51 protein-coding genes, 1 tRNA gene and 1 pseudogene (2 of these 53 cut by a window edge) are annotated in these 55,905 nt (G+C 72.9%); 26 read left to right on the top strand and 27 right to left on the bottom strand.

The genetic code is table 11. From position 1 onward, the window contains the following. Positions 1–584 carry the 3' portion of a GntR family transcriptional regulator gene (locus ESG85_RS16835; protein WP_128980095.1) on the top strand. 181 nt of this gene lie to the left of the window's left edge, so the window shows 584 of its 765 coding nt (coding positions 182–765); its start codon lies beyond the left edge, outside the window; its stop codon occupies positions 582–584. 161 nt (positions 585–745) lie between these two features. Here the strand turns inward: ESG85_RS16835 and ESG85_RS16830 are convergent, their stop codons facing one another. After that, the gene (locus ESG85_RS16830) at positions 746–1,354 is read right to left on the bottom strand and encodes a DUF4231 domain-containing protein (RefSeq protein WP_246095087.1); all 609 of its coding nucleotides are present in this window, start codon (positions 1,352–1,354) and stop codon (positions 746–748) included. A 69-nt stretch (positions 1,355–1,423) separates the two neighbouring features. Here ESG85_RS16830 and ESG85_RS16825 point away from each other — a divergent pair, with 69 nt between their 5' ends. Continuing rightward, positions 1,424–2,413 (top strand): DUF4365 domain-containing protein, encoded by a 990-nt coding sequence (locus tag ESG85_RS16825; protein WP_164986255.1) that lies wholly within the window; start codon positions 1,424–1,426, stop codon positions 2,411–2,413. Between the two features lie 72 nt (positions 2,414–2,485). Here ESG85_RS16825 and ESG85_RS16820 read toward each other — a convergent pair whose 3' ends face one another. Continuing rightward, on the bottom strand, positions 2,486–2,953 hold the full coding sequence (locus ESG85_RS16820) for a DUF6086 family protein (RefSeq protein ID WP_128980089.1): 468 nt from the start codon (positions 2,951–2,953) through the stop codon (positions 2,486–2,488). 274 nt (positions 2,954–3,227) lie between these two features. Next, positions 3,228–3,398 carry a DUF6578 domain-containing protein gene (locus ESG85_RS35915; protein ID WP_425471247.1) on the bottom strand — a complete coding sequence of 57 codons (171 nt, stop codon included), beginning with the start codon at positions 3,396–3,398 and terminating at the stop codon, positions 3,228–3,230. Positions 3,399–3,594: 196 nt separating this feature from the next. Here ESG85_RS35915 and ESG85_RS16810 point away from each other — a divergent pair, with 196 nt between their 5' ends. Continuing rightward, the gene (locus tag ESG85_RS16810) at positions 3,595–4,080 is read left to right on the top strand and encodes an SMI1/KNR4 family protein (protein ID WP_246095086.1); all 486 of its coding nucleotides are present in this window, start codon (positions 3,595–3,597) and stop codon (positions 4,078–4,080) included. A 282-nt stretch (positions 4,081–4,362) separates the two neighbouring features. Here ESG85_RS16810 and ESG85_RS16805 read toward each other — a convergent pair. Next, positions 4,363–4,437, bottom strand: a tRNA-Val gene (locus ESG85_RS16805). Positions 4,438–4,634: 197 nt separating this feature from the next. Between ESG85_RS16805 and ESG85_RS16800 the strand changes: the two genes are divergently transcribed. Next, positions 4,635–5,957, top strand: coding sequence for a coiled-coil domain-containing protein (locus tag ESG85_RS16800; RefSeq protein WP_246095096.1), 1,323 nt, complete (start codon positions 4,635–4,637; stop codon positions 5,955–5,957). A 23-nt stretch (positions 5,958–5,980) separates the two neighbouring features. Further along, positions 5,981–6,205 (top strand): FmdB family zinc ribbon protein, encoded by a 225-nt coding sequence (locus ESG85_RS16795; RefSeq protein WP_128980085.1) that lies wholly within the window; start codon positions 5,981–5,983, stop codon positions 6,203–6,205. 272 nt (positions 6,206–6,477) lie between these two features. On the opposite strand, the pseudogene ESG85_RS16790 reads toward ESG85_RS16795, so the two are convergent. The 3 genes and pseudogenes from ESG85_RS16790 to ESG85_RS16780 all read right to left on the bottom strand — a co-directional run. Next, positions 6,478–7,503: pseudogene (locus tag ESG85_RS16790) on the bottom strand (HAD family hydrolase); the annotation flags it as partial. Then, complete coding sequence (locus ESG85_RS16785) at positions 7,500–10,109, bottom strand: phosphoribosyltransferase (RefSeq protein WP_128980083.1); 2,610 nt, start codon at positions 10,107–10,109, stop codon at positions 7,500–7,502. The gene ESG85_RS16785 and the pseudogene ESG85_RS16790, both read right to left, overlap by 4 nt. Before the next feature lie 28 nt (positions 10,110–10,137). Further along, positions 10,138–11,412, bottom strand: coding sequence for an HpcH/HpaI aldolase/citrate lyase family protein (locus ESG85_RS16780; RefSeq protein WP_128980081.1), 1,275 nt, complete (start codon positions 11,410–11,412; stop codon positions 10,138–10,140). Positions 11,413–11,566: 154 nt separating this feature from the next. Here ESG85_RS16780 and ESG85_RS16775 point away from each other — a divergent pair, with 154 nt between their 5' ends. Further along, positions 11,567–12,439 (top strand): TerD family protein, encoded by an 873-nt coding sequence (locus ESG85_RS16775; protein WP_128980079.1) that lies wholly within the window; start codon positions 11,567–11,569, stop codon positions 12,437–12,439. A 111-nt stretch (positions 12,440–12,550) separates the two neighbouring features. Here ESG85_RS16775 and ESG85_RS16770 read toward each other — a convergent pair whose 3' ends face one another. The 6 genes from ESG85_RS16770 to ESG85_RS16745 all read right to left on the bottom strand — a co-directional run bounded on the left by ESG85_RS16770 (position 12,551) and on the right by ESG85_RS16745 (position 17,135). Continuing rightward, positions 12,551–13,285, bottom strand: a complete 735-nt coding sequence (locus tag ESG85_RS16770) for a TerD family protein (protein WP_128980077.1) — start codon at positions 13,283–13,285, stop codon at positions 12,551–12,553. A 213-nt stretch (positions 13,286–13,498) separates the two neighbouring features. Continuing rightward, positions 13,499–14,647: a DUF475 domain-containing protein gene (locus ESG85_RS16765; RefSeq protein WP_128980075.1), complete on the bottom strand. Its 1,149-nt coding sequence runs from the start codon at positions 14,645–14,647 to the stop codon at positions 13,499–13,501. A 30-nt stretch (positions 14,648–14,677) separates the two neighbouring features. Beyond that, a complete protein-coding gene (locus ESG85_RS16760) occupies positions 14,678–15,253 on the bottom strand; it encodes a TerD family protein (RefSeq protein ID WP_128980073.1) in 576 nt (191 codons plus the stop codon). Between the two features lie 106 nt (positions 15,254–15,359). Beyond that, complete coding sequence (locus tag ESG85_RS16755; RefSeq protein ID WP_128980071.1) at positions 15,360–15,935, bottom strand: TerD family protein; 576 nt, start codon at positions 15,933–15,935, stop codon at positions 15,360–15,362. A gap of 140 nt (positions 15,936–16,075) precedes the next feature. Next, positions 16,076–16,534: a peroxiredoxin gene (locus ESG85_RS16750; protein WP_128980069.1), complete on the bottom strand. Its 459-nt coding sequence runs from the start codon at positions 16,532–16,534 to the stop codon at positions 16,076–16,078. A gap of 178 nt (positions 16,535–16,712) precedes the next feature. Beyond that, positions 16,713–17,135 carry a DUF3052 domain-containing protein gene (locus ESG85_RS16745; RefSeq protein WP_128980067.1) on the bottom strand — a complete coding sequence of 141 codons (423 nt, stop codon included), beginning with the start codon at positions 17,133–17,135 and terminating at the stop codon, positions 16,713–16,715. Between the two features lie 427 nt (positions 17,136–17,562). On the opposite strand from ESG85_RS16745, the gene aceE reads away from it, so the two are divergent. Continuing rightward, the gene (gene aceE / locus ESG85_RS16740) at positions 17,563–20,295 is read left to right on the top strand and encodes a pyruvate dehydrogenase (acetyl-transferring), homodimeric type (protein ID WP_128980065.1); all 2,733 of its coding nucleotides are present in this window, start codon (positions 17,563–17,565) and stop codon (positions 20,293–20,295) included. A 93-nt stretch (positions 20,296–20,388) separates the two neighbouring features. On the opposite strand, the gene ESG85_RS16735 is transcribed toward aceE, so the two are convergent. After that, a complete protein-coding gene (locus tag ESG85_RS16735) occupies positions 20,389–20,775 on the bottom strand; it encodes a peptidase inhibitor family I36 protein (RefSeq protein ID WP_128980063.1) in 387 nt (128 codons plus the stop codon). A 293-nt stretch (positions 20,776–21,068) separates the two neighbouring features. Next, positions 21,069–22,562, bottom strand: coding sequence for an MFS transporter (locus ESG85_RS16730; protein ID WP_425471245.1), 1,494 nt, complete (start codon positions 22,560–22,562; stop codon positions 21,069–21,071). Positions 22,563–22,820: 258 nt separating this feature from the next. On the opposite strand from ESG85_RS16730, the gene ESG85_RS16725 reads away from it, so the two are divergent. The 7 genes from ESG85_RS16725 (at position 22,821) to ESG85_RS16695 (ending at position 30,462) form a co-directional block, all read left to right on the top strand. Further along, positions 22,821–23,450, top strand: coding sequence for a TetR family transcriptional regulator (locus tag ESG85_RS16725; RefSeq protein ID WP_128980059.1), 630 nt, complete (start codon positions 22,821–22,823; stop codon positions 23,448–23,450). Between the two features lie 289 nt (positions 23,451–23,739). Next, a complete protein-coding gene (locus tag ESG85_RS16720; protein ID WP_128980057.1) occupies positions 23,740–24,951 on the top strand; it encodes an alpha/beta hydrolase in 1,212 nt (403 codons plus the stop codon). 76 nt (positions 24,952–25,027) lie between these two features. Continuing rightward, positions 25,028–25,894: a DUF4429 domain-containing protein gene (locus ESG85_RS16715; RefSeq protein ID WP_128980055.1), complete on the top strand. Its 867-nt coding sequence runs from the start codon at positions 25,028–25,030 to the stop codon at positions 25,892–25,894. A gap of 147 nt (positions 25,895–26,041) precedes the next feature. Next, a complete protein-coding gene (locus tag ESG85_RS16710) occupies positions 26,042–27,427 on the top strand; it encodes a sensor histidine kinase (protein ID WP_128980053.1) in 1,386 nt (461 codons plus the stop codon). 10 nt (positions 27,428–27,437) lie between these two features. Next, positions 27,438–28,118 carry a response regulator gene (locus ESG85_RS16705; RefSeq protein WP_128980051.1) on the top strand — a complete coding sequence of 227 codons (681 nt, stop codon included), beginning with the start codon at positions 27,438–27,440 and terminating at the stop codon, positions 28,116–28,118. A gap of 161 nt (positions 28,119–28,279) precedes the next feature. Then, positions 28,280–29,260: an alpha/beta hydrolase gene (locus ESG85_RS16700; RefSeq protein WP_128980049.1), complete on the top strand. Its 981-nt coding sequence runs from the start codon at positions 28,280–28,282 to the stop codon at positions 29,258–29,260. After that, complete coding sequence (locus ESG85_RS16695) at positions 29,257–30,462, top strand: acyltransferase family protein (protein WP_128980047.1); 1,206 nt, start codon at positions 29,257–29,259, stop codon at positions 30,460–30,462. Before ESG85_RS16700 ends, ESG85_RS16695 begins: the two co-directional genes overlap by 4 nt. 85 nt (positions 30,463–30,547) lie before the next feature. On the opposite strand, the gene ESG85_RS16690 is transcribed toward ESG85_RS16695, so the two are convergent. Continuing rightward, positions 30,548–31,606: an aldo/keto reductase gene (locus ESG85_RS16690; protein WP_128980045.1), complete on the bottom strand. Its 1,059-nt coding sequence runs from the start codon at positions 31,604–31,606 to the stop codon at positions 30,548–30,550. Beyond that, positions 31,603–32,052 (bottom strand): MerR family transcriptional regulator, encoded by a 450-nt coding sequence (locus ESG85_RS16685; RefSeq protein ID WP_128980043.1) that lies wholly within the window; start codon positions 32,050–32,052, stop codon positions 31,603–31,605. The genes ESG85_RS16690 and ESG85_RS16685 overlap by 4 nt, the downstream gene beginning before the upstream one ends. Positions 32,053–32,104: 52 nt before the next feature. On the opposite strand from ESG85_RS16685, the gene ESG85_RS16680 reads away from it, so the two are divergent. Further along, complete coding sequence (locus tag ESG85_RS16680) at positions 32,105–32,947, top strand: serine hydrolase domain-containing protein (RefSeq protein ID WP_128980041.1); 843 nt, start codon at positions 32,105–32,107, stop codon at positions 32,945–32,947. Positions 32,948–32,978: 31 nt separating this feature from the next. On the opposite strand, the gene ESG85_RS16675 is transcribed toward ESG85_RS16680, so the two are convergent. The 5 genes from ESG85_RS16675 to ESG85_RS16655 form a co-directional block, all read right to left on the bottom strand. Continuing rightward, complete coding sequence (locus ESG85_RS16675; protein ID WP_128980039.1) at positions 32,979–33,578, bottom strand: hypothetical protein; 600 nt, start codon at positions 33,576–33,578, stop codon at positions 32,979–32,981. 2 nt (positions 33,579–33,580) lie between these two features. Then, positions 33,581–35,197 (bottom strand): sensor histidine kinase, encoded by a 1,617-nt coding sequence (locus tag ESG85_RS16670; RefSeq protein WP_128980037.1) that lies wholly within the window; start codon positions 35,195–35,197, stop codon positions 33,581–33,583. A 100-nt stretch (positions 35,198–35,297) separates the two neighbouring features. Further along, positions 35,298–35,984: a response regulator transcription factor gene (locus tag ESG85_RS16665; protein WP_128980035.1), complete on the bottom strand. Its 687-nt coding sequence runs from the start codon at positions 35,982–35,984 to the stop codon at positions 35,298–35,300. Positions 35,985–36,096: 112 nt separating this feature from the next. After that, on the bottom strand, positions 36,097–37,836 hold the full coding sequence (gene murJ, locus ESG85_RS16660) for a murein biosynthesis integral membrane protein MurJ (protein WP_425471244.1): 1,740 nt from the start codon (positions 37,834–37,836) through the stop codon (positions 36,097–36,099). Beyond that, positions 37,833–39,017, bottom strand: a complete 1,185-nt coding sequence (locus ESG85_RS16655; RefSeq protein ID WP_128980033.1) for a lipid II:glycine glycyltransferase FemX — start codon at positions 39,015–39,017, stop codon at positions 37,833–37,835. Before ESG85_RS16655 ends, murJ begins: the two co-directional genes overlap by 4 nt. Before the next feature lie 214 nt (positions 39,018–39,231). Here ESG85_RS16655 and ESG85_RS16650 point away from each other — a divergent pair, with 214 nt between their 5' ends. Together ESG85_RS16650 and ESG85_RS16645 are read left to right on the top strand one after the other, a co-directional pair. After that, positions 39,232–40,419, top strand: a complete 1,188-nt coding sequence (locus tag ESG85_RS16650) for a L,D-transpeptidase (protein ID WP_246095083.1) — start codon at positions 39,232–39,234, stop codon at positions 40,417–40,419. Between the two features lie 40 nt (positions 40,420–40,459). Further along, positions 40,460–40,975, top strand: a complete 516-nt coding sequence (locus ESG85_RS16645; protein ID WP_128980030.1) for a DinB family protein — start codon at positions 40,460–40,462, stop codon at positions 40,973–40,975. A 64-nt stretch (positions 40,976–41,039) separates the two neighbouring features. Here ESG85_RS16645 and ESG85_RS16640 read toward each other — a convergent pair whose 3' ends face one another. Further along, entirely contained in the window at positions 41,040–41,711 is a 672-nt protein-coding gene (locus tag ESG85_RS16640) for a pirin family protein (protein ID WP_128980213.1), read from the bottom strand. Positions 41,712–41,805: 94 nt separating this feature from the next. On the opposite strand from ESG85_RS16640, the gene fasR reads away from it, so the two are divergent. The 5 genes from fasR to fabF all read left to right on the top strand — a co-directional run bounded on the left by fasR (position 41,806) and on the right by fabF (position 46,745). Next, on the top strand, positions 41,806–42,987 hold the full coding sequence (gene fasR / locus ESG85_RS16635) for a fatty acid biosynthesis transcriptional regulator FasR (RefSeq protein WP_128980028.1): 1,182 nt from the start codon (positions 41,806–41,808) through the stop codon (positions 42,985–42,987). An 89-nt stretch (positions 42,988–43,076) separates the two neighbouring features. Then, positions 43,077–44,003, top strand: a complete 927-nt coding sequence (locus ESG85_RS16630) for an ACP S-malonyltransferase (protein WP_128980026.1) — start codon at positions 43,077–43,079, stop codon at positions 44,001–44,003. A gap of 18 nt (positions 44,004–44,021) precedes the next feature. After that, positions 44,022–45,053, top strand: coding sequence for a ketoacyl-ACP synthase III (locus ESG85_RS16625; RefSeq protein ID WP_128980024.1), 1,032 nt, complete (start codon positions 44,022–44,024; stop codon positions 45,051–45,053). Positions 45,054–45,108: 55 nt separating this feature from the next. Next, positions 45,109–45,357, top strand: a complete 249-nt coding sequence (locus tag ESG85_RS16620) for an acyl carrier protein (protein WP_128980022.1) — start codon at positions 45,109–45,111, stop codon at positions 45,355–45,357. Between the two features lie 101 nt (positions 45,358–45,458). After that, the gene (fabF, locus tag ESG85_RS16615; RefSeq protein ID WP_128980020.1) at positions 45,459–46,745 is read left to right on the top strand and encodes a beta-ketoacyl-ACP synthase II; all 1,287 of its coding nucleotides are present in this window, start codon (positions 45,459–45,461) and stop codon (positions 46,743–46,745) included. Positions 46,746–46,834: 89 nt separating this feature from the next. Here the strand turns inward: fabF and ESG85_RS16610 are convergent, their stop codons facing one another. Continuing rightward, a complete protein-coding gene (locus ESG85_RS16610) occupies positions 46,835–47,329 on the bottom strand; it encodes a DUF3145 domain-containing protein (RefSeq protein WP_128980018.1) in 495 nt (164 codons plus the stop codon). A gap of 261 nt (positions 47,330–47,590) precedes the next feature. Between ESG85_RS16610 and ESG85_RS16605 the strand changes: the two genes are divergently transcribed. Continuing rightward, positions 47,591–48,493 carry an SGNH/GDSL hydrolase family protein gene (locus ESG85_RS16605; RefSeq protein ID WP_128980016.1) on the top strand — a complete coding sequence of 301 codons (903 nt, stop codon included), beginning with the start codon at positions 47,591–47,593 and terminating at the stop codon, positions 48,491–48,493. Between the two features lie 137 nt (positions 48,494–48,630). Here the strand turns inward: ESG85_RS16605 and ESG85_RS16600 are convergent, their stop codons facing one another. Next, positions 48,631–51,078: a glycoside hydrolase family 3 protein gene (locus tag ESG85_RS16600; RefSeq protein ID WP_128980013.1), complete on the bottom strand. Its 2,448-nt coding sequence runs from the start codon at positions 51,076–51,078 to the stop codon at positions 48,631–48,633. Positions 51,079–51,222: 144 nt separating this feature from the next. Here ESG85_RS16600 and ESG85_RS16595 point away from each other — a divergent pair, with 144 nt between their 5' ends. Beyond that, positions 51,223–51,858, top strand: coding sequence for a TetR/AcrR family transcriptional regulator (locus ESG85_RS16595; protein WP_128980011.1), 636 nt, complete (start codon positions 51,223–51,225; stop codon positions 51,856–51,858). 126 nt (positions 51,859–51,984) lie between these two features. Here the strand turns inward: ESG85_RS16595 and ESG85_RS16590 are convergent, their stop codons facing one another. Both ESG85_RS16590 and ESG85_RS16585 read right to left on the bottom strand, forming a co-directional pair. Beyond that, positions 51,985–53,214, bottom strand: coding sequence for a serine hydrolase domain-containing protein (locus ESG85_RS16590; protein ID WP_128980009.1), 1,230 nt, complete (start codon positions 53,212–53,214; stop codon positions 51,985–51,987). A gap of 188 nt (positions 53,215–53,402) precedes the next feature. Further along, complete coding sequence (locus tag ESG85_RS16585; protein WP_128980007.1) at positions 53,403–54,203, bottom strand: NAD(P)-dependent oxidoreductase; 801 nt, start codon at positions 54,201–54,203, stop codon at positions 53,403–53,405. A gap of 49 nt (positions 54,204–54,252) precedes the next feature. Here ESG85_RS16585 and ESG85_RS16580 point away from each other — a divergent pair, with 49 nt between their 5' ends. Both ESG85_RS16580 and ESG85_RS16575 read left to right on the top strand, forming a co-directional pair. Continuing rightward, complete coding sequence (locus ESG85_RS16580; protein WP_128980005.1) at positions 54,253–55,179, top strand: LysR family transcriptional regulator; 927 nt, start codon at positions 54,253–54,255, stop codon at positions 55,177–55,179. Between the two features lie 32 nt (positions 55,180–55,211). Continuing rightward, positions 55,212–55,905, top strand: partial view of a carbon-nitrogen hydrolase family protein gene (locus tag ESG85_RS16575; protein WP_128980003.1) — the 5' portion only. It continues 20 nt past the right edge of the window; 694 of the gene's 714 nt are visible here — the first part of the coding sequence; it begins with the start codon at positions 55,212–55,214; its stop codon lies beyond the right edge, outside the window.

Raw genomic sequence — 55,905 nt, 5'->3', positions numbered from 1 at the left:
AGGGACTCGCCGAGGCGCGCAAGGGCGCCGGGGTCTTCGTCCGCTCCTTCCGCCCGCTGCGGCGTCGTGGCATCCCGCGGCTCGCCCACGGCCACTGGGGCAGCGGTCGCTCGGTCTGGTCGGCGGACGTGGCGGAGGACCGCGCGCTGGTGGTCGACCAGATCGAGGTGACCACCGCCCCGGCGGGGGCACGGGTGGCGCGGGTCCTCGGTCTGTCGTGCCCGGACGAGCCGGTGTGCGTCCGCAGCCGCCGCTTCGTGCTCGACGACCGGCCGGTGCTGCTCTCCGTCTCGTACCTGCCGGCGGCGCTCGTCGAGGGCACCGCGATCATGGAACCGGACACGGGCCCGGGCGGCACGTACGCGCGCCTCGCCGAACTGGGCCGGCGGCCCGTGCACTTCCGCGAGGAGATCCGCTCCCGGATGCCGACGGCCGAGGAATCCGACCGACTGGCCCTGGAGTTCGGCACGCCGGTGATCCTGATCGGCCGAACGGCCGTGACGGAGCAGGGAGTCGCGGTGGAGCTCAACGAGATGACGCTGGACTCGGCGTCGTACGTGCTGGAGTACGACTTCGACGCGTGAGGACACCGGCGGCCCGGCACCGTACGGCCGCGAGCCCCCCGCCCGCGCGCCTCTCTGCCCCGCGCCCGTCTGCCGCGCGCCCGTCTGCCGCGCGCCCCCCGCCCGCGCGCCCTTCTGCCCCATGCCCCTCTGCCGTCCGCCCGACGGACCGCCGCGCCGGCTCACTTCCCGACGGCCGCCGGGGCCGCGCCGGCGGAGGCCTCCCCCTGCTGTCCCGACCGCCCCGCCGGCCCCTCCAGCCCCTCCAGCCCCTCCTGACGCTGAACGGGGATGCCGTACTGCTGCAGCTCGGCGTTGACCTGCCCGCCGAGGGTCATGACGTTGAGCGTCGCCGAGTTCTCGCTGGCGATGGCCTTCTCGACGCGGGCGACGAGGGTCGTGAAAGCGTCACGGTCGGACGTGCCGTGGTACGGGCCGACGCGGGCGGAGAAGTAGACCCGTTCGTGGCCCAGGAGTTGCTCGGTGGACCGGTAGTTCTTCCACTGCTCGCGATAGCGGTAGACGCTCTCCAGCGACACCGAGGCGACCACGACCAGGCTGAGCACGGTGGCGGTGATCCGCGCGAAGGCGAGATCGAGGTTCACGAGTACGGGCACGAGCGCACCCCCGACCACCGAGACCGTCCGCATCCGCAGGTGCATGGCCTTCATCTTGGTCGCCTTGGCGTCGTACCACTCCTGATACTGGGCGAGCCTCTGGTCGAGGTACGTTTGCGCGGTCATCCGGCTGCCGGGCGCCTGGACTTCGGGCGCGTCCCCCACGTCTTCCATGCGCGGAGTACACCGTCCGCGCAGCGAACGCGTCAAGCCGTCACGTCGCCAGAAACAGCGGAGCATCGAGTGCCTCGACAGGACGACTTCCCCAAGGTGTCGACCAGCACCTTCACGGAGCGGAAGGGGGTGCTCAAGGTCGCAGAGGTCGTGAACGACGCCGGGTGCCTGTGGAGGGAGACCCTGACCCACGACGTGGGCATCGACGGCCAGATCGAGTACGTGGACCCGGAGGGCAGGGCCACGGGGCGGCTGGTGGCCGTGCAGATCAAGTCCGGCGCGTCGTACTTCTCCTCGCGGTCCGACGGCAGCGTGCACTTCTCCCCCGAGCCGAAGCACAGGAACTACTGGGCGTCGTTCCCGCTGCCGGTGATCGTCGTCCTGCACCATCCGGAGGAGGACCTGACCGTCTGGGCGGACGCCCGGCACCACCTGCGGTACGGAGAGACGCCCCGGATCGCGATCCCGGAGGCCCGACGCCTCACCCCGGCGGCGGTGTCGGACATCCTCCGCCTCGACGGCGAACTCCCCGCCCATGGTTTCGATCCGACCGCCCTGATGCGCGGGATGGCGGCGGAGACCAACGGGGCGAAGGTGACGAGCCTGTCCTTCTTCGACCTGTTCTTCCACGGCCTGACCGACCTGGGCCACTGCCTGTACTTCGGCATGGACCTCGCCCTGGAGATCAGAGGAGCGAAGGACGCGCTCCTGGAGCACGAGGACCGCTTCCTGTCCTGGGGCCAGGAGGACCACGCGTTCCTCGACCGCTACATCGCCTTCCTCGTGGCACACGACCTGGTCCGGCTGGACTTCGACAACTGGCGCCGCAGCACGGAGGACGGCCTGGTCGGAGTCTTCCTCGCACCCCTGACCCGCAAGGGCCGCGACCTGGTCAGGACCGCCGCGGACCTGGACGCCGCCTTCTTCCCACCCGGCCGGGGCCCCCGCCGCCACCTGGTGGAGGACCGCCCGGTCCACATGCCCTTCACCGACGCCGGCACCCGCCTCCTCCACACGGAACGCTTCAAGCAAGCCTTCACCCGCCACCGCCCGACGTGACCGTGGACCGGCGCCAGGGCCGGCGATCGCTCCCCGTCGCTCCGTTCGAGGACGCGCCTCTCACCGGACCGATCAGCGACGTCGTTCCCCACCGCTCTGAGTCCCCGGAAGGACGCTGCGGGGCGAGGCCGATGGCCCGGGCTGCTGCACGCCGTCGCTGTACAGCCTCCAATTCGCCGCCCCCATCGAGCGCCCGAAGGAGCCCATCTCGCCCCGCAGAGCCTCCTCGTGCTCGGCGCTCAGCGGGATCGGAGATCCCGCCATGTCCAGGAGAACGAGCGAGGTGACCAGCAGGCCGCGCGAGAGTCCGTCCAGTACCGGATTGTGGTCGGTCCGGGAGTACGACTCGTACAGCCCCTCCACGAATACCCGGAACACCGGCAGCTCGACGTCACAGCCGCCCAGTCGGTCGTTGCGCGTCAAGCCGGTCGGCAGCTCCAGACACTCCGCCGCGCCCTGCACGAGGGAGAGGTAGAGCCGCCCGCTGTGGTAGCCCGCGTCCCACAGCATGTCCCCGTCCAGTTGGTAGGGGTAACCCAAACCGCACCTCCATTGGTGTCGTTCCCGTCACAGACCACCAGCCGGTACACCGGCCTGCGGCAGCCACCGCAGGCCGGTGGTACCGCGGCCTCGTGGCCAATCTCGCACAGCGCCGCGGGCACGCGGACGTCAGCCGCCTCCACAGGACGCCCTGACCGCTGGAGTACGCCCGCCGGACGCGCGCGACGAGAGCGGCCTTCCGGGACCCCCGCAGCGACGCTTGGCGGTCGCCTGCCGCGTCGTCACGGGGCGCGAAGCGACGATCGACACCACCTCAACCGAGGTGGGTGCGCGCCCCTCCCCCTGGCCGTGGTGCTCCTCGCGGAAATCGATCCCCTCCGGCCCGTCCGCCACCGACGACGTCGGCGTAGTCCTCCGGATCGACCTCCAGCAGCGTCCACGAGACGACATCCCCCGGCGCAAAGCTCTCCCCGCAGCACTGCATCTGCCAGTCATCGACCCAAATCGTCAACGTCATGCCGCCATTGTCCGCCGCGGGCGGCTGCTCACGGCTGCTCCTACGAACGCCCGCGTGCGCAGTCGGTGACGCCGGAAACTTCGTGCGCCTCCCGGGCGGTCACCAACCTGTTCGCCTGCTCCGGAACGAAGACCGCGAGTTTCCCGCTGCGCTCGCCGCTGCCATGGCGGTCCGACTCGACTGCATAGGCGAGGACGGCGTCGACTTCGAGCCCTACGAGTCCTTCCTGACTGCCGACGAGACAACGAACTGGCTCCGTGCATGGACGGGCAACAGCGACCTGACCGGCGATGATTTCCGCGTCTTCGGCCAGGACGGCACGGGCGGGAACGCGACCTTCTGGCTCATCCGTGCCAGCCGGGACCTGGCAGAGCAGCCCGTCGTCTTCATGGGCTCCGAAGGAGAGACCGGCGTCGTCGCCCGCGACCTGGGCACCTTCCTATGGCTGCCGGCTGACGGCTACGGCCCGTGGGAAGCGGCCGCCTTCTACGCACCCGAGCCCGACTGGACTCCGCGGGTCAACGAGGCCTTGGCGGCCATCGCGGAGGAGCACGCTCCCGACCAGCGGGCGTCGGCACCGGCGATCATCGCGGAGGCCACACAGGAGTTCCCCGACTTCGACGACCTCATCATGGGGCTGTGCCGCTGAGCCCCACCACGAGGCCGGACAGCGCAACCGCAGGCGCCGGCGCCGTCAGGTGCTGAGGGTCCGAGCCCGCTCCGAGCCGCCTTCGGGAAGGACGACGGGTGTCCGGCCAGTGAGGTCGTACGGCTCCAGCTCGTCGACCACCGCACGGACCGACCGAGCCTGGCGACGTATCCGGCACGTGAGCGGCACGGCGCCCCTCCCCCGCCTCCCCGCCCGACGAACGACCAAGGCCCAGGCTCCCGGTTCAATACCGGTGACCTGGGCCTTTGTCCATCTACCTACTGGTGGGCGCGGACGGTTTCGAACCGCCGACATCTGCTTTGTAAGAGCAGCGCTCTACCCCTGAGCTACGCACCCGTGGAAGGAAGCAACAGCGTACATGGCCGACCCGTGGGGATCGCAAACCGATACGGGTGGGGCCGGGCGGTGAACCGGTGGGGGCGTGTCTTCGTCTGTAGCGGGTGGGAGAATGGACCGACCGGGCAGGCGGCGGAGACAGCACGGGGAGAGGGATCGTGGCGGCGAGCGACGGCAGGGGCAGGGCTACGTCCGGGATCACCAGCGTGCTCCGTGTCTCCCTCGCGCTCCCGCTGCTGGCCGTCGCCCTGCTGCCGCAGGCGCTCGCCGGCGGTGGAGGCGGGGGGCGGCGGTGGTTCGGCGGGCGGGACGAGAGCCGGCGGGCCGAGGCTCAGGCCGCCAAGGACGCCGCCGCGGCCGCTTTCTACGAGCTCGACACCGCCCAGCGCGGGCTGAGGATCTCCATCGAGACGATCTCGGCCGTCGACGACTCCCCCGACGCCCGCCGGGCCGTCGAAGGGTTCGCCGCCCTCGGGCGGCGCATCGACGAGGTGAGCCATGGCTACATCACCGCGGTCGACGCCCACGATCTCGACCGCGTCGAACTCGACGGCGCCACCGCCGGGCGCGCCCGGACCGAGCTGGAGCGGGCCAAGGCCGAGCTCGTGCGGGTCAAGGGCGAGCTCGACCGGTTCGAGCAGGGGCTCGCGCCGCTGCTCGACCGTGCCGAGACCCAGCTCGCCCGCCTCGCCCCCGCCGTCGAACGGGCCCGGCAGGCGCTCCGCGCCGCCAGCACCGCTCTCGACGCCACCCGCGACGCCGGCCTCCGGGCCGACGACCTCGCCTCCCGGCTCGCCGCCCTCGGCCCCGAACTGACCCGGCTCAACGAAGGAGCCGGGCGGCACGGCGTGGCCGAGACGCTGCAGCGGGCCGACACGGTGCTCCGCGAGGCCGAGGCCGTACGGGCCGAGGCCGAGCGCCTCCCCGAGCGCGCCGCCGAGATCGACAAGCGCCTCGTCTCCCTCCGTACCCGCGCCCAGGCCCTCGCCACCCGCGCCGCCGGCGTCGAGCCCGTCCTCTCCGAACTGCGCCGCCGTTTCACCGTCGCCTGCTGGCAGGACCTCCAGCACGTGCCCGAGCAGGCCGACACCGCCGCCCGTCAGGCCGAGGAACGGCTCGCCGAGGCCGCCAAGGCCCGCACCGAGCAGCGCTGGCCCGACGCCACCGCCCTGCTCTCCACCGTCCGCGCCCTCCTCAACACCGCCGACGAGGGCGTCTCCGCCGCCGGTGACCGACTGCGCCGCCTCGACGCCGTCGCCAAGGACCCGCAGGCCGAGATCGACCGCACCCGCTTCACCCTTCGTGACGCCCAGCGGCTCGCGATGGCCGGGCGGAACACCCCCGACCCCCGCCACGCCCAGCCCCTCGACGGCGCCGTCGCCCGGCTCGACCGCGCCGTCGGTTCGCTCGACAGCGGCCGCCATCCCGACTACTGGGCCTTCCTCACCGAGCTCGAAGCCATCCGCGCCACCGCCGGCCAGGTCGTCGAGCAGATCCGCGAGGAGCGGGGCAAGCCGTGAGCGACACGCCGTAACCTGGGTCCATGCCTCGTTACGAGTACCGCTGCCGCACCTGCGGGGACACCTTCGAGCTCAGCCGTCCGATGGCCGAGTCCTCCGCCCCCGCCGCCTGCCCCGCCGGGCACGACGACACCGTCAAGCTGCTCTCCGCCGTCGCCGTCGGCGGCACCGCCTCCGCCTCCGGGCCCGCGCCCACCGCGTCCTCCGGTGGAGGCGGCGGGTGCTGCGGGGGCGGCTGCTGCGGCTGAGGGCGACAACGGGGAGCAGGTCACCGAGTACGCCTCGGCCTACTGGGAGGCGGTGCTCGTCACGGCGCTCACGGCGGTCCTGGGCTTCGTCGCCCTACGGGTCGTCCGGGCGGTCAGGCGGGGTCCGGGAGCGCGTCGCGCGCGGGTGCGCCGCGTACGCCGCTGACCCCGGTCGCCGACCCGCCGTGGGAAAGGAGCACTCCGCCGTCGGTCCGGACGGGGCCGCCGTCGGTCCCGGTCGGGCCGCCGTCGGTCCCGGTCGAGGTGTGGTGTCGTGCCGCCGCGCGGAACCTGCGGACGATCTCCTCGCCCGCCGCCACGCCCCGCTCGGGCAGCGCCGTCACGTGGGGCGCGGTCCAGCCGGAGTCGGCGAGTTCGCCGTGGCCCGGCCGCCAGGCCAGGTCGGCGGCGAGCAGCAGGTCGGCGTCGAGGAGCGAGTCGCCGGCCGCCAGCGTGAGCGTGGCTCCGGTCCGGCGCGCGACCTCACGCATGGCCGCGCTCTTCGTGAGCGGCCCCGGCACCGCGTACACCTTGCGACCCTGGAGCGAGACGGTCCAGCCGCGCTCGCCCGCCCACGCGGTGAAGCGGTCGAGCCAGTCCTGCGGGAGCCGTTCCCGCTCGACGACCAGATACGCGAACAGGTCCTCGGCGACGCGGTGCTTGCGCACCCAGGAGAGGTCGGTGGTGGCGGTGAGGTACGCGCGGATCTCGGCGAGCGGCGCGCAGGCGTCGGCGACGCGGCGGAGCACCTCGGCGTGCCAGTCGGGGTCGGAGACGCCGTCGACGAGGATGTGGCCGCCGTTGGCGCAGATCGCGTACTTCGGCGCCGGTGCGGGCGTCGCGCCGCCGCTGCCGACGAGGCCGTCGGCGCTGCCGCCGCCGAGCAGCCGGATGCGCTGGTACTGCTTGCGGGTGCGGGTGGTGGTCGGCACGAAGACCGTCTCGGCGGCGAGCGCGCGCAGTTCGTCGGCGGCGCGCTCGGTCACGTACGAGAGCGGCTTGGACTCGTGGACCTCCAGGCACAGCAGCCGGGGTGCCTGCGGGTCGGGCATGCCGAGGGCGAGGGCGCCGCTGGAGTAGATGAGCGTGCGGTCGAGGTCGCTCGCGACGAGCACGGTCGGAACGGCGGCCGAGGACGCGGCACCTGGGGACGCGGAGGCAGTGGACGCGACGGCCGTGGATACGGCAGCGGCGGACGCGGAGGCAGTGGGCGCGGCGGCAGTGGGCGCGGCGGCCGTGGATACGGCAGTGGCGGACGCGGGGGTAGTGGGCGCGGCGGCGCTTCGGGTCTTCTTCATCGGGACACCACCGCCTTGCCGTCGGCGCCCGTGGCCCCTCGTGTGAAGCGGGGGTGGATCAGGCCCACGCAGCTGTACGGGAGTTCGTCGACCTCCTCGACCGGCACGCCCCGCTGCTCCGCGAGCAGGCGTACGTGCGCCAGGTCCGCGGCGCCGGCGCCCCGCTTGGCCAGGATCTTCCAGGGCACGCGGCGGAGCAGGACCCGGGTGGTCTCGCCGACGCCCGGCTTGACCAGGTTGACGTCGTCGATGCCGTACTCCTCGCTGATCCGCTCGACGGCGGCCCAGCCCTCCCAGGTGGGCGTGCGGTCCGCGGCGAGGAGTTCCTTGACGTCGGCGTCGACGGTGGCGGCGACCTCGTCGAAGCGGGCGGCGACGGCGTCGAGGAACGCGCCCGAGACGTCGGCGCCGGCCAGTTCCCGGTAGAACTTGGCGCCGTGGAAGTCGTGCGGGCCGACCAGGTCCGAGCGCAGCACGGTGCGCGATATCAGGCCGGACACGGTGGAGTTGAGGCACGCGGACGGGATGAGGAAGTCCTCGCGGGTGCCGTACGTACGGACGCAGGAGCCGGGGTCGGCGAGGACCGCGATCTCCGGCGAGAAGCCGGGGAACTCCGCGAGGGCTTCGGCCAGTTCGCGGGTGATGGCGCCCTTTCCGGTCCAGCCGTCGACGAACACGACGTCGGCCGGGTCGTGGTGCTCGGCAAGCCAGCGCAGGGCGTTGGCGTCGATGCCGCGGCCGCGCACGATCGACACGGCGTAGTGCGGCAGGTCGAGGCCGTGACGGGCCTGCGCCCAGCGGCGCATCAGGACGCCGACGGGGGTGCCGGCGCGGGCCAGCGAGACCAGGACCGGGCGCGGGGAGCGTTCGGCGAGCACGGTCTCGGTGACGGTGCCGACGGCGCGGGCGATGCGGTCGGCCGAGGCGTCCAGGGCGGTGTGGAACAGCTCCTGGTAGCGGTCGCTCGGCTGGTACTCGACGGGCAGCGACTCGGCGTAGTGCGCGCCGCCGCTCTGGATGGCCTCCTCGCGCTCCTCGGTCGGGGCCTCCAGCTCCACGTCCGAGAGGTCCTGGAGCAGCCAGCCGACCTCCTCGGGGGCGTACGAGGAGAAGGCGGGGCCGCGGAGGGGCTCGGGCAGCATGGAGCTCCTTTCGGGAGCTTCGAGGGCGTGGTGGGCCGACTGGCCGGTGGTTCCGTCGGGGTGCGCGGGTACGTGCTCCGGCACGTACGACGGGACGACGGCGAGGACCACGTGCGGGATGTGCGCGGCGAGCCGGGCGAGGAGGCCGTCCGGCGCGTGGAGTTCCGGGGTGTCGGCGACGGAGTCGACGACGGCGACGACCGCGTCGAAGCCGCCGCCCGCGACGTTGTACGCGTAGCGCTCGCCGGGGCCGTCGGCGGGCTCGTCGTGCGCGGGGAACACCAGCCGGGTCCGTATCGCGTAGCCCGGGTCGTCGACGGCGAGGACGGGCGAGCGGGTGGTGGTCGAGTACCGCACGTCGGCGCCGGCGCGTTCGAGCGCGAGGGCGAGGCGCAGCGGCGCGTACATGAGCTCCTCGAAGCCGAGAACGAGCACGCGCGGGGGCGCGCCGGGCACCGGGGCACTGCCGGGTGCCGCGGTGCCGCCGGGCGCCGGAGGTCCGCCGGGCGCCGCAGTGCCGCAAAGCGCCGGGGCGCCGCCGGGCGCCGGGGCGCCACTCCGTATCCGGGCGCCACCAGGCGCCAGCGCCAGGGCCTCGGTCAGCTGGTCGGTCATGGCGGGCAGCGCGTCGTCGAGGGCCTCCGCGTGGGCGGGGGTGAAGCCGTGCCGTCCGCCGTCCGGTACGGCGGCGGGCCAGCCGAGCTCGACGCGCACGGGCGCGTTCCGCGGTGCCCTCGGCACCTCCGGCGCGCCCGGCGCCTGCGCGCTCTCGTGTGCCGCGACCAGTGCCCGGCCCTTCGCCAGGACCTCGTCCGGCAGCCGTACGGTGCCGGTCGCCGCGGTCACCAGGTCGACGCGGGCGCCGATCTCGCGGGCGAAGGCCTCGAGCCTGCCCTGGTCGGCCGCCGAGCGCATGTCGACGAGGGCGACGATCACGTACCGCTCGCGGGGATGGCGTTCGTGCAGGTCACGGATGGTGTTGAGGACCGTGTTCCCGGTGGAGAACTCGTCGTCGACGAGGACCAGCGGGCCGTCGCCCGCGAGCAGCTTCGGGTCCTCGGGGAGGAGCAGGTGGGTGGTGGCGTGGGAGTGGGACTCCTCGAAGCCGCCGGCGGTGGCGACGCCGGCGACCGGGCGGCGGGTGGAGTGGAGGTACGGGGCGAGGGCGAGGCCGTCGGCGACGCTGTGGCCGAGGCCGGTGGCGGTCTCGGCGTAACCGAGGACGACGGCGCGGGCGGCCTCCTCGTCGCCGAGCAGGTGCCGCACCCGTACGCCCAGGTCACGGCCCGCGGCGTAGACGACGCCCGGCCGCTGCGGCACGTGCTTGCCCAGCACGTTGGACACCAGCAGGTGGGCCCGCTTGGGGTTGCGGCGCAGTGCGAGGCCGAGCAGGTCGGGCAGCGCCTCGTCGCCGATCAGTTCGACGCCCAGTCGCTCCGCGACCCAGGTTCCGGTCCACACCACGTCGTCTTCGTCCCTTCGTCGGCCGGCGTCAGCCGGCGAGTCCCGCGGTGAGCAGCTCCACGAAGCCGACGTCCTCGCGGGCGACGCCGAAGACCTCGGCGCGCCGCAGGGTCCGCTCGGCCCACGCGCGGTGGGGCTTCACCTCGTTCATCTTGTTGGTGTACGCGGAGCGGAGCACTCCGCCACCGCCTCGTTCCGGCCGCAGGATGTCCTGGGCGTCGCTGAACTCCTCGTGGCTGACCACGGACAACGCGTGCACCGGCACCACGTGGGTGGGGTGGATGCAGGTCTTGCCGAGTAGACCGTTCGCGCGGTCGAGCTCGATCTCGCGGAGGAGTCCGTCGAGGTCGTGCTCGATGAGCGTGGTGCGCAGGTCCTCGGCGCGGCCCTCCAGGAAGGGGCTGCGGCGCAGCTGTGGCTTGAACATGCGCTCGCCGGGACGGAAGTACTCCCAGACGGGTCCGGTGACGGTGAAGCCGGTGTCGTCGGCGCGCCCGAGGACGTTGACGACGTCGCCGATGACGGAGGCGACGATCTGGACGTCGTAGGCGGTCATGAAGGGCGAGCGGCGCAGCCCGTAGGCGGAGCAGAAGTCGGTGACGCCGAGGCGGACGGCGAGGACGCGCTCGCGGTACTTCGCGGTGAGGGCGGCGATGCCGGCCAGGGTCTCGGCCCGGGTCTCCAGGTGGAGCAGCTCGGGCGACTCCAGGACGGGCATCGCGAAGAGCCGGCGGCCGCAGGCGCGCTCGGCCTCGGCGAGCGCTTCGAGGAAGGGGCGGCCGCGGGTCTCGGTGAACTTGGGGAGTACGAATCCGGACAGCAGCCGAACCGTTTCGCCCAGCCGGGCGACGAGGTCGGTGATCTGCTGGGGTTCGCGCACCCGCACGAAGAGCAGCGGCAGGTCGCCCGTGGCGGCCGGGGCCCCGTGCAGGGTCTCGTCCAAGGTCTCGCCCTCGGCCGCAGCCGGGACCGCGGCCCTGGTTGCGGCCGCGGTGCCGGCCCCGGCGTCCTCCGGGGCGCTTCCCGCGGCCAGGTCGGCGAACTGGCGGACCAGGTTGGCCTCACCCGCCTCCACCTCGGCGTCGTCGATCGAGTCCTCGAGGCAGAGGACCATCGAGGTGACTCCGCGAGCGGCCTGCTTGCGCACGTCGTCGGCGAGCCGCGGCCGGGTGGCCGGGCTGTAGAGCGTGGCCCCGAGGGCCACCGCGAGGGTGTCCGCCGGCGAGTCCGCCGTGAAGACGGCGGGCTCCCGGTGGAACAGCGCGGCTCGCGCGGCGGCCGGGATGTGCCCGAAATGACGCATTGTTCTCCCCCGACTGCCGGAACGGCCGCTGATGACATGTGGCCGGTAATAGTACGTAGGCGAGGGTGTCCGCAGTTCCCCGCGTGAGTGAAGTTCAGGTAACTCGTCCGCTTCCGGCCCCCCGCGTTGTCCGGAAGGCGGGCGGGCAGGGAAGATGACGGACATGACGCACGCGATGCTGAAGGGCTCCAACGTCCCTCTCGACACCGCGGCCGTACGGGCCGTGCTCCGCTGGACGCCGGGATCCGGGGTGCCCGACGTGGACGCCTCGGCCCTGCTGGTCGGCCCGGACGGTCGTGTGCGGTCCGACGAGGACTTCGTCTTCTACAACCAGCCGCGGCACCCCTCCGGGCTGGTCCGCCACCTGGCGAAGCAGCGCGGCCCCGAGGGGCTGACGGACACGCTGGAGGCCGATCTGGGCCGGCTGGACGCCGCGGTGGACCAGGTGGTGATCGCCGCGTCCTCGGACGGCGGCACCTTCCGCGCCGTCTCCGACCTGCGGATCGTGCTGTACGACGCCGCGCCGGGCGCGGGCGGCGAACCGCTCGCGGTCTTCGACGTGACGGCGGAGACCGGCGAGGAGACGGCGATCATCTGCGGCGAGCTGTACCGGCGCGGTGAGGGCTGGAAGTTCCGCGCCGTGGGGCAGGGCTATCCGACCGGTCTGGTCGGGCTCGCCACCGACTACGGCGTGTCGGTCGACGACGCGGCGGACGGTGGTTCCGCCGGGGAGGCGGCGGCGGACGCCGCCGCTCCCGGCGCCGACGCGTCGCCCCCGACCGGCGCGTCCGGTGCCACCGGCCCGGGCCAGGGCCCGGCGCACGACCCGGACGCCACGGTCGTCCGCGCCCCCGGCATGCCCGCTGCGCCTCCGCCGCCGCCCGTACCGCCGCAGCCCACGGCGCCTCCGGCACCGGCGCCGGCCTACGGCTACCCGCAGCCGACCGGCGCTCCCGCGTACGGCTACCCGCACGCGGCCCCGGAGTTCCGCATGCCGCCTATGGGCCCCCAGTTCGCCAGGCCCTGACCAGCGGCAGGCAGCGGCCCCGGCGTGCGGCCGGCGCAGGCCCGGCCGCGCCCGGCCGGTCCCCTCGGGACGGCGGCAGCCCTGGGTCCCGTCGCACGGCGGCCCCTGGCCTCAGGTCTTCGACTTGTAGCCGCGGCCCCACTGGAGGCCCCAGCCGTACAGGCGGTCCAGTTCGGCCTGGAAGCCGTAGACGAAGCGGACCTCGCGGCGGACCACGAGCTCGCCCTTGGTGTTGTCGACGGTGAACACGGCGCAGGAGCGGGCCTGCGGGGCGTCCTCGTCGAGCTCGATCTCGATGGTCGGGCCGCTGCTCGGGTAGAGCGTGACCTTGGCCTGGGTGCGGTCGAAGGCGGGCGTCTGGTCGTAGATGTAGACGAAGAACAGCAGGCGCTTGATCTCGTCCCGGTGGTCGAGGTTGACGAAGATCGTCTCGCCGGATCCGGAGCCGAACCGGTCGTCGCCGCTGAGTTTCACGTACGGCGGCTCGTTCAGCTCGCCGTAGAAGGCGCCGAGCGGCTGCACCACGCCCTTGCTGCCGTCGGCCAGCTCGTACAGGCAGCCCAGGTCGAGGTCGACGTTGACCATGCCCTGGGTGTGGGCCATGACCTCCTCGGGCTTGAAGAGCCGGGAGGGGTGGCGCAGCAGGCTCGTGGACTGGCGGCGGCGGTCCTCGATGTCGGAGGTGCGCATCCGCCAGGAGAGGTTGACCCGGAGGTTGCCGGTGGCGGCGCCCTGCTTGGTGAGGGAGACCGTCGGGCGGCGTCTGGTCAGGTCGATGGAACCGCCGCCGTCGGGCGAGGCGAACGGCTCGCCCCGGCCCGGAAACAGATTGTCGAAGAAGCCCACGGCTCCGCACCCCCCACGCTCGGTCCACCCCTGTCCTGCGCCGCGCTCGCTCGCACTCGCGCACGCCCGCACGCCCGCACGCCCGCGCGCCACGGTCGTACGCCGTGCTCGTGCGCCTCGCTCACACGCCGCGGGGCGGCCGGGTGCTCCCGGCCGCCCCGCAGTGAAGCGTTCCTCGTTGCCGGGGTCGTCACACCCCGACGGCCCGAGGTGTCACACCCCGGACGTCACTTCGGTCTTGTCGCCCGAGGCGTCAGCTTTTCCCTCGGCCGCCGCCAGTGCCTTGTTGCGGCGGACGGAGGACCAGAAGGACCAGGCGATCAGCGCGACGCCGATACCGCCGGTGATGATCTCGGGGATCTCGTACTGGATCGTGATCATGAGGACCACGGCCAGGGCGCCGATCGCGTAGTGGGCGCCGTGCTCCAGGTAGACGTAGTCGTCGAGCGTGCCCTGGCGGACCAGGTAGACCGTCAGCGAACGGACGTACATGGCGCCGACGCCGAGGCCGAGGGCCATCAGGACGATGTCGTTGGTGATGGCGAAGGCGCCGATGACGCCGTCGAAGGAGAACGACGCGTCGAGGACTTCCAGGTAGAGGAACATGAAGAAGGCGGCCTTGCCGGCGAGCTGGACCGCCGAAACCTTCTTGCCGCTGCGCTTGGCCTCTTCCTCGGCCTCGTGCTCGCGCTCCTCTTCCTCCTCCAGCTTGTTCTCGAAGAAGCCGGAGAGACCGCCGACGACGAGGTAGGTGATGAGGCCGGCGACGCCGGAGATGAGCACCGTCTGCGCCTTGTCGATGTGCGCGCCGCCGTGCTGGTGGGCGTGGGTCGCGAAGGTCATCGAGGTGATCAGCAGGACGACCAGCGCGATGCAGACCGACAGCATGTCGATCTTGCCGAGCTTGGCCAGCGGGCGCTCGAGCCAGCGCAGCCACTGGATGTCACGGTCCTCGAAGATGAAGTCGAGGAAGATCATCAACAGGAACATGCCACCGAAGGCGGCGATCGACGGGTGCGCGTCGGTGACGAGTTCCTGGTACTTGTCGGGCTGATTGAACGCCAGGTCGACGGCCTCGATCGGGCCGATCTTGGCGCTGATCGCGACGATCACGACGGGGAAGACCAGGCGCATGCCGAACACGGCGATCAGCACACCGATCGTGAGGAAGATCTTCTGCCAGAAGGCATTCATCTTCTTCAGGATTCCGGCGTTGACCACCGCGTTGTCGAAGGAGAGCGAGATCTCGAGGATGCAGAGGATCGCAACGACTCCGAATGCCTCCCACCCCCCGTAGATCACGCCGGCCACCAGGCCGAGCGCGGTGATCGCGAACGACCAGCCGAAGGTTTTCAGAACCACTGTCTACCTCATCGTGATAAGTACGCGGCTTTACGAAACGTTGACCCCGAAGTCTAGAGCGATGCCCCGGAGGCCGGACGCGTACCCCTGACCCACCGCCCGGAACTTCCATTCGCCGTTGTAGCGGTAGAGCTCGCCGAAGATCATCGCCGTCTCGGTGGAGGCGTCCTCGGAGAGGTCGTAGCGGGCGAGTTCCTGCCCGTCCGCCTGGTTCACCACGCGGATGAAGGCATTGCCGACCTGCCCGAATGTCTGACCGCGGTTGTCGGCCTCGTGAATGGAGACCGGAAAGATGATCTTGTCGCAGTGTGCCGGCACCCTGGTGAGGTCGACGATGAGCGACTCGTCGTCGCCGTCACCCTCGCCGGTGAGGTTGTCACCGGTGTGCTCGACGGAGCCCTCGGGGCTCTTGAGGTTGTTGTAGAAGACGAAGTACTCGTCGCCGAGCACCCGGCCCGACTGGCACAGCAGGGCGCTGGCGTCGAGGTCGAAGGGGGCTCCGGTGGTGGAGCGCGCGTCCCAGCCGAGACCCACGAGCACCTGGGTGAGGTTGGGTGCGGCCTTGGAGAGGGAGACGTTGCCTCCCTTGGCGAGCGTGACGCCCATGACGGTGATTCCTCCCCGGGGTTCTGCGAAGTGCGCGTTCACGCGCGTCGAGGCGCGTCCGGCGCCGCACGAAGGTGCGGCGCCGGGCGTGATGCGGTGCGTCGGCTCAGACGTTGACGCCGAAGTCCTGCGCGATGCCGCGCAGGCCCGAGGCGTAGCCCTGGCCGACGGCGCGGAACTTCCACTCCGCGCCGTGCCGGTACAGCTCGCCGAAGACCATGGCGGTCTCGGTCGAGGCGTCCTCGGAGAGGTCGTACCGCGCGATCTCGGCGCCGCCGGCCTGGTTCACGACGCGGATGAACGCGTTGCGGACCTGGCCGAAGGACTGCTGGCGGTTCTCGGCGTCGTAGATCGACACCGGGAAGACGATCTTGGTGACGTCGGCGGGGACGGCGGCCAGGTTCACCTTGACCTGCTCGTCGTCGCCCTCGCCCTCGCCGGTGAGGTTGTCACCGGTGTGCTCGACGGAGCCGTCGGCGCTCTTCAGGTTGTTGAAGAAGACGAAGTCCTGGTCGTTGCGGACCTTGCCCGCCTCGTTCACCAGGATGGCGCTGGCGTCGAGGTCGAAGTCCGTACCGGTGGTGGTGCGGACGTCCCAGCCCAGACCGACGGTGACGGCGGTCAGGCCAGGGGCCTCCTTGGTCAGCGAGACGTTGCCGCCCTTGCTGAGGCTGACTCCCACGAGTCCCTCCATTGGTTTCCAGGGGCAGCGCCCCCAGTCGTGCGTTGGCATCGGATCAACGACTGGATCCTAGTGACGGGTTCCCAGTCGAAACAGACGTTTCGCCCGAGTGTTGGCGGGCGATCGCCCTGGACGGGGCCTCAGAGGGCCGCCAGGGCCTTGCCGTACTCGTCGGTGTCGCGGGCGTCCGGGAGGGCGTTGACGACGGACCAGCGGACCGTGCCGGCCTTGTCGACGACGAAGGTGCCGCGCACCGCGCAGCCCTTGTCCTCGTCGAGGACGCCGTACGCGCGGGACACCTCGCCGTGCGGCCAGAAGTCGGAGAGCAGCGGGAACTCCAGGTCCTCCTGCTCGCCGAAGACGCGCAGGGTGTGGATGGAGTCGTTGGAGACGGCGAGCAGCTGGGTGTCGTCGTTGACGAACTCGTCGAGGCGGTCGCGCAGCGCGCGGAGCTCGCCGGTGCACACACCGGTGAAGGCGAAGGGGTAGAAGAACAGCAGGACGTTCTTCGCGCCGCGGAACGAGGACAGCCGCACGGCCCGGCCGTGGTTGTCCTTGAGCTCGAAGTCGGGGGCCTCGGCGCCGATCTCGATCGCCATCGCGTACGCATCCCTTCTCCGGCGGCCCGTCCCTTGGGCCGGAACGGTGAAACCCACCCTACGGGCCCCGGGGGCGGGCCTGGGCTCCGGGCCGGCGCGCCGGACGCGCGGGAGGGCGTGCGCATGCGCGGGAGCCCCCGCCGGGGTCCGGCGGGGGCTCCTGCGCAGCGTAGGGGGATCAGCGCTTCGGAGTGCCGAGTCGGGTGCCGACCCAGTCCTTGGCGACGCTGATGCTCTTGGTCTGGGAGAGACCGGCGGTCTGCGCGGCATCGTTGATGTCGCTCGGCTCGATGTAGCCGTCGCGGCCCGTCTTCGGGCTCAGCAGCCAGATCTGGCCGCCGTCCTCCAGAAGACCGATGGAGTCCACCAGGGCGTCGGTGAGGTCTCCGTCCTCGTCGCGGAACCACAGCAGCACGACGTCGGCGACGTCGTCGTAGTCCTCGTCCACGAGTTCCTGGCCGATGAGGGACTCGATGCCTTCACGGAGATCGAAGTCGACGTCGTCGTCGTAGCCGATCTCCTGGACCACCTGTCCGGGCTCGAACCCCAGCCTCGCTGCCGGGTTGGTCCGCTCCTCCGCGTGGTCCGCGGTCGCGCTCACGGCTTGCCTCCTGCTCATGTATCGGAAAATGCCTCGCCACGCGCGGGCGCGTGACGCTGGCCGTAGTCCACACGTGCCGGGGCGGATCGCGCAAGTACCCGGCCGATGAGACCGCCGAAACGGTGACGTTTGGGGCCGTCTCGCCGCAACTTCCGGCGAGCGTCCGTCGCGCTCCGTGACGAGGTGCTCACTCTTCGCCCCGCTTTGTGGGTGTCTGCGGCTTCAGTCTGCCGAACGTATGGACGGAACGCATGCGCGGGATGAGCGTAAGGTTGCGATTTGACCGGACAAGGACCGGACAGGGCACCCCGCGAGGGTTACCGCTCGGTAAAGATGACGTTTGCCGTCGGCGGGGTACACGATGAACATCCCGGCCCCAGCGGGGTCTCCGTTCCGCTGGGCTCCACCGACCAAGCGAAGGAACAGCGTGGCTTCCGCATCCGATCGCAACCCGATCATCATTGGCGGTCTTCCCAGCCAGGTCCCGGATTTCGACCCGGAAGAGACCCGGGAATGGCTCGACTCCCTGGACGCCGCCGTCGACGAGCGGGGCCGGGAGCGCGCCCGCTACCTCATGCTGCGGCTGATCGAGCGGGCCCGCGAGAAGCGGGTGGCCGTGCCCGAGATGCGCAGCACGGACTACGTCAACACCATCGCCACCAAGGACGAGCCCTTCTTCCCCGGCAACGAGGAGATCGAGCGCAAGGTCCTGAACGCCACCCGCTGGAACGCGGCCGTCATGGTCTCTCGCGCCCAGCGCCCGGGCATCGGTGTCGGCGGCCACATCGCCACCTTCGCCTCCTCCGCCTCGCTGTACGACGTCGGCTTCAACCACTTCTTCCGCGGCAAGGACGAGGGCGACGGCGGCGACCAGATCTTCTTCCAGGGCCACGCCTCCCCCGGCATCTACGCCCGTGCCTTCCTCCTCGACCGGCTGGACGAGGCGCAGCTCGACGCCTTCCGCCAGGAGAAGTCGAGGGCCCCGCACGGTCTGTCCTCCTATCCGCACCCGCGGCTGATGCCGGACTTCTGGGAGTTCCCCACGGTGTCGATGGGCCTCGGTCCGCTCGGCGCGATCTTCCAGGCCCGGATGAACCGCTACATGGAGGCCCGCGGCATCGCCGACACCTCCAAGTCCCATGTGTGGGCCTTCCTCGGCGACGGCGAGATGGACGAGCCGGAGTCGCTGGGCCAGCTGACCCTCGCGGCCCGTGAGAACCTCGACAACCTCACCTTCGTCGTCAACTGCAACCTGCAGCGCCTGGACGGGCCGGTGCGCGGCAACGGCAAGGTCATCCAGGAGCTGGAGTCGGTCTTCCGGGGCGCCGGCTGGAACGTCATCAAGCTGATCTGGGACCGCTCCTGGGACCCGCTGCTCGCGCAGGACCGCGACGGCATCCTCGTCAACAAGATGAACACCACGCCGGACGGGCAGTTCCAGACGTACGCGACGGAGACCGGCGCCTACATCCGCGACCACTTCTTCGGCGACGACCAGCGACTGCGGGCCATGGTCGAGAACATGACCGACGACCAGGTCCTGCACCTGGGCCGCGGCGGCCACGACCACAGGAAGATCTTCGCGGCGTTCTCCGCGGCCAAGGCCCACAAGGGCCAGCCGACGGTGATCCTCGCCAAGACCGTCAAGGGCTGGACGCTCGGCCCCAACTTCGAGGGCCGCAACGCCACCCACCAGATGAAGAAGCTGACGGTCGACGACCTCAAGCGCTTCCGTGACCGGCTGCACATCCCGATCACGGACAAGCAGCTGGAGGAGGGCCTGCCGCCGTACTACCACCCGGGCCGGAACTCCGAGGAGATCCAGTACATGCACGACCGCCGCAAGGCGCTCGGCGGGTACGTGCCCACCCGTGTGGTCCGCGCCAAGCCGCTGGTGCTGCCCGACGACACGACCTACGCGGCCGTGAAGAAGGGCTCCGGCCAGCAGTCCATCGCCACCACGATGGCCTTCGTCCGGCTGCTCAAGGACCTGATGCGGGACAAGGAGATCGGCCGGCGCTTCGTGCTCATCGCGCCCGACGAGTACCGCACCTTCGGCATGGACTCGTTCTTCCCGAGCGCCAAGATCTACAACCCGCTCGGCCAGCAGTACGAGGCCGTGGACCGCGAACTGCTCCTCGCGTACAAGGAGTCCCCGACCGGTCAGATGCTGCACGACGGCATCTCCGAGGCGGGCTGCACCGCCTCGCTGATCGCCGCCGGGTCCGCGTACGCCACGCACGGCGAACCGCTCATCCCGGTCTACGTCTTCTACTCGATGTTCGGTTTCCAGCGCACCGGCGACCAGTTCTGGCAGATGGCCGACCAGCTCGCCCGCGGCTTCGTGCTCGGCGCCACCGCCGGCCGCACGACGCTCACCGGCGAGGGCCTCCAGCACGCCGACGGCCACTCGCACCTGCTGGCCTCCACCAACCCGGGGTGCGTCGCGTACGACCCGGCCTTCGGCTTCGAGATCGCGCACATCGTCCAGGACGGTCTGCGCCGCATGTACGGCCCCGAGGCCGAGGACGTCTTCTACTACCTCTCGGTCTACAACGAGCCGATCCAGCACCCGGCCGAGCCGGCGGACGTGGACGTGGAGGGCATCCTCAAGGGCATCCACCTCTACCGGAAGGGCGAGGCCGGCGCGGTCCCCGCGCAGATCATGGCCTCCGGCGTCGGCGTGCCGTGGGCCCTGGAGGCCCAGCGGATCCTCGCCGAGGAGTGGAACGTCCGCGCGGACGTCTGGTCCGCCACGTCCTGGAACGAGCTGCGCCGCGAGGCCGTGTCCGTCGAGGAGCACAACCTGCTCCACCCGGACGAGGAGCAGCGCGTCCCGTACGTGACGCGCAAGCTGCAGGCCGCCCAGGGTCCGTTCGTGGCGGTCTCCGACTGGATGCGCTCGGTGCCGGACCAGATCTCCCGCTGGGTGCCGGGCCGCTACACCTCGCTCGGTGCGGACGGCTTCGGCTTCGCGGACACGCGCGGCGCGGCCCGCCGCTTCTTCCACATCGACGCCCAGTCGATCGTCCTCGCGGTCCTCACCGAACTGGCCAAGGACGGCAAGATCGACCGCTCGGCCCTGAAGCAGGCCGTGGACCGCTACCAGCTGCTCGACGTCGCGGCCGCCGACCCCGGAGCCGCGGGCGGCGACGCGTAGGGCGCGCAGCGCTCGCGGCCCCTGGTGAGGGCGGTGGGACCGAGGACGGTCCCACCGCCCTCCGGCGTCCCCGGGCCGGCTCTCCCCGGCCCCTCATCTCTCCCAGATCTTGAACGCCCGCACCTGGTACGGCGTCTGCGGCGCCCAGGTGCCGCGCCCCGGGTAGGTCTCGAACTCGCCGGTCTCCGCGCACTCCGCGGATTGGTACGTGGTGACCGGCCGGCCGGTCCGGTTGGCGAGTGCCTGGGCGCTCGTGCCGGCCGGCAGGGCGACACAGCTCTCGATGTCGACCGCGGACAGCTCGTACGCCTGCGCCCGGCCCTTGAAGTCGGCCTTGGGCCACAGACACAGCTGGCCCGGGCCGCAGGCCCCGAGCGTCGTGCCCCTCGGTGCGGCCGCCTCGGCCGGAACCGCGAGGAGCGCGGCCAGCACCACTCCGGCGGCGAGCACGGACTTCGACAGCGTCGTCTTCGTGAACATCCTGGTGAACCCCCGTTTCGTCACTCTCTGTAATCAAAAGCATGGCGAAGAGATCCGACCAACGGAAGAGGGGCCGCCCCCGTTCACGCGAACGGGTGACGGCCCCCTACGGGAACCCTGACGGAGGACCGGCAGACCACCGGCAGACCGTCAGCAGACCAACGCCAGACCACCGGCAGACCGCCCACCGACCACCGGCAGACCGCCGGCGGACCACCGGCAGACCGCCGGCAGACCGCCGGCAGACCGCCGGCAGACCGCCGGCAGACCAACGTAAGAGACCGGCGGCGGACTCAGATGTGGGCCGCGCCCGCGCCCGCCTCCGCGTTCTCACCGCGCTTGGTGAGCGTGGCGACCAGCGCCGCCACGACGGCCACGACACCGGCGACGGTGAAGGCGAGGCCCATGCCGTCCATGAACGTGTCGTGGATGACCTTGCCGATGGTCTGGAACAGCTCCGGCGTCATGCCGGGCGCCTTGGCCAGCTCCGGCGGCACCATGCCGAACTCGGCCGCCTGCTCCAGGCGCGGGTCGGCGGGCACCGGGATGCCGGCGGCCTTCCAGTTCTCGTCGAAGGCGCTCGCCACCTTCGACGACATGACCGCGCCGAGGACCGCCGTACCGAGCGCGCCGCCGACCTGCATCGCGGCCTGCTGCAGACCGCCGGCGACGCCGGACAGCTCCAGCGGGGCGTTGCCGACGATGACCTCGGTGGCGCCGACCATGACCGGGGCCAGGCCCAGGCCGAGCAGCGCGAACCAGAGGGACATCGCGAGGCCGCCCGTGCCGGCGGTGAGGGTGAGCATGCCGAACATGGCGGCGGCCGTGCAGACCATGCCGCCGACCAGCGGGACCCGCGGGCCGAACCTGGTGATCAGCGCGCCCGCCAGCGGCGAGGAGACGATCATCATGCCCGTCAGCGGCAGCAGCGCGAGACCGCTGTCGACCGGGCTGAGTCCCTTCACGCCCTGGAGGTAGAAGGTCACGAAGAACAGGCCGCCCATGAAGGCGAAGGCCATCAGGACCATGAGGACCACACCGGCCGAGAGCGGCACGGAGCGGAACATCTTCAGCGGGATGAGCGGCTCCTTGACCCGGGTCTCCCACAGGGCGAAGAGCGCGAAGAGGACGACGGCGCCGGCCAGGCAGCCCCAGGTGTTGGCGCTCGTCCAGCCCCAGGACTCGCCGGCCTTGATGATGCCCCAGATCAGGGCGCCCATCGCGGCGGACAGCAGCACGATGCCGAGGACGTCGAAGGAGCGCGGGGCGTTCTCGGCGCGGTGGTCCTTGAGGATCACCAGGCCGAGGACCAGCGCGAGGACGCCGACGGGCACGTTGATGAAGAAGACGGACTGCCAGCTCTGGTGCTCGACGAGCAGACCGCCGACGATCGGGCCGCCGGCCGTGGAGGCGCCGATGACCATGCCCCAGATGCCGATGGCCATGTTGAGCTGCTCGGCCGGGAAGGTGGCGCGCAGCAGGCCGAGGGCGGCGGGCATCAGCAGGGCGCCGAAGAGGCCCTGGAGCACGCGGAAGGCGATCACGAGGCCGATGGAGCCGGACAGGCCGATCGCGGCGGAGGCGAGGGCGAAGCCGGCGATGCCGATGAGGAAGGTCTGCCGGTGGCCGAAGCGGTCACCGAGCTTGCCGGCGGTGATCAGCGCGACGGCGAGCGCGAGCAGATAGCCGTTGGTGATCCACTGGACCTCGGCGAGCGAGGCCTGGAGGTCCTCCTTGATGGCGGGGTTGGCGATCGCGACGATCGTGCCGTCGAGCGCGACCATCATCACGCCCGCGGCGACGGCGAACAGGGTCAGCCACGGGTGGCCGCGCAGTCCCTTCCCCGGGGCCGTCTCCGGCGGTCGGCCGCCGCCCCCCTGACCCTGCGGGGCCTTTTCCACGGTGATCTGACTAGTCATGCGAAGGAGGCTAGTGTCAGTCACTGACAATTGACAAAGCGATTCACGCGCCGGTAACTGTCACGTAGCTCACAGGTACCCTGAGCCGGACGAACCGGCGGAAAAGCAGCGGGAAGAGGGCCCGACATGACCGTTCCCGGTCTGCGCGAGCGCAAGAAGCAGCGCACCCGTGACGCGCTGGTCAGGGTCGCTCTCGAACTGTTCACCACACAGGGTTTCGACCGCACCACGGTCGACGAGATCGCCGACGCCGTCGACGTCTCCCAGCGGACCTTCTTCCGCTACTTCGCCACCAAGGAGGACGTGGCCTTCGCCGTCCAGCAGATGGTGGAGGAACGATTCGTACGGGCTCTCGCCGAACGGCCCGCCGAAGAGGGGCCGCTCGACGCGATGCGCAACGCCGTCCTGGGCTCCTGGGACACCATCGGCGAGGCGATCGTCGAGGTGGTGCCCGTCGACCTCCATCTGCGCACCTACCAGATGATCGAGTCGACGCCGGCCCTCCTCGCCGCCCATCTGCGCCGCTCCACGGAGATGGAGGAGACCCTCGCGCAACTGATCGCCGAGCGCGAGGGCGTCGACGTGGACGAGGACCCGCGCCCCCGGATCGCGGTCGCCGCGTTCAGTGGCGTGATGCGGGTGACCGGACAGCTGTGGGGCCGCAGCGAGAACCCCACCCTGGAATCCATCCGTGCCCTCACCGAGCATTACCTGGACCACCTGGCCCCGGCCCTGGAGCCGCACTGGCGTTCCTGAACGTCAACACCCGCCCGCAACTCCCCGCACGGCGGCGCGCGAACGCCCCGCCCCGCGCTCCCCGCACAACGACCCGCACCCTCGCCCGCGCTCCCCGCACAGCGGCCCATGCTCTCGCCCGCGCTCCCCGTACAACGACCCGCGCCCTCGCCCGCCCCGCGCTCCCGGACCACGACCCCACGCTCCTTGTACGCCCGCGCGCACGTACCGTAGCGTCACCCCTCACCGCCAAGTGATCCGCGTCACTCGCCGTCCGGGCCTGCCCCGCCGCCCCCTAGGGTGGCGGCCGATGCCTTCCTTCGATTCCTCCCCCACCCTCACCGCCTGGCGGATGCTGCTCGCGCTCGCCGTGGTGTTCGTGCTCCTGGCGACGACCGGGTGGACCACGATCCGGCATCAGCGCCCGCCGGGGCAGTCGCGGGAGGAGGCGCTCGCCGCGTGGACGCACGCCCGGGCGGGCCACCGCGCGCTGCCCGACCCGAAGGCGCCCGCCCGGACGATCGCCGCGTTCTTCGCCGCGATCGGCCCCGCGCAGGGCGCCCGGCTCGCCGACACCCACCCTCTCGTCGTCGGCAACCTCAACGGCGTCCCCCTCCGCCTGCGCTACCGCGCCAACCGGCAGTCCCTGGCCCGCGCCCTGGCCGCCGAGCGCGGGCGGGTGGACGATCCGCGGCTCACCGCGGCCGGCCGGCACGAGGCCGTGCGCCGGGTGCACCGCTTCACCAGCCTGATGCGGCCGGACCGGCAGATCCTCGCCTTCGACCCGACGGGCACGGGCCGGACCGCGGAGGTGCTCGGCGACCTGGACCGGGCCCGGCGGATCTCGGTGATCGTGCCCGGCGTCGACACCAACCTGCTGACCTTCCAGAAGACCGCCCGCCGCTACTCGGCGCCCGCCGGCATGGCCGAGGCCCTGCACGCCGCCGAGCGCCGGGCCGACCCCGCCGCCCGTACCGCTGTCATCGCCTGGGCCGACTACACCGCGCCGGTCGGCGTCGGCATCGACGCCGCCATCGGGCGGCTGGCCGAGAACGGCGCCGTGCGGCTCGTCGGCCTGACCGCCGCCCTGCCCGGCGACGCCCGCGTCACCCTCTTCTGCCACAGCTACGGCTCCGTGCTGTGCGGCGTCGCCGCGCCCCGGCTGCCCGACCGGGTCACCGACCTGGTGGTGGCCGGCAGCCCCGGCATGCGGGCCGAACGGGCCGCCGACCTCGGCACCCGGGCCCGGATCTGGGCCATGCGGGACGCCGACGACTGGATCGCGGACGTGCCCCACATGGAGCTCGGCGGGGTCGGCCACGGCGCCGACCCGGTGGCGCCGGAGTTCGGCGCGCGGCTGCTCTTGGCGGACGGCGCCGCAGGGCACGCCGGCTACTTCGAGCCGGGTACGAGCAGCCTGCGGAACTTCGCCGCGATAGGGGTCGGCGCGTACGACCGTGTGACCTGCGCGAGCGCAGAGAGCGCTTGCCTCAGCGGAATTTCCGGCGGCACCACCGTCTGACGCGCGTAGATAACGGCGGATTTACGATGGTCGCGAAGGGGCGACGCCGGGGCATACGCCACATACGATGAGGCGTATGGGTGATGTGCTGGCCGGAATTCATGCCACCTGGGAGTTCGAGAGCGACGCAGTCGTCATCCGCTTCGAACGGGGGATCCGTACGCCGAAGCTGCTCAACGCGCTGCGCGAACGCCGCGTCCCGCACGAGGCGCTGGCTTCGGTGACGCTCACCCCCGGGAAGCGGGGCACCGTCGTGCTGCACGCCGTGCCGCGGGACGGGGCCGATCCGCTGGTGGAAGCGGCCGCCGGCCAGCTCAAGGAGGGCAGCGACCCGTACCGCCTCGTGCTGCCCGCCGACCGGGAGACGCTCGCCGAGTACTACCGCGACGAGCTGCGCGCCGCGCTCGCGCCGTACGCGGACCTGGGACCGGCGGACCGCTTCCTGGTGGCGGCGCCCGAGGGGCCGCAGTCCTTCAAGGCGTACGACGGGAAGGCGAGCTTCGACGGGAAGGCGGAGGTCTCCTTCCGCTGGTTCTGGACGGGCGCCTCCTCGGAGAAGTGGAAGGCGGGCGACCAGACCTTCCGGGTGCGGGACCTCAGCGGCGTCGAGTGGCGCTCGCCCGAGATCCTCGACGGCTATCTGCGGCTGGTGCGCCGTGACGGCCACGACGCCCGCCCGGTGCAGCCCGATCACGACCCGGCCTCCGTCGTCTTCGGGCTCGGATACGGGCCCGTGCACGAGTCCCTGCCGTTCGCCGCGTCCGTGCTCGCCGCGATCCGCGACTCCTCCGAGCGGGTGCCGGTCGCGGTCCAGGCGGTGCCGCACCGGGACCCGGCGGGCATTGCGGAAAGGATCCGCCACCTCGGCGAGCTGCACCGGGCGGGGCTGGTGACGGACGAGGAGTTCTCCGCGAAGAAGGCGGAGCTGCTCGCCGAGCTGTGACACCCCTCCGCGGCAGCGGAGCCGCGCCCCCGTGCCGTACGGCTCCGGAGTCGTACCGCGCTCCGGAGTCGTACCGCGGTATGACCCCCGGGCCCGCACCCCGGTATGACGTTCCCGCCCGGCCGCGGTGCCTACGCTGGGCGGGCCATGAAGGAAAAGGAACAAGAACAGCCGCCCGCGCCGCGATCCGACGCCCCGCGGCCCACGTCCGGCGCCGAGGACCACGAGCGGGCGCCCGGCGCCAAGGGCCGTGAGCGGACGTCCGGCGCCCGCGCCCAGGACCTGCTCAGGAGCTTCGGGACCGCCCTCGCGACCCCGACCGGCCCCGGCGAGCCCCTGCTCGCCCGGGCGTCCTCGCCCTGGGTCCGCCGACTGCCGTACGGCGTGGCCCTGGCGCTCGTCGCGAGCCTGCTGCCGGTCACCATCACCGTGCTGATGCAGGACTACCACGTCGACGGCCCCATCGCCGGGGCGCTCGCGACCGCGCAGACCGTGCCGCTGTTCCTCGCCGTCACCCGGCCGCTCCAGGCCTGGTGGGTGATCATCACGGCGGACGTCCTGGGCGGCTTCGCCCTGCTCGACTCCGACTACCACGAACTGCCCTGGCCGTGGACGCCCATGGTCGTCATCGGCTACCTGTTCCTGATGCTCGCCCTGGGGCTGCGCGAGTCCCGGCGCGCCCTGGTGAGCGTGTGGCTGGTGACCGGCGCCGCCGGGGCCGTCTTCGAGATCCTCGCGCCCGAACGCCCAGGCAGCGGCGTGATCGTGCTGCTGTTCGTGCTCAGCGGGATCGTGCTGCTGCTCACCGCGACCCTGCGCGGGCGCGGCGAGGCCGAGCGGCGGCTCGTCGAGCAGGAGACCATCAGCGAGGCCGAACGGGCCCGCCGCACCCTGCTGGAGGAACGGACCAGGATCGCGCGCGAGCTGCACGACGTGGTCGCCCACCACATGTCGGTGATCACCGTCCAGGCGGACTCCGCGCCGTACCGCATCCCGGACCTGCCGGAAGCGGCGCGCGAGGAGTTCGCGTCGATCGCGTCCGGTGCGCGCGAGTCGCTGACCGAGATGCGGCGGCTGCTCGCGGTGCTGCGCAGCGAGGGCACGGAGGGCGAGCGGGCGCCGCAGCCCGGGCTCGACCGGCTGCAGCAGCTGGTGGAGGCGACGGTGCGGGCGGGGGTGCCGGCCGAGCTGGCGATGCCGGCGGACCTGACGGAATCCGTCGAGGTGCCGCAGGCGGTGGACCTCTCCGCGTACCGGATCGTGCAGGAGGCCCTGTCCAACGTCGTCCGGCACGCGCCGGGCGCCGAGACCCGGGTGTCGGTCCGTGGGGACGGCGAGGGCTGGCTGACCGTGCTGGTCGTCAACGGGCCCGCCGCCGAACGGACTTCGCCGCTGGAGGGCGGCTCGGGCACCGGGCACGGTCTCGTCGGGATGCGCGAACGCGTACGGTTGACCGGCGGCTCGCTGGACACCGGGCCGCTGCCGGACGGGGGCTTCCGGGTCGCCGCCCGGCTGCCGCTGACCAACCCCTGAAGGACCTTCCGTGACCATCCGCGTGATCATCGTCGACGACCAGGCCATGGTGCGGGCCGGCTTCGCCGCGCTGCTCTCGGCGCAGACCGACATCGACGTGGTGGGCGAGGCGCCCGACGGCCGGCAGGGCGTGGAGGTGGCCCGTACGACGCGTCCGGACGTGGTCCTGATGGACGTGCGGATGCCGGAGATGGACGGGCTGGCGGCGGCACGGGAGATCCTCGACCCGCCGCGGGGCGTCGTGCACCGGCCGAAGGTGCTGATGCTCACCACCTTCGACGTGGACGACTACGTGTACGAGGCGCTGCGCGCCGGCGCCTCCGGCTTCCTCCTGAAGGACGCGCCGCCGGCCGACCTGATCGCGGCGGTGCGGGTGGTGGCGGCGGGCGAGGCGCTGCTCGCGCCGTCCGTCACGAAGCGGCTGATCGCCGACTTCGCCGCGTCCCGGCCGGCGCCGCGCGGCGACCGGGCGGCCCTGCGCCTCAACGGCCTGACGCCGCGCGAGACGGAGGTCCTCGAGCTGATCGCCCGGGGCCTGTCGAACCAGGAGATCGCCGACCACCTGGTGCTCGCCGAGCAGACCGTGAAGACCCACATCGGGCGGGTGCTGGCCAAGCTGGACCTGCGCGACCGGGCGCAGGCGGTCATCTTCGCGTACGAGTCGGGACTGGTCACGCCGGGCGGCCAGTAGAGGGGAAAACCCCACCATCCGCCGGGGGCCGGCCCCTCGTCCGCCCCCTACCCCGGTATCACTTCACGGTTGGCGCCCTGGTGTGACGTGCCGTCACCCGTGCCGTTCCTACCTTCCTCTCGCTCACGACGACAGGAACAGGAACGGAAGGGAAGTGGCCGATGCGCCGGTTCACGAGGACCCTGGTGGCCACCGCGCTCACCGCCGCCGTGATGGCGGGCACCGCGGGCTGGGCGTCCGGAACGACCCAGCAGGCGGTGACCGGGGCACCGGTCGGCACGGCGGCCTGGCGGGCCGAGGGCCTGCCGGACCCGGAGCGGATGACGCCCGCTCAGACGGCGGCGTACTTCGCCGGGTTGGGCAGCCGGGAACGACAGCGGCTGCTGCGCGAGCACCCAGGGGTCGTCGGCAACCTCGACGGCGTCCCGCCGGCCCTCCGCTACGCCGCCAACTCCCGTGCTTCGGGCGGGAGGTTCGCGGGTCGGCAGGTGCTCGCGTACGACCCACGGGGCCGCGGGCAGGCGGTGCTGGTGTACGGCGACCTGACGGCGGCCGAGCACGTGGCGGTGATCGTGCCCGGCTCGGACACCGACGCCGGGAACCTCGACTCGCTGACCCGCAAGGCCACGGCCCTGCGCGAGGCGACCGGCGGGCGGACCGCCGTGGTCGCCTGGGCCGGCTACACCACGCCCGTCGGCGTCGGCCTGGACGCCGCCACGGGGGACCTGGCGGAGGCCGGCGCCGAACGGCTGGTCCGCTTCACCCAGGGCCTCGAAGCCGTCGGCGCCGCCGCACCCTCCGTCTTCTGCCACAGCTACGGCTCCGTGGTCTGCGGGCTCGCCGCGCACGCGCTCGAGGCCGAGGACCTGGTGGCCGTCGCGTCGCCCGGGATGCGGGCGGACGACGTGGCGGCGCTGAACACCTCGGCGCGGGTGTGGGCGGCGAAGGACCCGACGGACTGGATCGACCGGGTGCCGAACGTCGAGTTCGCCGGACTGGGCCACGGCACCGACCCCACGAGTCCCGGGTTCGGCGCGAGACCGGTGCCCGCCGCCGACGCCCGGGGCCACGACGGCTACTTCGCGCCCGGCACCGAGTCCCTCCGCGCCTTCGCCGCGATCGCCGAGGGAGAGGTCCGATGACGACGCTCCGCACCCTGGTCACCAGGATCGAGTCCGGCACTCCCGCCCACCGCGACCGCGCGGTCGACGGACTGCGGGCCCTCGCACTGCTCGCCGTGCCCACGGGGCACTGGCTGCTCGGCGGGTTCACGCTCTCCGCGGACGGCGCGATCCACAACGCGAGCCCGCTGTCCACGTTCGGCGGACTGGCCCCGGTAAGCTGGGTCCTCCAGATGCTGGGCATCTTCTTCCTGGTCGGTGGCTACGCGTCCGTCCTCTCCTTCCGCCGCCACCGGGGCTCCACCGCCGAGTGGCTGAAGGGCCGCCTGGCCCGCCTCGGCCGGCCGGTGCTCGGCGTCACGGCCGTGTGGGCGGCACTGCTGCCCGCGCTCCACTTCGGCTTCGGCGTGCCGTCCGACACCCTGCGCACGGCGTCCACGCTGGTGATCCAGCCGCTGTGGTTCGTGGGCGTGTACACGGTCGTCACCGCGCTGACGCCGTACTGCGTCCGGGCCGCCCGCCGGCTCGGCGTGTGGGCCGCGGCCCCGCTGCTCGGCTCGGTCGCGGTGGTCGACTTCCTGCGCTACGGGCCGTACGCCGAGGCGATGCCGTCCTGGCTGAGCGTCCTCAACATCCTGCCGGGCTGGCTGTTCGCCTATCAGCTGGGCGTCTCCTGGGGCGAGGGCCGGGTCACCCGCCGCCACGCCCGGGCCCTCCTCCTCGGCGGTGCCGCGCTGTTCGCCGCGCTGCTCGTGTGGTTCGGCTACCCGGCGTCGATGGTCGGCGTCCCCGGCGAGGCCCGGACCAACTCGCACCCGCCGTCCCTGCTGGTCCTGGCCCTGGCCGCCGCCCAGAGCGGCGCGGCGATCCTGCTCCGCGACCGCCTCGGCCGGCTGCTGCGACGCCCGGCCCTGTGGGCACCGGTCGTGGTGATCAACCTGTCGGCGATGACGATCCTGTGCTGGCACCAGACGGCCATGCTGGCCGCCGCGATCCCCGCCTCGTACGCGGGCGGGCTCACGGGCCTGATCGGTCCTCCCGACTCGGTCACCTGGATCCTGGCCCGCCTGGCCTGGATGCCGGTCTTCGCCGCCCTGCTCCTCCTCATCGGCCGCCACGCCCGAGGTTTCGAGTCCCCCTGGACCCACACGAGCACCACCCGCCGAGCCGCGGCAGGCGCCCTGGCGGCAGGGTTCGCGATCTTCGCCCTGGGCCTGGCGTGAGACCACGGCGGCGGGAGGGGGCGCCGGCGCCCTCCACCGCCCACGGGGTCGAGGGGGCCCGGGGCGGGGGCCGGTCCCCCGGCCGTCACGCCTCCCGTTCCTCGGACGTGTACCGCATGTCCGGATACCGGTCCCCCGCGACCCGTCCGGCGATCGGCTCCAGCAGACCGAGCTCGGCCTCGCTCAGCCTGATCCGCGTGGCCGCCGCGTTCTCCAGCAGCCGCGCCCTCTTCCGCGTCCCCGGGATCGGCACGACGGTCAGCCCGTGCACCGCCGCCCGCTGCTGCACCCACGCCAGCGCGATCTGTGCCGGCGTCGCCCCGTGGTCCGCGGCGATCGCGCGGACCGGGTCCAGCAGCGCCGCGTTCCGCGCGGCGTTCTCGCCGTTGAAGCGCGGCTGCCGCCGCCGGAAGTCGTCGTCCGCGAGGTCCTTCGACGCGTCGGCGAACGCGCCGGTGAGGAAGCCGCGGCCCAGCGGCGAGTACGGCACGAAGGTCACGCCCAGCTCGGCCGCCGCGGGCACCGCGGTGCGCTCCACGCCGCGGGAGAACAGCGACCACTCGGACTGGAGCGCGGCGATCGGGTGGACGGCGTGGGCCTCGCGCAGCTCGGCGCCGGTGACCTCGCTCAGCCCGATGTGCCGGATCTTGCCCTCCTTGACGAGCTCGGCCATGGTGCCGACGGACTCGGCGAACGGCACGGCGGGATCGATGCGGTGCATGTAGTACAGGTCGATGGTGTCGACGCCGAGCCGGCGCAGGCTGCCCTCGACGGAACGCCGGATGTAGGCCGGGGAGTTGTTGACGCCGCGGCGGAGGGGATCGTCGGCGTGCCGCTCGATGCCGAACTTGGTGGCGAGGACGATCTCGTCGCGGTGGGCGGCGGCGAACGGGGCCAGGAACTCCTCGTTGGCGCCGTGTCCGTAGGCGTCGGCGGTGTCGATGAGGGTGACGCCGGCCTCCAGGGCCGCGTCGAGCGTGTCACGGGCGGCGGCCTCGTCCGTGCCGCCGTAGAACTCGCTGATGCCCATCGCGCCGAAGCCCTGGACCCCGATCGCGGGCCCGTCCGGGCCGCCGAGGCGCACGGTGTCGATGGGGAAGGCCGGGCCGGTCCGGCCGGCCGGCGTGGTCGTGGACGCGCTCATGAAGGGGTGCCTCCGCAGATGGTTCCGTAGTGATCGATCTTGCGGTCGAGCACGGCGAGGGCGTCCTGGAGTTCGGCGATGCGGGCGACGACGTCGTCGCGGGTGCCTTCGAGGATCGCGCGCCGCTGGTCGTGGGTGTGGGAGCCCTCCCGTACGAGCTCGGCGTACCGCACCATGTCGGCGACGGCCATGCCGGTGAGCCGCAGCTTGCCGACGAAGGCGAGCCAGTCCAGGTCGCGCCGGGTGAACCGGCGCTGGCCGGTGTGGGTCCGGTCGACGTGCGGCATCAGGCCGATCCGCTCGTACCAGCGCAGGGTGTGCGCCGAAAGCCCGGTCAGGGCGGCGACCTCGCTGATGGTGAACCGCTCCTGCGCCAGGGGCGCGGTGGCCGTCGTGTTCGTGCCGGTGGCCGTGGTGCTCGTGGTCGTGCTGTCGATCACGCTCATGACCTCCACGCTAAAAGGTTGGAGTGCACTCCAAGCAAGTAGGCTCGGCAGCATGCAGCAGAGCAGCGTGCCCGGCCTGGTGTCCCTGGCGTCGATCGAGAACTGGCCCGTCCCCACCGCGGCGGCGGCCGTCGTCCGTGCGGACGGCACCCTGGCGGGCTCCCACGGTCCCACCGGGCGCCGCTTCGCGCTCGCCTCCGTCACGAAGCCGCTCGCGGCGTACGCGGTCCTCGTCGCGTACGAGGAGGGCGCGATCGACCTCGACGAGCCGGCCGGGCCGGAGGGCGCGACCGTACGGCATCTGCTCGCCCACACGTCCGGTCTCGCCTTCGACGAGAACCGGGTGACGGCCGCGCCCGGCACCCGCCGGATCTACTCGAACACGGGTTTCGAGGTGCTCGGCGACCACGTCGCGAAGGCCACCGACATCCCGTTCGCCGAGTACCTGCACCAGGCGGTCCTGGAGCCGCTCGGCATGACCTCCACGACGCTGGAGGGCTCGCCCGCCAAGGACGGCGTGTCGACGGTGGACGACCTGGTGCGCTTCGCCGCCGAGGTGCAGGCGCCGCGGCTGCTGGACCCGCGCACGGTCCTGGACGCGATGACCGTCACGTACCCGGGACTGACCGGGATCCTGCCGGGTTACGGGCACCAGCGGCCGAACGACTGGGGGCTGGGCTTCGAGATCCGCGGCGGCAAGTCGCCGCACTGGACCGGTGCCTCGTCGTCGCCGCGGACCTTCGGGCACTTCGGGCAGGCCGGAACGTTCCTGTGGGTCGACCCGGACGCGGGGGCGGCGTGCGTGGCCCTGGCGGACCGGCCGTTCGGACCGTGGGCGATCGAGGCGTGGCCGCCGTTCACGGACGCCGTCCTGACGGAACTGCGGGCACGGTAGGCACGGGGCGCGCCCGCGGGCGTCAGGCCCCCTACGCCTCGCAGCGCGTCTCCGGAAGTGCCCCGTCCGTGCCGGTGACCAGGACGGTGGCCGCGCCGCCGTAGCCCTCGGCGTAGGCGGCGGTGCAGACGAGCTGCTGGTGGGCGACGGTGTCGAAGTCCTGCACGCGGGTCGCCAGCCGGATGCTCAGCGCCGGCCGCCCGTCGCGGAACTGTTCACGCCGCACGTGCGGCTCGCCCGCGCCGTGCAGGTTGAGCCGGGTGGTGAGTCCGGCGGCACGTTCCTCCTCGTCCGGGCCTTCGAGCAGGGTGCGGAGCACCGTGTCGGTCGCGATCCGGTAGTCGCCGGGGCCGTCTATCTCGTAGTGGGGCACGAGCACGCGGCCGTTGTCGTCGATGAGGCTGAGGTCCGACGAGGGCCCGACGGCCAGGCCGAGACTGCGGGTGACCGGCATGAGCTGCCCGTCCTCGCCGACGAAGTACAGCATCAGCTTGGTGCCGCCGGTCGGCTCCACGGCGACGGTCGCCGCCCCGCCGGCCTCCACGACGTCGCTTCCCTGGATGCCGCACGCGGCGAGCGCCGGCAGGCACAGCACGGCGGCGGTCCGGCGGATCCATGTCACTTCTCGCATGCTCACAGGGGAATCCTGACAGTGAACACGGCGCCGCCGTCCGGCCGGTTGGCGACGTCGACGGTGCCGCCGTGCAGTCGTACGTTCTCCTGTGTGATGGCCAGGCCGAGACCGCTGCCGGTCGAGCGGGTCCGCGCCGGGTCGCCCTTGTAGAAGCGGTCGAAGACGTGGGGCAGCACGTCGTCGGGGACGCCCGGCCCCCGGTCGGCCACCTCCGTGACGAGCCGGTCGCCCTCCGCGTACACCCGGACCGTCACGGGCGGGCGGCCGTGCCGCAGGGCGTTGCCGACCAGGTTGGCCACGACCACGTCGAAGCGGCGCGGGTCGAGCCGGACCCGGATGCCCTCGGTGAGGAGGGGCACGATCTGCTGCGGGTCGGTCCAGTGGCGGTTGATCAGGGTCTTGCGGACGGCCTCCGCCGCGTCGACCTCGTCCGTGTGGAGTTCGGCGGCGCGGGCGTCGAAGCGCGAGATCTCCATGAGGTCCTCGACGAGGACGGCGAGCTTGCCGGTCTCGGCACTGATCAGGCGGACGGCGCGGGCCGTGTCCGAGTCGAGGGCGCCGGCGTCCTCGTCGAGGACCTCGGTGACCGCGAGCATGCCGGCGAGCGGGGTGCGCAGTTCGTGCGAGACGTCGGAGGCGAAGCGCCGGGCGCGCGCCTCGGCCCGGCGCAGTTCGGCGACGGAACGTTCCAGCGCGGCGGCCGACTCGTTGAAGGTCCGGGCGAGGTCGGCGAGTTCGTCGCTGCCCTTGGCGTGGATGCGGGTGTCCAGGCGGCCGCGGCCCATGCTGTGGGCGGCCCGCCGCAGCTCCCGCACGGGGCGCAGCACGCCACGGGACGCGAGCAGCGCCGGGAACAGGGCGACGAGCAGCGCGGGCAGCGCGCCGTCGCGGGCGGCGAGGACCATGGCCTCGATGTTGGCCTCCTCCTCGCCGAGGTCCATCACCGCGTACACGACGAGGCCGGTGGGACGGCTCGCCGGGTAGCCGCCGCGGCCGCTGAAGACGGCGGGCACGGCGATGGTCAGGTATGGGGTGCCGTTCTTGACGACGCGCTGGAAGCTGCCGTGCGTGGTGCCGACGGCGGTGGCGCGGCGGCGCAGTTCGGGCGTGAGGACGGTCGACTCGGGCCGGTCGGTGGACGAGACGCGCAGCCTGCCGTACTCCGCGTACACCCGCCACGGCCGCGGCTTGCCCAGCCGGGCGATGCGCTGGAGCTCGGTCCGCAGCCCTTCGGGGTCGACCGGCATCCGGGTGCTCAGGGTCTCGACCTGCTGCCGGAAGGCGGTGACGGCGGTGTCCTGGGTCTGCTCCAGGATCGCGTTGCGGGCGGCGCGGTAGGTGAGGGCGGCGGTGGTGCCGCAGCCGACGGCGGCGACCAGGAGGAAGGCGAGGACCAGCCGGGTGCGCAGCCCGAAGGGGCGCGGGCGGCGTCTTCGCGGCGGCGGTCCGGCGTCGCCGGGCACATGGGCCTTCACTCCGGGGTCCTTCGCTCTCCGGTCCTGCGCCTTGCGGCCCTTGGGCCTGCGGTCCTTCGCCTTGTGGCCCTTGGGCCTGCGCCGGCCCCTCCCGGCCGGGTCGCTCCGGGTCTCGTCGTCCTCCCCGGTCCGGCTTCTCATGTCCCCGGCCTCACCGACGTGTCCGGCCTCACCGCTGTGTCCGGCCTCACCGACGTTCCCATCCTCACCGACGTGTCCGCTCTCACCGACGTGTCCGCTCTCACTGGAGCGGGCCGAAGCGGTAGCCGAAGCCGCGCAGGGTCTGGATGTAGCGGGGCTCGCCGGGCGTGTCCTCGATCTTGTTGCGGAGCCGCCGTACGCAGGCGTCGACGAGCCGTGCGTCGCCGTGGAAGCTGTGCTCCCAGACGTGTTCGAGGAGCTGCTGGCGGCTGAAGACCTGCTCGGGCGCGGAGGTCAGGTGCAGCAGCAGCTTCAGCTCGGAGGGGGCGAGGGCGACCCGTTCGCCGCTCTTGGCGACGGTGAGCCCGGCCCGGTCGATGGCCAGTTCGCCGTGGAACTCCACGGAGGGCCGCCCGCCGCCGGGCTCCTCGATGCGGCGGAGCACCGCGCGGATGCGGGCCTCGATGACCTCGGTACGGGCGGGCTTGACGATGTAGTCGTCCGCGCCGGCCTCCAGGCCGATGACCACGTCGAAGTCGTCGCCGCGGGCGGTGAGCATGATGATCGGCAGCTGGCTGCCCTCCCGGACCCGGCGGCACACCTGGACGCCGTTCATACCGGGCAGCATCAGGTCGAGCAGCAGCAGATCGGGCCGGAACTCGCGGAGCGCGGCGAGTCCCGCCTCGCCGGTCGCGGCGGTCCGCACCTCGTGGCCGCGGCGCCGGAGTCCGAGCTCGACGCCTTCGCGGACGGAGGGGTCGTCTTCGATCAGCAGCACGCGTGGCATCTGTGGAGTATCCCAAGGTCGGAGCGGTGCCCCGCCGGGGAGGGGGCCCGGCGGGGCAGGTCGGAAGGGGCAGGGAGCCGGAGCGGGCGGGCGGGCGGCGAGGGGTCGGTGGTCAGCCCCGCCGTACGAGACGGCCGAAGCGGCCGGTCACGTTCCCGATCAGCGCGCTCACTTCGGCGAGCCGCAGCGGCCCGGCCAGGAGCGCGAACACGGCGACGATCACGGCGGCTCCGGCGAGCCCCGCCGCGACCGGCCCCGCCGGGGTGCTCAGTTCGGCGGCCAGCAGGCCGAGCCCGGTGGCGGGCGACGCCGCGGCGAGCAGCCGTACGAGCGCGACACCGGCGCCCGTACCCGCCGCGCCGCTACCGGGGCCCGTACCCGCCGCGGCACCGGGGTCCGTGCCCGCCGCGCCGGCGCTCACGGTCCCCGCGCGCCCGAGCCGGCGGCCCAGGACGTACGCCGTCACGCCCCAGCCCGCCCAGAGGGCGAGCGAGTAGCCGGCCGCCATGCCCGCGACGGCCCAGCGGGCGGGCAGGAAGGCGGCCGAGCAGAGCGCGAGCAGCGCGTTGAGCCCGGCGATGACCAGGTTGAGCAGGAACGGGGTGCGGGTGTCGCGCATCGCGTAGAAGGCGCGGGTGCACACGTACTGGCCGGAGAGGGCGATCAGACCGGGCGCGAGCGCCATCAGGATCCAGGCCATCGAGCGGACCGCGCCCGCGTCGGTCCGCCCGTACTGGAAGACCGTGCCCATCAGCGGGACGGCCAGCGCGAACAGGGCGCAGGCGGCCGGGACGACGGCGGCCGCGGTGGTGCGCTGCGCGTAGGCGACGTCCCGGCGCACGCCGGCGAGGTCGCCGTCCGCGGCCGCGCCGCTCATCCGCGGCATGAGGGCGGTGACCAGGGCGACGGTGACGATGCCGTGCGGGACGGCCCACAGCAGATAGGCGTTGTTGTACGCGCTGATCCCGGCGCCCTCGGCGTGCTGGCCGGCCGCCGTGGCGACCTTGGTCGTCACCCAGTACGCGGCCTGGTTGGTGAGGACCAGGAGCACGAGCCAGCCGGCCGCGCGCAGCGGCGCGGCCAGGCCGCTGCCGCGCCAGTCGAACCGGGGCCGCCAGCGGAAGCGGGCCGCCCGCAGCGAGGGCAGCAGCGCGAGGGCCTGGAGCGCGATGCCCGCGGTGGTGCCCCAGCCGAGGAGCGCGGTCTCGCCTGAGGTCAGGCCGCCGCCGTCGGACACGGCGAGGAACAGCGCGAAGACGCCGATGACGACGAGGTTGTTGAGGACGGGCGTCCACATCATCGCGCCGAACCGGCCGCGCGCGTTGAGCACCTGCCCGAGCAGGGTGAAGACGCCCAGGAAGAAGATCTGCGGCAGGCAGGACCGGGCGAAGGCGATCGTCATGTCGCGCTGCGCGCCGGTGTAGTCGGTGTAGCCGTCGACGATCGCGGGCGCCGCGAGCACGGCGACGGCGGTCAGGACGGTGAGGGCGAGCACGCAGACGGTGAGCAGCCGGTCGGTGTAGGCGACGCCGCCGTCCTCGTGCTCCTTGGCCGCCTTGACGAGTTCGGGCACGAAGACGGCGTTGAGGGCGCCGCCGAGCAGCAGCATGTAGACGATGGTCGGCACCGAGTTGCCGACGGCGTACCCGTCGGCGACGAAGCCCGTGCCGATGGCCGCGGCGACGACGGCGGACCGTACGAACCCGGTGGCGCGGGAGACCAGCGAACCGGCCGCCATGAGCGCGCCGCTGCGGGCCACGGACGGTGCGGCCTTGTGCATCGCCGCGGTGTCGCCCCCGCTCCCGGTTCCGCCCCCGCTCCCGGTGGCGGTCTCGGTGGTGCTCGCCGTCATCGGCGGGCCAGGTACGCCTGGAAGGCGCGGTACAGCGTGTGGTTGGTCGTGCCGGGCAACGGAATCTCCCACTCCCCCAGGGTCTCGACGACCTGTCCGCCGGTGCCGAGCTTCCAGCGCAGCAGCCCGTGGGCGCGGTCGTCCGGGTCGAGGGTGGAGGGTACCCCGCGCAGGTCGTAGACGTCGGCGCCGACGGCGTGGGCGTCGAGCATCATGCGCCACTGCAGGGCGTTGGAGGGGCGGACCTCGCGGCGGTGGTCGGCGGAGGCGCCGGTCTGGTACCAGACCCGCCGGCCGACGGTGACCATGGTGTGCGCGGCGAGGATCTCGCCCTCGTGCCGGGCGAGGTAGAGCTTCATGCGTCCCGGCTGCTCGGCGTTGAGGACGGCGTACTGGCGCTCGTAGTACGCGAGGGAGCGGCCGAGCCGGAATCCGTCACGTTCCTCGGTGATCCGCAGCAGCCGGTGGAACTCGGGCAGGTCGGCCGCCGAACCGACGACGACCTCGACGCCGCACTTGCGGGCCTTGCGGATGTTGCGCCGCCACTCCTGGTTGAGGCCGCTCCACAGGTCGTCGGCGCTGCGGCCGGTGAGCGGCACCTGATAGACGTGCCGGGGCTGGGCGTCGGCGCCGTCCTGGGAGTCGCCGCCGCACTTGCGCCAGCCGCGGGCGCGCAGCCGTTCGGCGACGGCGGAGCCGAGCGGGTCGACCTCGCTGGCGAGGACGTCGCCGAGGCGCCGCCCGGGTCCGGTGTGCGCCTTGAGGGTAGTGGCGGTCCAGCGCCGGTACGCGGGCCCCGGCCCGATGCGGACGGCGAAGACTCCGGAGGCCCGCAGGTGCTTCAGGAGCGGGTCGAGCCAGCCGTCGACGTCCGGGTCGGACCAGTCGGCGACGGGCCCTTCGGGCAGGTACGCGAAGTACTTGCGGGTGCCGGGGAAGGCACGGAGCAGGACCAGGGCGACACCGGTGAGCTGTCCGGACTCGGGTCCCCAGCCGAGGAGTTGGTGCGTCCAGCCCTCCTTGACCTGTGCCCAGGCGGGGAGTTGGAGGAAGCTGGGTCCGTCCGGACCGGTGGAGCGGTGGGCGAGGAAGGCGCGGTGGACCTCGGGTGTGACCGGTCCGAGCCGCAGGGCACGAGCGGGAGCCGGTGTGGACGCGGGGGTCACGAGCAGCGCTGACACAACGGGGAGCCTCCTTGTTCCGCCCCGTCGGTGGTGGGGCGCACAGCAGGCTCACAGCCGGTGTTGACCGGTCCGCGCGAGGAATGTGACGGGACGGTGACCGTTTCTCACCAGCGGCCGTCACATGGCCGGGAGGCACGGCGCGGGCGGCGGGACGGGATCTACAGTCCGGTTCATCCCACCGTTTCCCGCTCCTCCCGCGGAGGTCTGTCCCGTGCTGCGGACTCCTGCTCGTGTACGCATATCCCTGCTGGTCCTCGCGGCCGCGTCGCTGACCGCCTGTTCGGCCGCGACGGCGGACGACGCCACGTCGCCGGGCGCCGCCGCCCCGCCCGGCTCGGCGGGCGCTCCGGCGAACGTGACCGTGGCCCCTCCGGCGGCCGGCCGGCCCCTGACCGTGACGGCGAGCGGCGGGACCCTCGCCCAGGTGAGGGTGGTCGACGAGGACGGCGGCGCGCTCACCGGCCGCACCGCTTCCGGCGGGGCCTCGTGGACCTCGGACCGCAAGGCCGCCCCCGGTGCGTCGTACACGGTGGAGGTGACCGCCCGCGGCGCCGGCGGCAAGGAGACGACGTCACGGACGACGCACGCGATCGCCGAGGCGGACACGATCAACAAGCTGACGCTCGCGCCCGGCAAGAACACGACCGTGGGCATCGCCCAGCCGCTGTCGATCGTGTTCGACCGCCCGGTGAAGAACAAGGCGGACGTGGAACGCCAGTTGAAGGTCACGACCTCCGACGCCACCGAGGGCTCCTGGGGCTGGCTCACGGACTACTCGGGCAAGGACCGGGTGGACTGGCGGCCCAAGGACTACTGGAAGCCGGGCACCAAGGTGACCCTGGAGGCGACGCTGAACGGCACCGACTCCGGCGGCAGCGGCGGCTGGTTCGTCCGCGACTACCGGACCGGCTTCACCGTCTCCGAGCAGGCCCGGGTGGTGAAGGTCGACCTGGACACCAAGAAGCTGACCGTCCTGCGGGACGGCCGGGCCGTGCGCACCATCCCGGTCTCCGGCGGCACGCCCGGCGGCGACAAGCGCTCCTGGCGGGGCACGGCCGTGCTCATGGCGAAGGAGGGCACGATCAACATGAACTCCGAGACGGTCGGCCTCGGCGACGCCTACGACAAGATGGTCGACTACTCGATGCGGCTGACCTGGTCGGGCATGTACGCGCACGCGGCACCGTGGAACGCCAGGTACTTCGGCCGCGCGAACATGAGCTCGGGCTGCATCGGCATGAGCGACGAAGAGGCCAGGACCTTCTACGAGATGGTGCGCCCCGGCGACCCGTTCGAGATCAAGGGCAGGGAGACGAAGGGCGTCGTGGCGGAGGGCAACGGCTACGGGGCGTGGAACGTGTCGTGGCCGGCCTGGAAGGCGAAGAGCGCGCTGCGTTAATCGTTCGACACCCGGCCGGGGCGGCGGCAGACTTCCGGCGATGACTACACGTACGGATACGCCGCCCTCCTGGGACGAGCGCACGCAGCTGACCACCTGCCTGGACTACGCCCGCGCCACGGCACTCGTGAAATGCGAGGGCCTGTCCGAGGAGAACGCCCGCAAGGCCCCTCTCCCGACCTCGCCGCTGATGACGATCAGCGGCCTGATCAGCCATCTGCGCTGGGTCGAGCACTGGTGGCTGGACGTGGTGTTCCTGGACGGGGAACTCCAGGGCCCGCTGGCGGAGGCCACCGACGACGACCCGGACCCCGAGATGCGGACGGCGGTCGACGTCCCGCTGCCCCGGCTCATCGCCGCGTACGAGGAGCAGAGCGCCCGCCTCCGCCGCCTGGTGTCCGAACACGACCTGGACACGAAGGCCAAGCGCCCGGTCCGCGGCGACCTCCACGTGGACCTCCGCTGGATCCTCCTCCACCTCATCGAGGAGACGGCCCGCCACAACGGCCACCTGGACATCATCCGCGAGCTCCTCGACGGCCGTACGGGCAGCTGAAGCACCTCCGGAGCCGGTCCGTCCGCATCACGGGCGGCCCGGCCACGAGGCACCTCCGGGGGTCTCAGGCCCCGTCGGGGAAGCCGCCCCTCATCTCCCACACCAGGACCTCCGCGTCCGCCGTGGCCAGCAGCGCCAGGCCCTTCTCCTCCGAGGCCCGCGCCGCGTCGCCGGCGCCCAGTTCCTCGCCCGAGAGCCGGACCGTGCCGCGCACCACGTGCACGTACACGAAGTCGGCCTCCGGGACCGCCACGCGCGCGTCCCGTTCCAGGCGGTGGACGTGGAGCACCGCGCCCGCCGCGGGCACCGCGTACGGCGTCGCGCCGGCGATCCCGCGGACGACGTCGTACGACGGCTCGCCCCCGGCGGTCAGCGGGGCCAGCCACATCTGGACGAAGACCAGCGGGCCGGGGCCGTCGTTGCGCTCGACGTGACGGACGCCGGCCGCCGCGCTCAGGTGCTGGAGGTCGCCGGGGCGGACGACGGTCGCGTGGCCCGTCGAGTCGCGGTGGGTCAGTTCGCCCTCGACGACCCAGGTGACGATCTCGGTGTGACGGTGCGGGTGCTCGTCGAAGCCGGCGCCGGCTGCCAGGCGTTCCTCGTTGCAGGCGAGCAGGGCGCCGAAGCGGAGGTTGTCGGGGTCGTAGTACCGGCCGAACGAGAAGGCGTGCCGGGTGTCGATGCCGGTCTCCGGGTCGCCTCCGGGGTAGCGATCCCCGCCGCGCTGGATGCGTATCACGACGGCAACGGTAGCCGCGCTGCGCCGCCGCGACGGCGGGAAGCGGCCCCGACCCCGCACGTCGCCGTCCCGATAAGGCAGTCTTGTCCCCGTGTCTGAACCCGTGAACCCCGCTCACCCGCATGCCGCGACCCTGAAGCGCCTGGAGCAGTCCTCCGGGCGGCTCGCCGCCAGCGCCATCGCCCGCATGGACGAGACGCTGCCGTGGTACCGGGCGATGCCGCCCGAGAACCGGTCGTGGATCGGTCTGGTCGCGCAGGCGGGTATCGCCGCGTTCACGGAGTGGTTCCGGCACCCGGAGACGCCCCAGGCGATCTCCACCGACGTCTTCGGCACCGCGCCGCGCGAGCTGACCCGGGCGATCACGCTGCGGCAGACCGTGGAGATGGTGCGGACGACGATCGAGGTCATGGAGTCGGCCATCGAGGAGGTGGCCGCGCCCGGCGACGAGTCCGTGCTGCGCGAGGCGCTGCTGGTGTACGCGCGGGAGATCGCCTTCGCGACCGCCCAGGTGTACGCGCAGGCCGCGGAGGCCCGGGGCGCGTGGGACGCGCGGCTGGAGTCGCTGGTCGTGAACGCGGTGCTGTCGGGCGAGGCCGACGAGGGCGCCGTGTCCCGCGCGGCCGCTCTTGGCTGGAATTCGCCGGAGCACGTGTGCGTGGTGCTCGGCACCGCGCCCGACGGCGACAGCGAGCTGACCGTCGAGGCGATCCGGCGGGCCGCCCGGCACGCCAAGCTGCAGGTGCTCACGGGTGTGCTCGGCGACCGGCTGGTGGTCATCGCGGGCGGCAACGACAACCCGCTGGCCGTGGCCAAGGCGCTGATCGGACCGTACGCCGCCGGACCGGTCGTCGCCGGGCCCGTCGTGCCCGACCTGCTGGCGGCGACCCGGTCCGCGCAGGCCGCCGCGGCCGGCCTCAAGGCGTGCACCGCCTGGCAGGACGCCCCGCGCCCGGTGCTCGCGGACGATCTCCTGCCGGAGCGCGCCATCGCCTCCGACCCTTCGGCCCGTGAGCAGCTGGTGGAGGAGATCTACAGACCGCTGGAGGAAGCGGGCTCGGCGCTCCTCGAGACGCTCAGCGTCTACCTGGAGCAGGCGAGCAGTCTGGAGGGCGCTGCGCGGATGCTCTTCGTGCACCCGAACACCGTGCGCTACCGGCTCCGACGTGTGACCGACGTCACCGGATGGTCACCCTCCGACGTCCGCTCCGCCTTCACCCTGCGGATCGCGCTGATCCTCGGGCGCTTGGCCGACGCGGATACGCAGTCCTAGACTTTTGTCGAACACCAACAATTCCCCCGACGGTTCTTCGTCCTTGTCCCCACGGGCGTCGGGGACCGTCCCCAAGAGAGAGTGTGAGGGTGCTCGTACTCGTCGCTCCCGGCCAAGGCGCTCAGACGCCCGGCTTCCTGACTCCCTGGCTCGAAATCCCCGGTGCCGCCGACCGCGTCGCGGCCTGGTCCGACGCCATCGGGCTCGACCTTGCCCACTACGGCACGAAGGCGGACGCGGACGAGATCCGTGACACCGCCGTGGCCCAGCCGCTGCTCGTCGCCGCGGGTCTGCTGTCCGCCGCCGCCCTCGCCGAGGGCGTCGACCTCGCTCCCGGCGCCGTCGCCGGCCACAGCGTCGGCGAGTTCACCGCCGCCGCGTTCGCCGGTGTCCTCGACGACACCGCCGCCCTGCGTCTCGTACGGTCCCGTGGTCTGGCGATGGCCGAGGCCGCCGCCGTCACCGAGACCGGCATGTCGGCGCTGCTCGGCGGCGAGCCCGAGGTGACCGTCCCGCACCTGGAGAAGCTGGGTCTCACCCCGGCGAACGTGAACGGCGCCGGCCAGATCGTCGCCGCCGGCACCCTGGAACAGCTGGCCGCCCTGGCCGAGGACAAGCCCGAGGGCGTCCGCCGGGTCGTCCCGCTGAAGGTCGCCGGCGCGTTCCACACGCACCACATGGCGCCCGCCGTGGCGAAGCTGGAGGAGGCCGCCCAGGGCCTGTCCCCGGCGGACCCGTCGACGGCCTACGTCTCCAACAAGGACGGCAAGGTCGTGACCGGCGGCGCGGACGTCATCGCCCGCCTGGTCGGCCAGGTCGCCAACCCGGTCCGCTGGGACCTGTGCATGGAGACCTTCCAGGAGCTCGGCGCGACCGGCCTGATCGAGGTGTGCCCCGGCGGCACCCTGACCGGCATCGCCAAGCGCGCCCTGCCCGGTGTCCGCACCGTGGCCCTGAAGACCCCGGACGACCTCGACGCGGCCCGCGCGCTCGTCGCGGAGACGGCCTCGGCCTGACAAGGAGTGTCGACAAGCATGGCGAAGATCAAGCCCAGCAAGGGCGCCCCGTACGCGCGCATCCTCGGTGTCGGCGGCTACCGCCCGACCCGTGTGGTGCCCAACGAGGTGATCCTCGAGAAGATCGACTCGTCGGACGAGTGGATCCGTTCGCGTTCCGGCATCGCGACCCGTCACTGGGCCTCCCCGGAGGAGACCGTCACCGCGATGTCGGTGGAGGCGTCCGGGAAGGCGATCGCGGACGCGGGGATCGACCCGGGGCAGATCGGGGCGGTCATCGTCTCCACGGTCTCGCACTTCAAGCAGACGCCGGCCGTCGCGACCGAGATCGCCGACAAGATCGGCTCCGGCAAGCCGGCCGCGTTCGACATCTCCGCCGGCTGCGCGGGCTTCGGCTACGGCCTGACCCTGGCCAAGGGCATGATCGTCGAGGGTTCGGCGGAGTACGTCCTGGTCATCGGCGTGGAGCGGCTCAGCGACCTGACCGACCTGGAGGACCGCGCGACGGCCTTCCTGTTCGGCGACGGCGCCGGCGCCGTGGTCGTCGGCCCCTCGGACGAGCCGCACATCGGCCCCACCGTGTGGGGTTCGGAGGGCGACAAGTCCGAGACCATCAAGCAGACCGTGCCGTGGAACGAGTTCCACGTCGGCGACGTGTCGAAGCTCCCCCTCGACACGCAGGGGGAGATCAAGTTCCCGGCCATCACGCAGGAGGGCCAGGCGGTGTTCCGCTGGGCCGTCTTCGAGATGGCGAAGGTCGCCCAGCAGGCCCTGGACGCCGCCGGCATCTCGGCGGAGGACCTGGACGTCTTCATCCCGCACCAGGCCAACATGCGGATCATCGACTCGATGGTGAAGACGCTCAAGCTGCCGGAGCACGTCACGGTCGCCCGTGACGTGGAGACCACCGGCAACACGTCGGCCGCCTCGATCCCGCTCGCGATGGAGCGGCTCCTGGCGACCGGCAAGGCGAAGAGCGGCGACACGGCGCTCATCATCGGCTTCGGGGCGGGTCTCGTCTTCGCCGCGACGGTCGTTACCCTCCCCTAGGCACTCCGGATATCCGGAAGCCTTTTTCTCAGCACACACAAGAAGGAGCGCCAGCATGGCCGCCACCCAGGAAGAGATCGTCGCCGGTCTCGCGGAGATCGTGAACGAGATCGCCGGCATCCCGGTCGAGGACGTCGCGACCGAGAAGTCCTTCACCGACGACCTGGACGTCGACTCCCTGTCCATGGTCGAGGTCGTCGTCGCCGCCGAAGAGCGCTTCGACGTGAAGATCCCGGACGAGGACGTCAAGAACCTCAAGACCGTGGGCGACGCGACCGACTACATCCTGAAGCACCAGGCCTGATCGGCCTGACCGCCCCGGCCGTACACCCTTCGGCCGACCCGGTCCGCCACCCAGCGGTGGCGCCGCATTTCGACCATCACACACATGGAGAAAGAATTCCTGTGAGCTCGACCAATCGCACCGTGGTCGTCACCGGTATCGGCGCAACCACTCCGCTGGGTGGCGACTCCGCTTCCACCTGGGAGGGCCTCCTGGCGGGACGCTCCGGCGTCCGGCCGCTCGAGGGCGAACGTTTCGCGGAACTGCCCGTGCGGATCGCCGCGCAGATCGCCGTGGACCCGTCCGAGGTGCTCCCCCGTCCGCAGGCCCGCAAGCTGGACCGCTCGGCGCAGTTCGCGCTGATCGCGGCCCGTGAGGCGTGGGCCGACGCGGGCTACACCGGCCCGGCCGGCGCTGTGCCGGCGGACGCCGGCGCGTCGGGCGCCCAGATCGCTCCCGAGCGTCTCGGCTCCGTCATCGCCTCCGGCATCGGTGGCGTCACCACCCTGCTCGACCAGTACGACGTGCTGAAGGAGTCCGGCGTCCGCCGCGTCTCCCCGCACACCGTGCCGATGCTCATGCCCAACAGCCCCTCCGCCAACGTCGGCCTGGAGGTGAACGCCCGCGCGGGTGTCCACACCCCCGTGTCCGCGTGCGCGTCGGGCGCCGAGGCCATCGGCTACGCCATCGAGATGATCCGCACCGGCCGTGCCGACGTGGTCGTCGCCGGCGGCACCGAGGCGGCGATCCACCCGCTGCCGATCGCGGCCTTCGCCAACATGATGGCGATGTCCAAGAGCAACGACGAGCCCGAGAAGGCCTCCCGCCCCTACGACAAGGCCCGTGACGGCTTCGTCCTGGGCGAGGGCGCGGGCGTGATCGTGCTCGAGTCCGAGGAGCACGCGAAGGCGCGCGGCGCGCGGATCTACTGCGAGGCGCTCGGCCAGGGCCTGTCGGCCGACAGCCACCACATCGCGCAGCCCGAGCCGACCGGCCGCGGCATCGCGGAGGCGCTGCAGAACCTGCTCGACGCCTCGGACCTGAAGCCCTCCGAGGTCGTCCACCTCAACGCGCACGCCACGTCGACGCCGCAGGGCGACGTCGCCGAGATCAAGGCGCTGCGGAAGGTCCTGGGCGACGACCTCGGCCACGTCGCGATCTCCGCGACCAAGTCGATGACCGGTCACCTCCTGGGCGGCGCGGGCGGCATCGAGACCGTCGCGACGGTCCTCGCCCTGCACCACCGGGTGGCTCCGCCGACCATCAACATCGACGACCTGGACCCGGAGGTCGACGCCGACATCGTCCGCGACGAGCCGCGCGAGCTGCCGCAGGGCACGATCGCCGCGATCAACAACTCGTTCGGCTTCGGCGGCCACAACGTCGTCCTGGCGTTCCGCTCGGTCTGACGCCACCGCCGTACACGCCTCGAAGGCCCCCTGCCGGATGCTCCGGCGGGGGGCCTTCGGGCGGTTACGGGGACTCGGCGTCCGTGAGGTCAGACGACCTGGTGGAGCCAGCGGACCGGGGCGCCCTCGCCCGCGTAGCGGAAGGGCTCCAATTCGTCGTCCCAGGGCTTGCCGAGGAGCCTGGAGATCTCGGCCTCCAGGACCGTCTCGCCCTGCGCCGCGCGTGCCAGGGCCGCGCGCAGCCGGTCCTCGGGGATCAGGATGTCGCCGTGGATGCCGGTGACGGCGTGGAAGATGCCGAGCTCGGGCGTGGCGCTGTAGCGCTCGCCCTCCGCGGTGGCGCAGGGCTCGGCCGTCACCTCGAAGCGGAGCAGCTGCCAGCCGCGCAGCGCGGAGGCGAGTCTGGACGCGGTGCCGGTCTCGCCCTGCCAGGAGAACTCGGCTCTCCAGGTGCCCGGGGACGCGGGCTGACGGATCCAGTCGAGCTGGACCCTCGCACCGAGCACGCCCGCGACCGCCCATTCGACGTGCGGGCAGAGCGCGCGCGGTGCGGAGTGAACGTACAGGACTCCACGTGTCGTCACCGGGACCTCCAGTGTGGGACGAGGTTCGCCTATTCCCAGCGGCCTCAGTAAACAACATCACGAAGAATCAGCTTCGCAAACCCCCAAAAAGGGGACAGCATGTGACGTGAGGTAATTTACCGGAGCCGAGCGGCAGGGGCGCCTCTGGTTCGACGGGGAAAAGCTACCGTGCCGCGCCCGCGTCGGGGTGACGTACGGTCGGTCGGGGGCGGGTGGACACGAAGCTTTCACTCGCGAGGACGCCGAGGAAGGGGCCGCGGGATGCTGCGCGGGCGACACCGATTCCGTGCCGCCGCCGCGGGGACGGCACTGCTGTGCGCCGTGACGGCGCTCGCGGGCTGTTCGGCGGAGGGCGGCACCGGGCAGGGCCCGCACGCGGCCTCGGCCGCGCCGAAGCCGAGGCCGACGCCTCCGCCGAAGCCCGTCTGGAACGTCTCCCCCGGCTCGGTCGCCGCCGTCGGCGACTCCGTCACCCGCGCCTTCGACGCCTGCGCGGTCCTCGCGGACTGCCCCGAGGCGTCCTGGGCGACCGGCACGGACGCGGCCGTGAACAGTCTCGCGCTGCGGCTGCTCGGCCCGGAGAAGGTGGCCGGCCGCAGCTGGAACCTGGCCCGCAGCGGTGCCCGGATGGCGGAACTGCCGGAGCAGATGGCCGCCGCGGCGGCCGAGCGGCCGGAGCTGGTGACGGTGATGATGGGCGCGAACGACGCGTGCCGGCCCCGGGCGGCGGACATGACCCCGGTCGAGGACTTCCGCGCCTCGTTCACGACGGCGCTGGCCCGGCTGCGGGCCGGTGCGCCGAAGGCGCAGGTGTACGTGTCGAGCGTGCCGGACCTGCGCCGGCTGTGGGAGACCGGCCGGGTGAGCCCGATGGGCCGTCAGGTGTGGAAGCTCGGCGTCTGCGGCTCGATGCTGGCGGACCCGGAGGACCTGGGGGCGGCGGCCGAGGAGCGCAGGACCCGGGTCCGTGACCGGGTGGTGGCGTACAACGAGGTGCTGCGCGAGGTCTGCGCGAAGGACGACCGCTGCCGCTACGACGGCGGTGCGGTCTTCGGCTTCGCCTTCGGCCGGGCCCAGCTGAGCCCGTGGGACTTCTTCCACCCGAGCAGGGACGGCCAGGCGCGGCTGGCGGAGATCGCGTACCGGCAGATCAGCAGGAGGTAGGCCGTCTCCTTCGGTTCCCGCCCCGGGCGGCGGGAACGCGCCCGTGAGCCCCGGAGCGGCTGTCAGGTTCCGCTCCGGGGCGGCTTTTCACGGCCGGCGGGGCCGCGGACGGCCCGCGCCGCACCCGCGCCGGTTCCTCACCTCTCCAGCGTCGCACTCAGGCGGGCGTCCGTCAGGGAGTGGGCGGCGAGGAGCTCGTACGTGCCGCGGACGGTGGTCCAGGCGTTCCGGGCCTCGTCCCAGATCTCGAAGGCGCGGCGGGACAGTTCGACGGTGACCTCGACGGTCTCGCCGGCGGCGGCCTCCACGCTCGCGAAGCCGGCCAGCCAGCGGGCCGGGCGCTCGGGGCCGTCCTCGGTGGGCGCGAGGTAGAGCTGGACGACCTCGCGGCCGGCGCGCCCGCCGGTGTTGGTGAGGCGGACGGTCGCGGACTCCGGAGTGGCGACGAGGGAGTCGTAGGTCCAGGTGGTGTAGCCGAGGCCGTGGCCGAAGGGGTACGCGGGGACGGCGCCGGCCTTGTCCCAGGCGCGGTACCCGATGAACAGGCCCTCGGTGTAGGTGAGTTCCCCGCCGGTCGGGGTGACATCGGTGACCGGTGCGTCGGCGAGGGCGGCGGGCCAGGTGGTGGGCAGGCGGCCACCGGGCTCTTCGGCGCCGGTGAGGACGTCGGCGAGCGCGGCTCCGCCCTCCTGGCCGGGGAACCAGGTGAGCAGGATCGCGGCGACGTCCTCGCGCCAGGGCATCTCGACCGGGGAGCCGGCGTTGACGACGACCACGGTGTTCGGGTTGGCGGCGGCGACGGCGCGGACCAGGTCGTCCTGGCGGCCGGGCAGGGCGAGGTCCCTGCGGTCGAAGCCCTCGGACTCGACGCGCTCGGTCGTGGCGACGACCACGACGGCGGTGTCGGCGGCGCGGGCCGCGGCGACGGCTTCGGCGATCAGTTCGTCGGGGTCGCGGCGCGGACCGAGGTGGACGAAGGAGAACATGACGGCCGGGAGCGGCGCCGCGAACTCCTTGTCGAGGGTGTGGAGCAGGGACACCTCGACGGTCTCGCCGGCCGTGAGGGCGACCTTGCCGCGCTCGACGGGCGAGCCGAAGAAGGCCTCGAAGGGGTCGGTCTCGGGCCCCATGGCCTGGACGCCGGCGAAGAGGGTGCGGCCGCCGACCGTGAGGCTGTACGCACCGAGGCCGCGGGTGCCGAAGGCGTGCTCGCCGCTCTCGCGCGGGGTGAAGGTTCCGGTGACCTCGACGGAGGCGAGCTTGTCGTGGGTGACGCCGGCCGGGAGGTCGTCGCCGATCCACTGGACCTGGCCGTTGGGCAGGCTGCCCTCCCCGATGACGTTCCCGGCGGCGTCGCGGCAGACGGCGCGGAGGGTGAAGCCCTGGCCGGCGGGGGCGAGTTCGTCGCTGGGGTCGGCGCCGACCGCGTAGGAGAGCGCGCCGTCGGGGAGGGCGGCGGCGAGGCCGTCGAGCGGGGAGACGACGTGGTCGGGGAAGACCTGGGCGGAGCCGCCGCCGAGGACGCGGGCGTCGCGGGCGGCGGCTCCGGACAGGGCGACGGTGGTGCCGGCGGCGAGCGGCAGGGCCCGGCCCTCGTTCCGCACGAGGACGAAGCCGCGGCGGGCGAGCTCGCGGGCCAGGGCGTCCCCGTCGACGGCGGCGGGGGGCTCGGTGACGACGGGCGGGGCGCCGTCGAGGGCGCCGACGCGGGCGGCGAGCCGGAGCACGTTGCGCACGGCGGTGTCGACGGCGGACCCGTCGACCTCGCCGGCCCGTACGGCGGCGGCGAGCGTCTCGCCGTAGACGGTGTGCGGGCCGGGCATGGCGACGTCGAGGCCGCCGTCGGCGGCGCCCCGGGTGGAACGGGCGGCCATCCAGTCGGAGACGTTGCAGCCGTCGAAGCCCCACTCGCCGCGCAGCACCTCGTTCACCAGGTACCGGTGCTCGGTCATGGTGGTGCCGTTGACCTGGTTGTACGCGGTCATGATGCCCCAGGGGTGGGCGTGGGTGACGATGGCCTCGAAGGGGGCGAGGTAGAGCTCGCGCAGCGGGCGCGGGGCGATCCGGTTGTCGACGGTGAAGCGGTCGGTCTCGGCGTCGTTGCCGACGAAGTGCTTGACGGTGGTGCCGACGCCGCCGTCCTGGACGCCCTGGACGTAACCGGTGCCGATGGCGCCGGTGAGGTACGGGTCCTCGCTGTAGGCCTCGAAGTGACGGCCGCCCAGCGGGCTGCGGTGGAGGTTGACGGTGGGCGCGAGGAGGACGTGGACGCCCTTGCGGCGGGCCTCCTGGGCGAGCAGCCGGCCCGCCCGGCGGGCGAGGGCCGGGTCCCAGGTGGCGGCCAGCGCGGTCGGGGACGGCAGGGCGACGGACGGGTCGTCGGCCGTCCAGCGGACACCGCGGACGCCGACGGGGCCGTCGGACATGACCAGCGAGGCCAGGCCGATCTCGGGCAGCGCGGGCAGCGACCACATGTCCTGGCCGGCGAGCAGCCGCGTCCTGGCGTCCAGGCCGAGCCTGCCGAGTGCCGCCTCGACGACCGCCTCGCGCACGTCGTCGGCAGTGGTGACGGTGGTCTCCGCCATGGCCGTACCTCCTCGTGGTGAGCCTTGTGCGGCCCATGGTGACTCGCCTACCTGTAGATCGGTAGGTTACGTTAGCGTTTCGTTATCCAACGGAATGCCGTACGGTCCTGTCGGCAGCGACGTACGACTGAGGGGGACGAGGTCATGGCACGGGGCAGGAGCGAGGAGCGCAAGGCGGAGATCGTCCGGGCCGCCCTCGAGGTGATCGCCGAGCGCGGCTACCGGGGCGCGTCCCTCGGCGCCGTCGCCGAGCGGGTCGGGCTCACCCAGCAGGGCCTGCTGCACTACTTCCCCACCAAGGAGGCGCTGCTCGTCGCCGTCCTGGAGGAGCGCGACCGCTGGGACACCAGCGGCGGCCGGGACCGCGAGCGCTGGCGGCTCGACCTCATGGAGTCGCTGGTCGAGTACAACGCGATGCGCCCCGGCATCGTGCAGACCTTCTCCGCCCTGCTGGGCGAGAGCGTCACCGAGGACCACCCGGCCCGGGCCTTCTTCACCGAGCGCTACGCGCAGGTGCGGGAGAACATGGCGGACGTGCTGAGCGCCGAGTTCGGCGAGACGCTGCCCGGCGGTCTCACACCGGAACGGGCGGCGCCGCTGCTCACGGCGGTGATGGACGGTCTGCAGTTCCAGTGGCTGCTCGACCCGGACGCGGTGGACATGCCGGCCGCCTTCCGGGACTTCCTGCGCCTGCTCCGGGCCCCGGACGCGGCGGGGCGGGGCGGGGCACTCGCCGACAGCGGCCAGGACGGCGAGAGGAACGGCCGACCGGGCGCGTGAGCGGGTCCCCCGGGCGCGGCAGGGCGGGCGCGGGGGCGACGGGACGCGAACCCGCGACGCGGCCGGCCGCCAGGCTCCGGGCTCCGGGCTCCGGGCCCCGGGCTTCGGGCTCCGGGAACCTCGTGGCTAGCGCGGCGTGATCCCGCCCGCGTACACGTTCTCCGGCGAGACGACCGACGTGACCGCGCGGGCGACGAGGGTCGAGGGCTCCTGGCCGTCGACGAGGGAGTCCGTGTTCAGGATGAGGACCAGGGTCGCCTTCTGCGCGGGCAGGTGGACGGTCACGGTCTCGTAGCCCGGCAGCGAGCCGTTGTGCCCGATCCAGCCGTTGGTCTCGAGGATGCCCAGGCCGTAGCTGGTGCCGGGGAAGCCGGTGGGGAGCGTCTTCAGCCGCTGGGCCTGCGTCGCGGGGCTCAGCAGCTTTCCTTCGGCGAGGACGGGGGCCCAGCGGCGCAGGTCCTCCAGGGTGGAGATCATCCCGCCGGCCGCCCAGGCCCAGCTGGGGTTCCAGTCCGTGGCGTCGGCGACGGCACCGGTGAGGGTCTGGTCGGTGTAGCCGTGCGCGTGCGGCTCGGGGAACTCGGCGCCCTTCGGCAGGAAGCTGTGGCGCAGCCCGGCCGGGCGGACCACGCGGTCGTGGAGGACGTCGGCGAGCCGCCGCCCGGTCACCTTCTCGACCACGAGGCCGAGCAGCACCAGGTTGGAGTTGCAGTACTCGAACGTCGCGCCCGGCTCGAAGGTGTTGGCGTGCCGGTAGCCGTACGACAGCACCTCCCACGGGGTGAAGGCGCGCTTCGGCTCGCTCAGGAGGTCGTGGATGAAGTCGGGGTCGGAGGTGTACGGGAACAGGCCGCTGCGCATCTCCGCGAGGTGGCGCAGCGTGATCCGGTCGCCGTTCGGGACGCCGCGGACGTACCTGTCGATCGGGTCGTCCAGCTTCACCTTGCCGTCGTCGACGAGTTCGAGCAGCGCCGTGACGGTGAAGGTCTTCGTCTCGCTGCCGATCCGGACGTAGGTGTCGGTGAACATCGGCCGGCCGGTGGTCTTGTCGGCGACGCCGGTCGCCCGGACGTAGCAGCCCTTGCCGGGCATCCACACGCCGACGACGAGACCGGGGATGCCGGCCTGCTTGCGGACGTCCTCGACCGTCTTGTCGAGCCTGGCGGTCAGCCGGGGCCCGAATCCGCCGGCCGGGCAGTCGTCGCCGTGGTGCGGGCCGCCGGGGTGCGGACCGGTGCCCGCGCGCGGGGCGGGCGCGGCGTGGACGGGTGTGACGGGTGCCGTCGCCATGGGGGCGAGGACGGCGGCCGCGAGCAGCGTCGCGGCGAGCAGCCGCCGGTGGGGGATACGTCGCATGGGTGGGGGCGCCTCTTCCAGGTCACGGGCCCGGAGCCGGTTGCCGCCGCGGGCTCGCAGTCGTAGCCGTGGCCGAAATCGACCTCGGACGGCCACATCAGCACCGCGGCGGGTGCGGACCGGCCCCCGTCCGGTCCGCGCCCGGCGAGTCCACTCGTTCGGAGCCGCCGCACCCGCGGGGGCGCGCCTCAGCGGATCCGGCCGGCGAGCGCCGACAGGTCCTCGCCCGCGAGCGACGGGTCGGCGGTCAGGGCGGCGTGCACGGCCTCCAGGACCGGCAGCTTCGCCGCGGTGGCGCCGGTGGCCAGGGCCACGTCCTTGGCGGCGAGCGCGACCGGGAAGTGGGCGCCGGTCGCGGTGGCCCGGCCGACGGCGCCGGCCAGCGGGCCCGCGCCGAGGGTGCGCAGGGCCAGGTCGCGGGGCAGGCCGAGGGAGTCGGCGAGGGCCAGGGCCTCGCCGACCAGGGCGACCCCGCCGATGGCGGCGTTGATGAGGACGAGCTTCAGGGCGGCGCCGGTGCCGGGACCGCCGCACGGCGTGACGGCGCCGAACCGGGCGAGGACGTCCGCGACCGGCGCGGTGTCGCCGCCGGCGAGGATCAGCAGCTCGCCGGCGGTGGCCCGGTCGACGCTGCCCATGACGGGCGCGTCGACGAGGGTCACGCCCTCGGGCAGCCGGGCGGCGAGCTCGCCCACGGTGTGCGGGCCGATGGTGGAGGTGTCGATCCAGTGGGTCCCGGGGCGCAGCGCCGGGACCATCCTGTCGGCGACGGCCAGCGCGGCGACCGGGTCGGCCAGCATGGTGACGACGACGTCGGCGTCCGCGACGGCCGCGGCCGGGTCCGCGGCGCGCACCGCTCCGTCGGCGACGAGCGCGGTGTCCTTGCCGGGCGTGCGGTTCCAGACGGTGAGCGGGTGGCCGGCGTCGAGGAGGCGACGGGCCATGGGCAGGCCCATGGTGCCGAGGCCGAGGAAGGCGATCTTCTGCATGGCTCCGACGCTAGGGCCGGCGCTCTCATGCGACAAGCGAATGTCTAGCATGGCAGGCATGCCCACTCCGCATGTCTCGCCGGGCCTGTACGAGGTCTTCCTGGCCGTCGCCCGTGCGGGCTCGTTCACCGCCGCCGCCCGGGTCCTCGGCTACACCCAGTCCGCCGTCTCCCGGCAGATCCAGGCCCTGGAGGACGAGACGGGCGCGGCGCTGTTCGAGCGGCTGCCGCGCGGGGTGCGGCTCAGCGAGGCGGGCCGGGTGCTGCTGCCGCACGCGGAGGCGGTGCGCGACCGGCTCGCCCGGGCCCGGGCCGAGCTGGCGGCGCTGCGCACCCTGGACGGCGGGCTGCTGCGGCTCGGCGCCTTCTCCAGCGCGGGCGCGGCGCTCGTGCCGCGCGCGCAGGCGGTGTTCCGGGCCCGGCATCCGGGAGTCGTGGTGACCAGGGTCGAGGGCCCGTCGGTGAAGCACCTGGGGCTCGTCGCGGCCGGCGAGGAGGACCTGGCGGTGGTGAGCCCGGCCGCGGACCGGCCGGCGCCGGAGGGCGTGACGCTCCATCACCTCCTGGACGAGCCGATGCTGGTGGCGCTGGACCGCGGGCATCCGTACGCGGGGCGGCGCGACGTCCGGCTCGCGGAGCTGGCGGACGAGGAATGGATCGTGGGCAACGAGCGCCTGGAGGACACGCTGTTCCGGGCGGCGCCGGCGGCCGGGCCGCGCCCGCGGACGGGGCTGATGGCGCAGGACTGGATCGCCAAGCTGGGCGCGGTCGCGGCCGGGCTCGGCGTCACGCTCGTACCGGCGCTCGCGGCGTCGTCCGTACGGCCGGACGTGGCGCTGGTGACGATCCACCCGGACGACGTGCCGTACCGCGGCATCTTCGCGGCCACCCCGCCGGCGCCGACGGTGGCGGCGACCGCGTTCCTGGGGCTGCTGCGGGAGACGGCGCAGGAACTAACACCCGCAACCGGCCGTTGATCCTTACCCGCGGAGGCGGGATGATGGCGGTCATGCTCGTCGCCGCCACGCAGTTCGCCCCGGTCGCCGGGGACGTCGCCGCCAACGTCCGCTCGATCGCCGCCCTTGTCCGCGCCGCCGGGACCCAGGGGGCCAGGGTGGTGGTCTTCGCCGAGCTGTCCCTCTCCGGCTACGAGCCGAGCCTGATCCGGGACACGCCCTCGCTCGTCCTGGACGAGGACGACGCCCGCCTCGATCCCGTACGGGAGGCCTGCCGCGCGGTCTCGGCCGCGGCCGTGGTCAACGGCCCGGTCCGCACGCCCGCCGGACGCCCCGGGATCACGACCCTGGTGATCGGCCCAGACGGCTCGACCCTCGCCCGGTACGACAAGCGGCATCTGTACGGCGTCGAGGCCGAGGTCTTCGCGCCGGGCACCGCCGACGGCCGGTTCGAGCTCGACGGAATCCGTTTCGCGCTCGCCACCTGCTACGACAACCGCTTCCCCGAGCTCGCCGAGCGGGCCGCCGCCGACGGCTGCTCGGTGTACCTGGCGAGTTCGGTGCTCGGCGCCGACAACGACTCCTTCGCCACGGTCTATCCGAAGCGGGCCGCCGACCACGCGCTGTACGTGGTGCTCGGCAACGTCCTCGGGCCGAACGAGGACGGCGTGGGCTGCGGTCTGGCGGGGGTCTGGGGCCCGGACGGCGCGCGGCTCGCGGACGCGGGTCCCGGCGAGCCGGGCCACG

The organism is Streptomyces roseicoloratus (assembly GCF_004117935.1).
GTDB lineage: Bacteria > Actinomycetota > Actinomycetes > Streptomycetales > Streptomycetaceae > Streptomyces > Streptomyces roseicoloratus.
Note: the sequence above shows the minus strand (reverse complement) of the source record. Positions and strands in the feature narration are given on the sequence as shown.

Excerpts from the sequence above, each read along its gene's own strand:
- ESG85_RS16810 (WP_246095086.1), top strand. The coding sequence starts at position 3,595 with ATGGCGGTCCGACTCGACTGCATAGGCGAGGACGGCGTCGACTTCGAG.
- ESG85_RS16760 (WP_128980073.1), bottom strand. The coding sequence starts at position 15,253 with ATGGGCGTCACGCTCGCCAAGGGAGGCAACGTCTCCCTCTCCAAGGCC.
- ESG85_RS35915 (WP_425471247.1), bottom strand. The coding sequence starts at position 3,398 with ATGCAGTGCTGCGGGGAGAGCTTTGCGCCGGGGGATGTCGTCTCGTGG.
- ESG85_RS16645 (WP_128980030.1), top strand. The coding sequence starts at position 40,460 with ATGACTACACGTACGGATACGCCGCCCTCCTGGGACGAGCGCACGCAG.
- ESG85_RS16730 (WP_425471245.1), bottom strand. The coding sequence starts at position 22,562 with ATGATGGTCGCGCTCGACGGCACGATCGTCGCGATCGCCAACCCCGCC.
- ESG85_RS16665 (WP_128980035.1), bottom strand. The coding sequence starts at position 35,984 with ATGCCACGCGTGCTGCTGATCGAAGACGACCCCTCCGTCCGCGAAGGC.
- ESG85_RS16585 (WP_128980007.1), bottom strand. The coding sequence starts at position 54,203 with ATGCAGAAGATCGCCTTCCTCGGCCTCGGCACCATGGGCCTGCCCATG.
- ESG85_RS16795 (WP_128980085.1), top strand. The coding sequence starts at position 5,981 with ATGCCTCGTTACGAGTACCGCTGCCGCACCTGCGGGGACACCTTCGAG.
- ESG85_RS16700 (WP_128980049.1), top strand. The coding sequence starts at position 28,280 with ATGCGCCGGTTCACGAGGACCCTGGTGGCCACCGCGCTCACCGCCGCC.
- murJ (WP_425471244.1), bottom strand. The coding sequence starts at position 37,836 with ATGACGGCGAGCACCACCGAGACCGCCACCGGGAGCGGGGGCGGAACC.
- ESG85_RS16695 (WP_128980047.1), top strand. The coding sequence starts at position 29,257 with ATGACGACGCTCCGCACCCTGGTCACCAGGATCGAGTCCGGCACTCCC.
- ESG85_RS16580 (WP_128980005.1), top strand. The coding sequence starts at position 54,253 with ATGGCAGGCATGCCCACTCCGCATGTCTCGCCGGGCCTGTACGAGGTC.
- ESG85_RS16780 (WP_128980081.1), bottom strand. The coding sequence starts at position 11,412 with ATGCGTCATTTCGGGCACATCCCGGCCGCCGCGCGAGCCGCGCTGTTC.
- ESG85_RS16675 (WP_128980039.1), bottom strand. The coding sequence starts at position 33,578 with ATGCGAGAAGTGACATGGATCCGCCGGACCGCCGCCGTGCTGTGCCTG.
- ESG85_RS16690 (WP_128980045.1), bottom strand. The coding sequence starts at position 31,606 with ATGAGCGCGTCCACGACCACGCCGGCCGGCCGGACCGGCCCGGCCTTC.
- ESG85_RS16605 (WP_128980016.1), top strand. The coding sequence starts at position 47,591 with ATGCTGCGCGGGCGACACCGATTCCGTGCCGCCGCCGCGGGGACGGCA.
- ESG85_RS16830 (WP_246095087.1), bottom strand. The coding sequence starts at position 1,354 with ATGGAAGACGTGGGGGACGCGCCCGAAGTCCAGGCGCCCGGCAGCCGG.
- ESG85_RS16600 (WP_128980013.1), bottom strand. The coding sequence starts at position 51,078 with ATGGCGGAGACCACCGTCACCACTGCCGACGACGTGCGCGAGGCGGTC.
- ESG85_RS16720 (WP_128980057.1), top strand. The coding sequence starts at position 23,740 with ATGCCTTCCTTCGATTCCTCCCCCACCCTCACCGCCTGGCGGATGCTG.
- ESG85_RS16725 (WP_128980059.1), top strand. The coding sequence starts at position 22,821 with ATGACCGTTCCCGGTCTGCGCGAGCGCAAGAAGCAGCGCACCCGTGAC.
- ESG85_RS16715 (WP_128980055.1), top strand. The coding sequence starts at position 25,028 with ATGGGTGATGTGCTGGCCGGAATTCATGCCACCTGGGAGTTCGAGAGC.
- ESG85_RS16625 (WP_128980024.1), top strand. The coding sequence starts at position 44,022 with ATGGCGAAGATCAAGCCCAGCAAGGGCGCCCCGTACGCGCGCATCCTC.
- ESG85_RS16685 (WP_128980043.1), bottom strand. The coding sequence starts at position 32,052 with ATGAGCGTGATCGACAGCACGACCACGAGCACCACGGCCACCGGCACG.
- ESG85_RS16620 (WP_128980022.1), top strand. The coding sequence starts at position 45,109 with ATGGCCGCCACCCAGGAAGAGATCGTCGCCGGTCTCGCGGAGATCGTG.
- ESG85_RS16590 (WP_128980009.1), bottom strand. The coding sequence starts at position 53,214 with ATGCGACGTATCCCCCACCGGCGGCTGCTCGCCGCGACGCTGCTCGCG.
- ESG85_RS16595 (WP_128980011.1), top strand. The coding sequence starts at position 51,223 with ATGGCACGGGGCAGGAGCGAGGAGCGCAAGGCGGAGATCGTCCGGGCC.
- ESG85_RS16680 (WP_128980041.1), top strand. The coding sequence starts at position 32,105 with ATGCAGCAGAGCAGCGTGCCCGGCCTGGTGTCCCTGGCGTCGATCGAG.
- ESG85_RS16710 (WP_128980053.1), top strand. The coding sequence starts at position 26,042 with ATGAAGGAAAAGGAACAAGAACAGCCGCCCGCGCCGCGATCCGACGCC.
- ESG85_RS16735 (WP_128980063.1), bottom strand. The coding sequence starts at position 20,775 with ATGTTCACGAAGACGACGCTGTCGAAGTCCGTGCTCGCCGCCGGAGTG.
- ESG85_RS16750 (WP_128980069.1), bottom strand. The coding sequence starts at position 16,534 with ATGGCGATCGAGATCGGCGCCGAGGCCCCCGACTTCGAGCTCAAGGAC.
- ESG85_RS16775 (WP_128980079.1), top strand. The coding sequence starts at position 11,567 with ATGACGGACATGACGCACGCGATGCTGAAGGGCTCCAACGTCCCTCTC.
- ESG85_RS16670 (WP_128980037.1), bottom strand. The coding sequence starts at position 35,197 with ATGAGAAGCCGGACCGGGGAGGACGACGAGACCCGGAGCGACCCGGCC.